Source organism: Stenotrophomonas sp. Br8, assembly GCF_014763005.1.
GTDB classification, from domain to species: domain Bacteria; phylum Pseudomonadota; class Gammaproteobacteria; order Xanthomonadales; family Xanthomonadaceae; genus Stenotrophomonas; species Stenotrophomonas lactitubi.
The window spans coordinates 1-55452 of record NZ_JACGTN010000011.1 but is presented as its reverse complement, the minus strand read 5'-3'; the positions used below and the strand labels follow the sequence as shown (position 1 = coordinate 55452).

General features: G+C 67.0%; 53 protein-coding genes (1 of these 53 only partly in view). 26 read left to right on the top strand and 27 right to left on the bottom strand.

Features of this window, described 5'->3' with window-relative positions; translation table 11 throughout:
• Together H3005_RS11290 and H3005_RS11285 are read left to right on the top strand one after the other, a co-directional pair.
• Positions 1 to 726, top strand: partial view of a DUF5009 domain-containing protein gene (locus H3005_RS11290; RefSeq protein ID WP_191078206.1) — the 3' portion only. 342 nt of this gene lie to the left of the window's left edge; only the last 726 of its 1068 coding nucleotides appear in the window; its start codon lies off the left edge, out of view; it ends in the stop codon at positions 724 to 726.
• A gap of 375 nt (positions 727 to 1101) precedes the next feature.
• Entirely contained in the window at positions 1102 to 4236 is a 3135-nt protein-coding gene (locus H3005_RS11285; protein WP_191078205.1) for an autotransporter outer membrane beta-barrel domain-containing protein, read from the top strand.
• A gap of 190 nt (positions 4237 to 4426) precedes the next feature.
• Here H3005_RS11285 and H3005_RS11280 read toward each other — a convergent pair whose 3' ends face one another.
• Positions 4427 to 4849 carry a hypothetical protein gene (locus H3005_RS11280; RefSeq protein WP_191078204.1) on the bottom strand — a complete coding sequence of 141 codons (423 nt, stop codon included), beginning with the start codon at positions 4847 to 4849 and terminating at the stop codon, positions 4427 to 4429.
• A gap of 372 nt (positions 4850 to 5221) precedes the next feature.
• Between H3005_RS11280 and H3005_RS11275 the strand changes: the two genes are divergently transcribed.
• Genes H3005_RS11275 through H3005_RS11265 form a run of 3 tightly spaced genes read left to right on the top strand, consistent with a single transcriptional unit; the run spans position 5222 to position 7086 of the window.
• A complete protein-coding gene (locus tag H3005_RS11275; protein WP_100554207.1) occupies positions 5222 to 6262 on the top strand; it encodes a S41 family peptidase in 1041 nt (346 codons plus the stop codon).
• 3 nt (positions 6263 to 6265) lie between these two features.
• Entirely contained in the window at positions 6266 to 6601 is a 336-nt protein-coding gene (locus H3005_RS11270) for a hypothetical protein (protein WP_100553552.1), read from the top strand.
• A gap of 50 nt (positions 6602 to 6651) precedes the next feature.
• Positions 6652 to 7086 carry an SseB family protein gene (locus H3005_RS11265; RefSeq protein WP_049467432.1) on the top strand — a complete coding sequence of 145 codons (435 nt, stop codon included), beginning with the start codon at positions 6652 to 6654 and terminating at the stop codon, positions 7084 to 7086.
• A gap of 43 nt (positions 7087 to 7129) precedes the next feature.
• Here H3005_RS11265 and H3005_RS11260 read toward each other — a convergent pair whose 3' ends face one another.
• The gene (locus H3005_RS11260; RefSeq protein WP_100553551.1) at positions 7130 to 8350 is read right to left on the bottom strand and encodes a multifunctional CCA addition/repair protein; all 1221 of its coding nucleotides are present in this window, start codon (positions 8348 to 8350) and stop codon (positions 7130 to 7132) included.
• A 94-nt stretch (positions 8351 to 8444) separates the two neighbouring features.
• Positions 8445 to 10430 carry a transglycosylase SLT domain-containing protein gene (locus H3005_RS11255; RefSeq protein ID WP_100553550.1) on the bottom strand — a complete coding sequence of 662 codons (1986 nt, stop codon included), beginning with the start codon at positions 10428 to 10430 and terminating at the stop codon, positions 8445 to 8447.
• 151 nt (positions 10431 to 10581) lie between these two features.
• Here H3005_RS11255 and H3005_RS11250 point away from each other — a divergent pair, with 151 nt between their 5' ends.
• Both H3005_RS11250 and H3005_RS11245 read left to right on the top strand, forming a co-directional pair.
• Positions 10582 to 10989, top strand: a complete 408-nt coding sequence (locus H3005_RS11250) for a biopolymer transporter ExbD (protein ID WP_100553549.1) — start codon at positions 10582 to 10584, stop codon at positions 10987 to 10989.
• Positions 10990 to 11246: 257 nt separating this feature from the next.
• Entirely contained in the window at positions 11247 to 14111 is a 2865-nt protein-coding gene (locus H3005_RS11245; RefSeq protein WP_100553548.1) for a TonB-dependent receptor, read from the top strand.
• 147 nt (positions 14112 to 14258) lie between these two features.
• Here the strand turns inward: H3005_RS11245 and fhuE are convergent, their stop codons facing one another.
• From fhuE to H3005_RS11230, 3 genes are all read right to left on the bottom strand, one after another.
• Entirely contained in the window at positions 14259 to 16394 is a 2136-nt protein-coding gene (gene fhuE, locus H3005_RS11240; RefSeq protein ID WP_100553547.1) for a ferric-rhodotorulic acid/ferric-coprogen receptor FhuE, read from the bottom strand.
• Between the two features lie 182 nt (positions 16395 to 16576).
• Positions 16577 to 17143: a M23 family metallopeptidase gene (locus H3005_RS11235; RefSeq protein ID WP_100553546.1), complete on the bottom strand. Its 567-nt coding sequence runs from the start codon at positions 17141 to 17143 to the stop codon at positions 16577 to 16579.
• An 86-nt stretch (positions 17144 to 17229) separates the two neighbouring features.
• Positions 17230 to 17712: an Lrp/AsnC family transcriptional regulator gene (locus H3005_RS11230; protein ID WP_100553545.1), complete on the bottom strand. Its 483-nt coding sequence runs from the start codon at positions 17710 to 17712 to the stop codon at positions 17230 to 17232.
• Positions 17713 to 17784: 72 nt separating this feature from the next.
• On the opposite strand from H3005_RS11230, the gene H3005_RS11225 reads away from it, so the two are divergent.
• Positions 17785 to 18660 carry an EamA family transporter gene (locus H3005_RS11225; RefSeq protein WP_191078203.1) on the top strand — a complete coding sequence of 292 codons (876 nt, stop codon included), beginning with the start codon at positions 17785 to 17787 and terminating at the stop codon, positions 18658 to 18660.
• Between the two features lie 181 nt (positions 18661 to 18841).
• Here the strand turns inward: H3005_RS11225 and H3005_RS11220 are convergent, their stop codons facing one another.
• The 4 genes from H3005_RS11220 to H3005_RS11205 form a co-directional block, all read right to left on the bottom strand.
• Entirely contained in the window at positions 18842 to 19609 is a 768-nt protein-coding gene (locus H3005_RS11220) for an endonuclease/exonuclease/phosphatase family protein (protein ID WP_089236863.1), read from the bottom strand.
• A 22-nt stretch (positions 19610 to 19631) separates the two neighbouring features.
• The gene (locus H3005_RS11215; protein ID WP_100553544.1) at positions 19632 to 20447 is read right to left on the bottom strand and encodes a thiol:disulfide interchange protein DsbA/DsbL; all 816 of its coding nucleotides are present in this window, start codon (positions 20445 to 20447) and stop codon (positions 19632 to 19634) included.
• 106 nt (positions 20448 to 20553) lie between these two features.
• Complete coding sequence (locus H3005_RS11210; protein WP_100553543.1) at positions 20554 to 21204, bottom strand: thiol:disulfide interchange protein DsbA/DsbL; 651 nt, start codon at positions 21202 to 21204, stop codon at positions 20554 to 20556.
• Positions 21205 to 21310: 106 nt separating this feature from the next.
• Positions 21311 to 22108 (bottom strand): c-type cytochrome, encoded by a 798-nt coding sequence (locus tag H3005_RS11205; protein ID WP_099820952.1) that lies wholly within the window; start codon positions 22106 to 22108, stop codon positions 21311 to 21313.
• A 155-nt stretch (positions 22109 to 22263) separates the two neighbouring features.
• Here H3005_RS11205 and yihA point away from each other — a divergent pair, with 155 nt between their 5' ends.
• Positions 22264 to 22866, top strand: a complete 603-nt coding sequence (gene yihA / locus H3005_RS11200) for a ribosome biogenesis GTP-binding protein YihA/YsxC (RefSeq protein WP_100462756.1) — start codon at positions 22264 to 22266, stop codon at positions 22864 to 22866.
• A gap of 118 nt (positions 22867 to 22984) precedes the next feature.
• Here the strand turns inward: yihA and H3005_RS11195 are convergent, their stop codons facing one another.
• From H3005_RS11195 to H3005_RS11185, 3 genes are all read right to left on the bottom strand, one after another.
• Complete coding sequence (locus H3005_RS11195; protein WP_100553542.1) at positions 22985 to 23959, bottom strand: MBL fold metallo-hydrolase; 975 nt, start codon at positions 23957 to 23959, stop codon at positions 22985 to 22987.
• 651 nt (positions 23960 to 24610) lie between these two features.
• A complete protein-coding gene (locus H3005_RS11190; protein WP_089236853.1) occupies positions 24611 to 25435 on the bottom strand; it encodes a helix-turn-helix transcriptional regulator in 825 nt (274 codons plus the stop codon).
• Complete coding sequence (locus H3005_RS11185) at positions 25432 to 26136, bottom strand: VIT family protein (protein ID WP_089236851.1); 705 nt, start codon at positions 26134 to 26136, stop codon at positions 25432 to 25434. Before H3005_RS11185 ends, H3005_RS11190 begins: the two co-directional genes overlap by 4 nt.
• A 152-nt stretch (positions 26137 to 26288) precedes the next feature.
• Between H3005_RS11185 and H3005_RS11180 the strand changes: the two genes are divergently transcribed.
• Positions 26289 to 27653 (top strand): glutamate--cysteine ligase, encoded by a 1365-nt coding sequence (locus H3005_RS11180; protein WP_100553541.1) that lies wholly within the window; start codon positions 26289 to 26291, stop codon positions 27651 to 27653.
• Positions 27654 to 27774: 121 nt separating this feature from the next.
• Here H3005_RS11180 and H3005_RS11175 read toward each other — a convergent pair whose 3' ends face one another.
• A complete protein-coding gene (locus tag H3005_RS11175) occupies positions 27775 to 28833 on the bottom strand; it encodes an NAD(P)-dependent alcohol dehydrogenase (RefSeq protein WP_191078202.1) in 1059 nt (352 codons plus the stop codon).
• Positions 28834 to 28939: 106 nt separating this feature from the next.
• Between H3005_RS11175 and H3005_RS11170 the strand changes: the two genes are divergently transcribed.
• Both H3005_RS11170 and H3005_RS11165 read left to right on the top strand, forming a co-directional pair.
• Positions 28940 to 29824 (top strand): LysR family transcriptional regulator, encoded by an 885-nt coding sequence (locus H3005_RS11170; RefSeq protein WP_100462607.1) that lies wholly within the window; start codon positions 28940 to 28942, stop codon positions 29822 to 29824.
• Positions 29825 to 29988: 164 nt separating this feature from the next.
• Complete coding sequence (locus tag H3005_RS11165; RefSeq protein WP_100553539.1) at positions 29989 to 30660, top strand: SMI1/KNR4 family protein; 672 nt, start codon at positions 29989 to 29991, stop codon at positions 30658 to 30660.
• 148 nt (positions 30661 to 30808) lie between these two features.
• On the opposite strand, the gene H3005_RS11160 is transcribed toward H3005_RS11165, so the two are convergent.
• Positions 30809 to 31462 carry a TetR/AcrR family transcriptional regulator gene (locus H3005_RS11160; protein ID WP_191078201.1) on the bottom strand — a complete coding sequence of 218 codons (654 nt, stop codon included), beginning with the start codon at positions 31460 to 31462 and terminating at the stop codon, positions 30809 to 30811.
• Positions 31463 to 31546: 84 nt separating this feature from the next.
• On the opposite strand from H3005_RS11160, the gene H3005_RS11155 reads away from it, so the two are divergent.
• The gene (locus H3005_RS11155; protein WP_191078200.1) at positions 31547 to 32242 is read left to right on the top strand and encodes a hydrolase; all 696 of its coding nucleotides are present in this window, start codon (positions 31547 to 31549) and stop codon (positions 32240 to 32242) included.
• A 9-nt stretch (positions 32243 to 32251) separates the two neighbouring features.
• Here the strand turns inward: H3005_RS11155 and H3005_RS11150 are convergent, their stop codons facing one another.
• Entirely contained in the window at positions 32252 to 32668 is a 417-nt protein-coding gene (locus tag H3005_RS11150; RefSeq protein ID WP_191078199.1) for a VOC family protein, read from the bottom strand.
• An 83-nt stretch (positions 32669 to 32751) separates the two neighbouring features.
• Complete coding sequence (locus H3005_RS11145; protein ID WP_191078198.1) at positions 32752 to 33855, bottom strand: alkene reductase; 1104 nt, start codon at positions 33853 to 33855, stop codon at positions 32752 to 32754.
• A 131-nt stretch (positions 33856 to 33986) separates the two neighbouring features.
• Here H3005_RS11145 and H3005_RS11140 point away from each other — a divergent pair, with 131 nt between their 5' ends.
• The 5 genes from H3005_RS11140 to fghA all read left to right on the top strand — a co-directional run bounded on the left by H3005_RS11140 (position 33987) and on the right by fghA (position 37661).
• The gene (locus H3005_RS11140) at positions 33987 to 34895 is read left to right on the top strand and encodes a LysR family transcriptional regulator (RefSeq protein WP_191078197.1); all 909 of its coding nucleotides are present in this window, start codon (positions 33987 to 33989) and stop codon (positions 34893 to 34895) included.
• Positions 34896 to 34951: 56 nt separating this feature from the next.
• On the top strand, positions 34952 to 35227 hold the full coding sequence (gene frmR / locus H3005_RS11135) for a formaldehyde-responsive transcriptional repressor FrmR (protein WP_005411009.1): 276 nt from the start codon (positions 34952 to 34954) through the stop codon (positions 35225 to 35227).
• A gap of 62 nt (positions 35228 to 35289) precedes the next feature.
• On the top strand, positions 35290 to 36399 hold the full coding sequence (locus H3005_RS11130) for an S-(hydroxymethyl)glutathione dehydrogenase/class III alcohol dehydrogenase (RefSeq protein ID WP_100554206.1): 1110 nt from the start codon (positions 35290 to 35292) through the stop codon (positions 36397 to 36399).
• 8 nt (positions 36400 to 36407) lie between these two features.
• Entirely contained in the window at positions 36408 to 36767 is a 360-nt protein-coding gene (locus H3005_RS11125; protein WP_165378069.1) for a YqcC family protein, read from the top strand.
• Positions 36768 to 36830: 63 nt separating this feature from the next.
• Positions 36831 to 37661, top strand: coding sequence for an S-formylglutathione hydrolase (gene fghA, locus H3005_RS11120; protein WP_100553532.1), 831 nt, complete (start codon positions 36831 to 36833; stop codon positions 37659 to 37661).
• Between the two features lie 72 nt (positions 37662 to 37733).
• Here fghA and H3005_RS11115 read toward each other — a convergent pair whose 3' ends face one another.
• The gene (locus tag H3005_RS11115; RefSeq protein ID WP_099820969.1) at positions 37734 to 38597 is read right to left on the bottom strand and encodes a PA4780 family RIO1-like protein kinase; all 864 of its coding nucleotides are present in this window, start codon (positions 38595 to 38597) and stop codon (positions 37734 to 37736) included.
• Positions 38598 to 38830: 233 nt separating this feature from the next.
• On the opposite strand from H3005_RS11115, the gene H3005_RS11110 reads away from it, so the two are divergent.
• Complete coding sequence (locus tag H3005_RS11110; protein WP_100553531.1) at positions 38831 to 40276, top strand: GGDEF domain-containing protein; 1446 nt, start codon at positions 38831 to 38833, stop codon at positions 40274 to 40276.
• Positions 40277 to 40317: 41 nt separating this feature from the next.
• On the opposite strand, the gene H3005_RS11105 is transcribed toward H3005_RS11110, so the two are convergent.
• Together H3005_RS11105 and H3005_RS11100 are read right to left on the bottom strand one after the other, a co-directional pair.
• The gene (locus H3005_RS11105; RefSeq protein ID WP_191078196.1) at positions 40318 to 40788 is read right to left on the bottom strand and encodes a hypothetical protein; all 471 of its coding nucleotides are present in this window, start codon (positions 40786 to 40788) and stop codon (positions 40318 to 40320) included.
• Positions 40789 to 40799: 11 nt separating this feature from the next.
• Positions 40800 to 41240 (bottom strand): universal stress protein, encoded by a 441-nt coding sequence (locus H3005_RS11100; RefSeq protein ID WP_191078195.1) that lies wholly within the window; start codon positions 41238 to 41240, stop codon positions 40800 to 40802.
• Positions 41241 to 41381: 141 nt separating this feature from the next.
• Between H3005_RS11100 and H3005_RS11095 the strand changes: the two genes are divergently transcribed.
• The 4 genes from H3005_RS11095 (at position 41382) to H3005_RS11080 (ending at position 46494) form a co-directional block, all read left to right on the top strand.
• Positions 41382 to 42299, top strand: a complete 918-nt coding sequence (locus H3005_RS11095; protein WP_100462647.1) for a LysR family transcriptional regulator — start codon at positions 41382 to 41384, stop codon at positions 42297 to 42299.
• A 154-nt stretch (positions 42300 to 42453) separates the two neighbouring features.
• Entirely contained in the window at positions 42454 to 43983 is a 1530-nt protein-coding gene (locus tag H3005_RS11090) for an MFS transporter (RefSeq protein WP_191078194.1), read from the top strand.
• Positions 43984 to 44005: 22 nt separating this feature from the next.
• On the top strand, positions 44006 to 45088 hold the full coding sequence (locus H3005_RS11085; RefSeq protein WP_191078193.1) for an HlyD family secretion protein: 1083 nt from the start codon (positions 44006 to 44008) through the stop codon (positions 45086 to 45088).
• Positions 45085 to 46494: an efflux transporter outer membrane subunit gene (locus H3005_RS11080; RefSeq protein WP_191078192.1), complete on the top strand. Its 1410-nt coding sequence runs from the start codon at positions 45085 to 45087 to the stop codon at positions 46492 to 46494. The genes H3005_RS11085 and H3005_RS11080 overlap by 4 nt, the downstream gene beginning before the upstream one ends.
• A gap of 84 nt (positions 46495 to 46578) precedes the next feature.
• Here H3005_RS11080 and H3005_RS11075 read toward each other — a convergent pair whose 3' ends face one another.
• The 6 genes from H3005_RS11075 to H3005_RS11050 all read right to left on the bottom strand — a co-directional run bounded on the left by H3005_RS11075 (position 46579) and on the right by H3005_RS11050 (position 51915).
• The gene (locus H3005_RS11075; RefSeq protein ID WP_191078191.1) at positions 46579 to 46977 is read right to left on the bottom strand and encodes a hypothetical protein; all 399 of its coding nucleotides are present in this window, start codon (positions 46975 to 46977) and stop codon (positions 46579 to 46581) included.
• Between the two features lie 154 nt (positions 46978 to 47131).
• On the bottom strand, positions 47132 to 47470 hold the full coding sequence (locus H3005_RS11070; RefSeq protein ID WP_100553525.1) for a hypothetical protein: 339 nt from the start codon (positions 47468 to 47470) through the stop codon (positions 47132 to 47134).
• 78 nt (positions 47471 to 47548) lie between these two features.
• The gene (locus H3005_RS11065; protein ID WP_191078190.1) at positions 47549 to 48490 is read right to left on the bottom strand and encodes a DegV family protein; all 942 of its coding nucleotides are present in this window, start codon (positions 48488 to 48490) and stop codon (positions 47549 to 47551) included.
• A 95-nt stretch (positions 48491 to 48585) separates the two neighbouring features.
• Positions 48586 to 49218 carry a DsbA family protein gene (locus H3005_RS11060; RefSeq protein WP_191078189.1) on the bottom strand — a complete coding sequence of 211 codons (633 nt, stop codon included), beginning with the start codon at positions 49216 to 49218 and terminating at the stop codon, positions 48586 to 48588.
• Between the two features lie 19 nt (positions 49219 to 49237).
• Positions 49238 to 50506, bottom strand: coding sequence for an amidohydrolase family protein (locus H3005_RS11055; RefSeq protein ID WP_191078188.1), 1269 nt, complete (start codon positions 50504 to 50506; stop codon positions 49238 to 49240).
• A complete protein-coding gene (locus H3005_RS11050) occupies positions 50506 to 51915 on the bottom strand; it encodes an amidohydrolase (RefSeq protein ID WP_191078187.1) in 1410 nt (469 codons plus the stop codon). Before H3005_RS11050 ends, H3005_RS11055 begins: the two co-directional genes overlap by 1 nt.
• A 153-nt stretch (positions 51916 to 52068) precedes the next feature.
• On the opposite strand from H3005_RS11050, the gene H3005_RS11045 reads away from it, so the two are divergent.
• Both H3005_RS11045 and H3005_RS11040 read left to right on the top strand, forming a co-directional pair.
• Positions 52069 to 52845, top strand: coding sequence for an AMP nucleosidase (locus tag H3005_RS11045; protein ID WP_025874105.1), 777 nt, complete (start codon positions 52069 to 52071; stop codon positions 52843 to 52845).
• A 43-nt stretch (positions 52846 to 52888) separates the two neighbouring features.
• A complete protein-coding gene (locus tag H3005_RS11040; RefSeq protein WP_191078186.1) occupies positions 52889 to 53428 on the top strand; it encodes a DUF924 family protein in 540 nt (179 codons plus the stop codon).
• 55 nt (positions 53429 to 53483) lie between these two features.
• On the opposite strand, the gene grxD is transcribed toward H3005_RS11040, so the two are convergent.
• A complete protein-coding gene (gene grxD, locus H3005_RS11035) occupies positions 53484 to 54410 on the bottom strand; it encodes a Grx4 family monothiol glutaredoxin (RefSeq protein ID WP_191078185.1) in 927 nt (308 codons plus the stop codon).
• A gap of 60 nt (positions 54411 to 54470) precedes the next feature.
• Between grxD and H3005_RS11030 the strand changes: the two genes are divergently transcribed.
• Positions 54471 to 55250, top strand: coding sequence for a polysaccharide deacetylase family protein (locus tag H3005_RS11030; RefSeq protein ID WP_191078184.1), 780 nt, complete (start codon positions 54471 to 54473; stop codon positions 55248 to 55250).
• Positions 55251 to 55452: the final 202 nt, after the last annotated feature.

Here is a 55452-nt window from a genome sequence, read left to right as displayed (position 1 = left end):
ATATGGGGTGTGCTGCAGCGCATCGCACTGTGCGCGGCAGTGGTGGGCGTGCTGGCGGTGTATGCGCGTCCGCGCGTGCAGGCGGCCGTGCTGGTCGCGTTGCTGGTCGGCTACACCGCGCTGCTGCTGGGCGTGGGTGACCTTGCGCCCTGGACCAACCCGGCCAGCCGTCTGGATACCACCTTGTTCGCGCCATGGATCTACCAATGGCAGGCCGATACCGGTCTGGGCCATGACCCGGAAGGATTGCTGAGCAGCCTCGGCGCGTTGGCCAGCACCGTGCTGGGCCTGCTGGCCGGCGGCCTGCTGCGCAGTGGCCGCGCCGGTGCATTGGCTGCGCTGGGTGCGATCACCGCCGTGCTCGGCCTGCTGCTGACGACGGTGTTGCCGCTCAACAAGCAGCTGTGGACGCCCAGCTACGTGCTGTGGACCGGGGGCCTGGCCGCGCTGGCGTTGTGGCTGGGTCACGTGCTGATCGACCGCAAGGGGTGGCCGGCGTTGGGCCAGCGCTTCGGCGTCAATGCGATCACCGCCTATCTGGGGGCTTCGGTGATGTCGGTGATATTGCTGGCGACCGGCGCCTGGGGATGGGTCTGGCAGCAACTGGCCGTGGCGATGCCGCAGGCGCTGGAGCTGGCCTCGATGCTGCAGGCGTTGGTGTTCGTTGCGCTGTGGTGGGGCGTGGCGTGGTGGCTGGACCGACGTCGCATTTATCTGAAGATCTGAGCGCGCAAAGGTCGTAGCGAACGGCCCATCCACGCATGGCGTGGATCTACCGGGCTGGTGGGGCCTGCGGGGTCATACATGCATGGCGTGGATCTGCTGGGCTGTTGGGTTTGCGGGGTCATCCACGCATGGCGTGGATCTACTGGGCCAGGATTGCAGTAGATCCACGCCATGCGTGGATGCTCTTGGCGGGGCAATGATGGTGAACGCATTCATCGATATGCGGGCCGCGTGAGCACTTCCCGATTTCACATCAAAAACGTGACCGCTTGCCTGCAATTTCACCTATCGAAACCATTCATGGCAGGGCAGACTGCGTCAGCAGCGCCGTACATAGCCTCCGCAGTTCCTGATCCCACGACCCAGGAGTGCCGTATGTTCCATGTCGTCCCGCCCGGGTTCCGCCGGCGCCGTTTGACCGTTTCCCTGCTACAGATCCTGGCGGCGCCGTCGCTGCTCGCCCTGGCCGCCCCGGCAGCCTGGGCGGGATGTGATGCCCCCGCCCCCGTCGCCGGGCAGACCGTTACCTGCAGCGCGGCCGCGCCCAACCCCGATGCAACGCCGGTCACCCTTGGTGCTGGAGCCAGCGGCGTTATCGTGAATGTACAGAGCGGTGCGCAGTTGAGTACCAGCAACGCCAACGCCCTCTACGTCGCCCCTACGGCCGGCGGCACCATCAACAACCAGGGCAGCATCGCCGCCAGCGGCACCGTCGGCAGCGGCACCGCCGGTGGCATCAATGCCGATGCGATGGTGACGGTCAACAATGCCGCCAGTGGCAGCATTTCCTCGGCACAGGGGTACGCGCTGTATCTGCAGGGGGGCAGCGGCGTGGTCAACGACGGCCAGATCGGTGCTGCCGCTGGCTGGGGCATCGCCTTCAAAGGTGCAGGCGACAGCAGCGTAGTCAACCGCGGCACCATCAGCGGCGGCACCGGCGGCGTGCAGTTCGGTGCCGGCAACGATCGCCTGCAGATGCTGGCCGGCAGCATCACCGGCGCCGTGCAGCAGGGCGACGGCAACGACGTGCTGCTGCTCAACGGCGGCACGCTCGACAGCCTCGACCAGGGCAGCGGTGATGACCAGCTGACCGTCAACGGCGGCACCATCACCGGACTGGTGACGCAGGGCAGTGGCCGCGATGATTTCGTCATGACCGGCGGCACCATCGGTGCCCTGCAGCAGGGCGACAACATCGATACCTTCCGCATGAGCGGCGGCCGCATCGTCGGCGCGTTCGAAGACGGCGACCAGGCGTGGATGACCGGCGGCCGCATTGGCCGCGTCAACATGAAGCTGGACAAGAACCTGTGGGACATGTCCGGCGGCACCGTCGACGGCAACGTGGTTACCGGCTTCGACACCGACACCATCATCATCTCCGGCACCGCCTATATCGGCGGCAACATCAGTGTCAGCGGCGGCAATGACAGCGTGACCATCACCGATGGCACCGTGCGTGGCCAGGTGCTGTTGAGCACCGGCAACGACACCTTCAACTGGAACGGCGGCGGCATCGTGTACGGCGCCATCGACGCAGGCCCCGATGACGACGTGGCCACGCTGAGCAACCTCAACCAGGGCAACATCGGCGCGGTGCCGCTGTTCGACGGCGGCAGCGGCAATGATCGTCTCAGCTTCAGCAACGTCAAAGGCAGCGGCGTCGCGCGTTTCCAGAACTGGGAAGCGATCAGCCTGGCCAGCAGCACCGAGCTCACCTTCGATGGTGATCTGGTGCTCGGTGACAGTGTCAGCGGTACTGGTTCACTCACCCTGGATGACACCAGCACGATCTATGCAGGCAGCGGGACGCATGCAGTGCGTCCATTCAGCGGCAGCGCGTTGGTCAATGTGGTCAACGCCGGGCGCATCGATCTGACCGGCTCCGCGCCGGGCGATGTATTTACCGTGCGCGGCAACTACCGTGGCGATGGCGGCGGGCTGTACCTGCGTACCGTGCTGGCGGCGGACAACGCCACCAGCGACCGGCTGGTGATCGATGGCGGCACGGCCACCGGCAGCACCGGCATCGGCATCCTCAACGCGGGCGGCAGCGGGGCAGCCACGCTGGTCGATGGCATCCTGGTGGTGCAGGCACTGAACGGTGCCACCACGGCGCCCGGTGCGTTCTCGTTGTTCGCACCGGTCTCGGCCGGCGCCTACGAGTATTTCCTGTTCAAGGGCGGCGTCAGCGCCGGTACCGGTGAGAACTGGTATCTGCGTTCGACAGTTGCGGCCGGGCCGGCCCCCGCGCCGAACGGTGGCGGCGAAGTGGTTCCACCGCCGCCGCCGACACCGCCGGTCGCACCGCCGCCGCCGATTCCCCCGGCACCACCACCGCCACCGGAAGGTGCCATCGATCCGAACCTGACCGCCGGTGAGACCGCGCCACCGCCGCCGCCGCCGGAACCGCCGCCCGTGGCGCCGCCCAGCGATCCACCGGTGCCGGACGTGCCGGTGGCCGGGGGCAGCCTGCCCGGCACCGGTGCGCCGCCGCCCAGTGCGGGAGCAACACCCGCCGCGCCGGACGAGAACGGCCTGGTGCCGCTGTACCGCCTGGAGACCGCTGCCTACGCCGTGGTGCCCCCGCTGCTGCGTGAGACCTCGCTGGCCAGCCTGGGTACCTTCCACGAGCGCCAGGGCGAACAGCGCCTGCTGTACAGCCAGGGCGCGTTCCGCACCGCGTGGGGGCGGCTGGTGGGGCAGAGCAGCGAGATCCACTGGAAGGGCGATGCACGGCCCGGCTTCGATGGCGACGTGATGGGCGTGCAGGCGGGCCTGGACGTATGGGCCGCTGCCGCCGACAACCATCGCAACCAGATCGGCGTGTTCGTCGGCCGCACCCGCGCCGATGGCAGGATCACCGGCCTGGCCGTGGGCTGGGACAACGTGCTGGTCGGCCAGAGCCGGTTGGACGACAAACACGTAGGCCTGTACTGGACGTTGACTGACAGCAGTGGCGGCTACATCGACGCGGTGGCGATGCAGAGCCGCTACGACGGCCGCACGCGTTCGTCGCGCGGGCTGGGCATCGACCTCAAGGGCGATGGCACCACGCTGTCGCTGGAAGCGGGCAAACCACTGCTGCAGGTCGGGCAGTCATCGTGGTGGTTGGAGCCGCAACTACAGGTGATCTGGCAGCGCAGTTCGCTGGATGACCAGCGCGATCTGGTGTCCACCGTTTCCTTCGACAACGACAACGCCTGGACCGGCCGCGTCGGCCTGCGCCTGGCGGGTGATTACCAACTGGCTGACAACGGCTGGCAGCCATATTTCAAGTTGAATTACTGGCACGGCCGTTCGGGCGAGGACCGCATCCTGTTCGACAGCGATGCGATCATCAATTCGCAGCGGTCACGCGCACTGGAAGCCGGTGTCGGCGTGGTCGGGCGCTTCAACCGCACGATCAGCGCATATGCCGTGGCCGATTACACCCGCGAGGTGGGTGGCAGCGACAACGGCAAGCGCCGCATCATCGAAGGCAACATCGGCCTGCGCGCGGATTGGTGACGCCCGCCACTTTGGCTGCTTTGGTGGGTGCCGACCTCGGTCGGCACAAATCCAACCGACGCCATGACCCGCTCTGGTAGGTGTCGACCTTGGTCGACACGAATCTCACCGGCGTCATGACCCGCCCTGGTAGGTGTCGACCTTGGTCGGCACGCCTTGGCAGCAGTCAATCAATTCCCACACACCTGCATCACAACGGCGATCGACCCAGCAACGTACCTGCGTGATCGGCCAGCAGCTGCACCGCATGCAGCAACCCTTCCTCTGTCAGCGGCGGGCATTGCGCCTCCGCGTCGTCCAGTTCACGCGCGGCCTGTGTCGCCAGCAACACGCCACCCAATGCCGACAACGCCAGCAGGCAGCGCGTGGTGCAGGCCAGATCGCGGGCACGCGCCGGCGTGATGCGCAGTTCCGTCCACGGCTCGCCGTCGGCGGCGTGGCAGCGCGTGACGTCGCGTAACCGCTTGAAAAAGGCCGGCGTGGGAGCGGCTTCCTCGGCTTCGGTCAGCGCGTCTTCCAACGCCTCGGCAGTCGCGTTGGACAGCTGCAGGTCGGGCAGTGCATCGCCCAGCAATGTGTGCAGGCGCGGATAGGTGGGGTAGAGCGTTGTCATGGCAACAACCTCATAAGGCAAGGCCACCTGCGGGATGCAAGGTGGCGGGCGGTGCGGGTTGGCGTGCCGGTCAAGAGCAAAGAAGAAGCCGACGGACCCAAGGGTCCCCACGCACCGCCCGCCATGGACCGGCAGGTGGTGCATTGTCGCGAGTGCCTGCAGCGAGGCAATCGGTCATCTTTGCTCATTGATTCGGGACGCCAATCCCGGCCAGCGCAGGTGGCGCTGGCACAGCGACCTTCGCGCGTTTGCCGCCGCGCCGACATGGGCAAAGTTGTAAATCGCAGCCCGATCCTGATGTGCCTGATGCGACACGTCGCGCGACGGCCGAGGCGTTATGCTTCGCCTTCATCCAACGACAGGGAGATGTCGATGCGAAACAGCAAGGGACTGCCGGCACGAGCCGCCTTGATCGCCGCGCTGCTGGCAGCGACCGCTGCCACTGCGGCCGACACCATCGAGATCCCATCACCCGCCGCGCAGGCACAGCTGCTGGACATGCTCGAACGCGAGGCGCTGTACCGAAGCAGGGTCGACTGGCCAGCCACGCGCACGCGGTTGAAGGACGCGCAGGGCGATTCCGCCAAGGTTCGGACCGTGCTGGCCGAAGCCATCGGCCGCAGTTCAGGCGGTCACGGCACCTGGATGACTCCGCAACGACAGCAGCAACGTGTGCAGCGCTTCGCCAAGGAAAATGCCAGCGCCGTCGCCCGCAGCGAAAGCGACGCCACGCACCAACGTGACCCGCGTATCGGCCAGGTGCTGATCGAGGGCTATGCGGCCGACCCCAGTGCGCCGCCGCAGCAGCTGCAGCAGCAGAACATCCAGCGTGCGGTGCGTTGGCAGAACATCATCCGTGAAAAGGACAGCACGTCTCGCTGTGGCTGGATCGTCGACCTGCGCGACAACACCGGCGGCAACATGTGGCCGATGCTGCTGGGCGTTGCGCCGCTGCTGCGCACCTCGGCGATGGGCATCGAGGACGTGGGATCATTCGAGACCGCCGACGGTCCGGTACGGTGGCAGACCACCGCCAGTGGCGTGCGCATGGGCGAGGCGACGCGTCTGGATTTCGGCCAGCCCGGCTATCTACCCAGCCTTGTTGGCGCACCGGTGGCAGTCTTGACCGGCCCGCGCACCGCCAGTTCCGGTGAGGCGACCGTTCTGGCGTTCCGCGGCCGCGCGCAGACCCGCAGTTTCGGCCAGCCCACGGCGGGCGTATCGACTGCCAACGTGGTGCGCCGGCTGGTGGACGGCAGCGCGCTGGTGCTGACCACCAGCGTCATGCGCGATCGCAATGGAAATGGCGACGGGCGGAAGATCGCACCGGACCAGGCCACCGTCGGCGATGCCGCCACGGTGGATACGGCCGAAGCCTGGCTGCTGGCCCAGCCCGCCTGCAGGAAAGGCTGAACCATGCTGCTGATTGGCCAACACGAACGGGTGCTGATTGTCGGCCCCACCGAAGCGCACCACTGCCTGCGCTGCCAGGCTGAAACCGAATTTGCCCCGCAGCTGCGCTACAAGATGGCGCGCATCGACCTGCTGTTCGGCTTCGTCTACCAGCGTCGTTACGAGCTGGCCTGCACCGGCTGCGAACACGGCTGGGTGCTGGATACCGAAAGCATGGACCAGCAGCTGGGCGGGGTGCCGATCCCGTGGCGACACCGCTTCGGCCTGCCGGTGATGCTGGTGGTGGTGGCCGGGCTGGCAGTGGCAGGGTGGATGTGGCGGCAAGGGCACGGTGGTTGAGGACGCGGCCTGCTAAAGTTGCAGCCAGCAATCACGTACCGGAACCGACCATGGACCACGAAACGCCGTTCGAACCCGCCAACGATCTGGAAGTGCGCCTGTTGCAGGCCCAGGATGGAACCCTCACGGCCTCGCAGTTCCTCGACGGCCTGCTGACCGCGCCGGTGTTCGTGCTGCTGGACAAGGCCATCGGTGAAGATGGCGCCTGGGACGAGAGCATTTCGCCGCTGGTGCTGACCAGCGAAGGCGGCGAGCCGATGTTCGCGGTGTTCACTGCGCCCGAGCGCGCGGAAATCTGGCACGAGCAGCTGCCGCAGTTCGCCCATGCCATGCCCATCGCGGTGCATGCGCTGCTGTCGGGCATCGGCGAGGGCGTCGGCCTGGTGCTGAACCCGGGCCTGGACGTGGGCATGGAGATGATCCCCGACGCGGTGGCGCAGCTGAAGGAACGTGCTGCGGCGATCACGCGTGGAATGGCGCACTGATAAAGCTGTGGTTGCCGGCCAGCGGCCGGCACTACCAGATGCTTCAGCGGGCGGCGGCGATCGCCCGTACACGCGCCTTGGCCAGCGCCTCGCCAATGGCCGGCCCCTTCAGGTGCGTGGTGTCCAGGTCACGCGCCTGCACTGACAGCGCTGCCCGGTGCAGGCGCTTCAGCGTTTCGCCCTGCGGGTAGTCGCTGTCCTCGTAACCCAGCCGGCCGCGCTTGTCGGCCTCGCAGCACAGCGCGATGCGGGCCACCCGTTCCGGTCGACGCAGTGCATCGCAGCGGCCCAACAGTTCCAGCACGGTGGCATCGCGCAGTTCGTCGATGCGATGCACGTTCAAGTGCTCGCGACAGACGGCCTCGGCCAAATGCTGGTGCTCGGTCGGAATCTTCAGGCGCGCGCACAGTGCTTTCAGCGGCTTGATGCCGCGCTGTTCGTGCATGATGTGGCGCGGCCATTCCTCGGGCGGGGTCAGGCCCTTGCCGAGGTCGTGGGTGAGTGCGGCGAAGCCGACCAGATCATCACCGGGTGCGAGTTTCGCGGCCATGTCGCTGACCATTTCCTGGTGGATGCCGGTATCGACTTCCGGATGGAATTCCGCGCGCTGCGGCACGCCGTACAACGCTTCGAGTTCCGGCAGTATCGGGCCCAGCGCGTGCGCGTCGTGCAGGGTGCGCAGGAACGCGGACGGGCGCTCACACACCAGTGCCTTGCGCAGTTCCTGCCACACACGTTCCGGCACCAGTGCGTCGAGCTCGCCGCTGGCGGCAATCTCGCGCATCAGTTCCATGGTTTCCGGCGCGACGGTGAAGCCGAGCGAGGCGAAGCGGGCCATGAAGCGCGCCGCGCGCAGCACGCGCAGCGGGTCTTCGACGAAGGCGGGACCGACATGGCGCAGCACGCGCTGCTCGATGTCGCGCGCGCCGCCATAGGGATCGACCAGCGCGCCGCTGTCTTCATCGCAGGCGATGGCGTTGATGGTGAAGTCGCGGCGCTGCAGGTCTTCTTCCAGCGTCACCGCCGGATCGGCATCGACCACGAAGCCGCGGTAGCCACGACCGGATTTGCGTTCGGTGCGCGCCAGCGCGTACTCCTCGCCGGTCTTCGGGTGCAGGAAGACGGGGAAATCGCGGCCCACGGCGGTAAAGCCCTGCGCTTCCATCTGCGCGGGCGTGGCGCCGACGACGACCCAGTCACGGTCGCCGGCAGGGCGCTGCAACAGGCGGTCGCGCACGGCGCCGCCGACAAGATAGATCTTCATGTGGGGGATGATGGCACGGTAGCGCCGGGCCATGCCCGGCGGGATACATCGCGGCGTCCGCCGGGCATGGCCCGGCGCTACCGTCTTCGTGCGATCAATCGCCGCCCTGGTCGGCGTCGGCGGCGCAGGTGAAGCTCTTGCGCTTGTCCACCAGGCGGCCCATCAGGCGGTCGCTCAGCGGCAGTGCGTCGCCATTGAGTCGCCAGTCGTAGATCACGCTGAAGGCCAGCACGCGGGCAACGTACTCGCGCGTTTCCTTGTAGCTGATGGTCTCGATCCACAGGTCCGGATCGAAGCCCGGGCGCTGGGTCTGCCATCGCGCGGTCGGCGTCGGGCCCGCGTTGTACGCGGCGATGGTCACGTAGGGCAGGCCCTCGTACTTGTTCATCAACTGCCGCAGGTACGCGGTACCGATGGCGATGTTGGTGTCCGGGTCGTACAGGCTGTCAGCGCCGCCGTAGCCGGTCAGGCCGATGGACCTGGCAACACCAGCACCGGTCGCCGGCAGCACCTGCATCAGGCCCATGGCGTTGGCAGGCGAACGCGCGCGCGGGCTGAACACGCTTTCCGCACGGATCTCAGCGGCCACCCAGGCCGGGTCCAGCGCATTGCGCGCCGACTCGCGACGGATCGTGGCGTCGTGGTGCAGCGGGAAGCGCAGGTCGTACAGGCGCTGCTCCTGCTTCTGCTTGCCGAGCGAGAACACCGCGCGGTCGAACCAGCCGTTGTCCTGCGCCACGCGCACCGCGAGGCGACGCTGGGTGTCATCGAAGCGCGACAGTGCGTTGTTCCATTCGGCCACCGCCCAGCCGGCGCGGTCGATCTGGTAAAGCGCCATCGCGCGCTGGATGGCCGGATCGCGGGCCACCACGGCCTGCGCCTGCGCGCTGTCGTTGGGCTTCCACGGGCACAGGGTGTAGGGCTGCTGCAGCTTGTCCGCCGCCAGGAAGCCATGGAAGGTAGGCGCGCGTGCGGCTTCGCGGAACAGCGGCTGCGCCTGCTGTGCCTGGCCGGTCTTTTCCAGCATGCGGCCTTCGAAATAGCGCCAGCGCGAATCGTTGCGCTGGGTCGGGCCCATCTTGCGGATCGCTGCCAACGTCGCCGGCCAATCGCCGCGCGACATCGCTTCGCGTGCGCGCCATTCGTGCAGGCGTTCGTCGTAGGCCGCATCGGGTACGGCATTCAAGCGGCGGGCAGAGTCGGGCAGGTAGGACGCCACCGTCCACAGGGCGATCTGGTAACGCACCTGACCCTGCTGTTCGGCGCTCAGGCCCAACGCCTGCGCGTACTGCGGCAGCTGCTGTTCGGTGGCGTCCGGGTCGGCCTTGGCCAGCTTGGCCAGGCCATCGGTGGCGATGCGCCGGCTGCGCTCGTTGCGCGGCCAGTTCAGGGCACTGGCATTGGGCTTGTCGACGAAGGCGGCATAGGTGTTGGCCAGCGCGAGGTCGCCCGCCTGCAGGCCACGTGCGGCCGAACGCATCACCGCCGGCTGCTGGGCATCGGCAGCGGCATCGATGCGCTCCCAGCGCAGGGCATCGCTCATGCCACCCTGCGCCTGCAGCACGGCAAACACGGCGTCGCAGGCGTCGGGAAGCGACTTGCCGTTCTTGCGCCACAGATCCTGTGCCTCGCCAATCCACTGCGGGTCCACCTTGCCGGTGGCTTGGCGCGCCGTCAGCTGCGCACAACGCAGGCCGAGGTTGTCGGTCGGCACCCAGTTGGCCAGCAGCGTCGGCCAGTCCTGCCGGCGCGCCACAGAGGGCAGCCAGGCGCTGCGGAAGCTGTTGGCCACGGCCTGGCCCTGGTAGCGCTTGAGGAAGGCCTGTGCCTGCGCCGTATCCACGGTGTCGATGTTGCGCCGCAGATTGGCGAATTCCAGCCAGCCATACGCTGGATGGCGGCTGAGCGCAGCGGCCTGGCCGGGATCGAACTGGCCCCGTTCGGCGGCCGCGATGGCGGCCTTCAACTGGGCGTTCTGGGCATCGAGGGACTGGGCACTCGCGCAGCCGATCAGCAGCGTGGTGGCCAGCGGGAGCAGGGACAGGGCGGTCGAAGATCGTCGGGTCATGGCGACCAGCATAGCGGGCAGTGGCTGAATTCAGTTTCTCATTGCGTACACGGCAGCAGAGGACAACGACAGCTGAATGATGATGTGATCCGCACTGCCGCGAGGGCGGCTGCCCGGCGTAGGTTTGGGCTGGGGCGACCGGCCCTGCTGCAGGGAGCGGCACATGGCATTCAGTAGCGCAGGAAGAAGCGGCCCACTGGCGGACATCAACGTCACGCCACTGGTGGATGTGATGCTGGTGTTGTTGATCATCTTCATCGTGACCGCGCCGATGTTGTCGCGGCCGATCAACGTGCAGCTGCCGCAGGCCACCGATCGCGTGGTGGATCGCCCCGAGCCACCGCCGCCGATCGAGCTGCGCCTGGATGCGTCCAGCCAGTTGAGCTGGGACGGGCTGCCGATGGCCATCGGCGATCTGCAGTCGCGCCTGCAGGCGCAGGCCAGCGAACATGCCGGCAACCTGCCGGAGCTGCGCATCAGCACCGATCCGTCGGCCGAGTACGACGGCATGGCCAAGATCCTGGCCGCCGCCGAGGCCACCGGCATGGAACGCATCGCGTTCGTGCAGTGAGCGAGTCACCGGTGCGGCCTTCCTGATGGAGGGCCGCACTCGCGCAGGGGCGCTTACAAAGGCACCGTTGGTCAGCGCGGCCTTCGGTGAATACGCAGCGAAATGACGTTATCTGCTTTCAGAATCGTCAAATCTGCGTGAAAGAGTGTCGGGCATCACGCCGCGATCTTTACCGCTTGTTTACAAAGGAGACGCTGCCGCCATGCAGGGGGGAGCGCGGCAGTCCATGTCCCGACATTCCTTTGGAGAGAGAGCGAATGAATTACCTGCACCACCGCCCCTTGGCGGTTGCCGTCGCGCTGTGCGTGACCGCCCTGGCACCGATGGGTGTTGCCGCCCAATCGACCACCACCGACCTGGATCGCGTCGAGGTCACCGGCACCCGCATCAAGCGCGCTGAAGTGGAAGGCCAGGTGCCGGTCCAGACCCTCAATCGCGCCGATATTGAACGCACCGGTCTGACTTCGATCGGTGAAGTGCTGCAGCAGCTCACCGGATCGGGCTCGGCGCTCAATGCCAAATTCAATTCGTCGGGCAACTTCGGCTTCCCGCCCGACGGCAGTGGCGTCGGCGCGGGTTCGGCGCAGGTGGACCTGCGTCATCTGGGTGCCAAGCGTGTACTGGTGCTGGTCGATGGCATCCGCTGGGTCAACGAATCCTCGGCCTCGGGCGTGGGTTCGGCCACCGACCTCAACACCATTCCGCTGGCGATCGTTGAGCGCATCGAGGTGCTGGAGGACGGTGCGTCGTCGCTGTATGGCTCCGATGCCATCGCGGGTGTGGTCAACATCATCACCCGCCGCGACTTCGATGGCGGCCAGGTGACGTTGAACTATGGCCAGTACGGCAAGGGCGATGGCACGCAGAAGGGCGTGGACCTGGCCTGGGGCAAGAGTGGCGACCGTTACAGCCTGTTCCTGGGGGCAAGCTGGACCAAGCAGGACCCGGTGTATGCGAAAGACCGCGAGCAGTCGCGCTTCCCGATCCCCGGCACCGGCCTGGCCTTCGGCAGCGGCGGCATTCCGCAGGGGCGCTTTGCCTTCGTCGATCCCAACACCGGTGCCGAACAGGACATCGTGCCCAACACCGGCGTGAGCAGCCCGCGTTACGACGGCAGCGCCGGCTGCAACCGCACCGACGACTACCACTGCTTCACCAGCGCCGACCGCTTCAACTTCGCCGAATACAACATGGTGCTGACGCCATCGGAGCGTAAGGGCCTGTTTGGCCAGTTCCGTTTCGACATCACCGACAACGTGCAGTGGTACGTCAAGGCACTGGGCAACCGCCGCGAGTCGACCAACCAGGCCGGCCCGGAGCCGCTGTTCTTCGGCCCCGATGGCGCCACCGGCAATCCGCTGGCCGACAACATCGTGGTCTCGGCACTGAACCCGTACAACCCGTTCGGCTTCGACCTGGTGTCATCGGGCAACATGAGCCTGATCGGTCGCCGCCCGGTGGAAGGTGGCGCGCGCGTGTTCGAGCAGCAGGTGGATACCACGTACTTCGCCACCGGCCTGGTCGGCAACTTCCAGGCGGCCGACCGCAGCTGGTACTGGGACGTCAACGGCATGTACAGCAAGAACAAGGCCGAGCAGACCAACTACGGCAGCTACAACATCTACAACGTCAACATGGCGCTGGGCGATCCGGCGGTGTGCGCGGCCACGCCGGGCTGCGTGCCGCTGAACATTTTCGGTGGCGCAGGCTCGATCACCCCGGACATGCTGCGCTGGATCCAGCCGGTGGTGCGCGACCGCAGCCAGAACGAACTGAGCCTGTTCACCGCCAACCTGTCCAGCGATCTGTTCACCCTGCCGGCCGGTCCGGTGTCCTTCGCCACCGGCCTCGAACACCGCAAGTACAAAGGCTCGTACCAGCCTGACCCGCTGACGGTGATCGGCCACTACAACGGCGTACCGTCGCAGCCGACGTCCGGTTCCTACGACGTCAACGAAGCGTACCTGGAGCTGAGCGTGCCGATCTTCGCCGACTCGGCACTGGGCAAGAAGCTGGACCTGAGCCTGGCCGGCCGCTACTCGGATTACTCGACCTTCGGCGGTGAGTTCACGCCCAAGTACGGCCTGCGCTGGCAGGTGACCGATGACTTCGTGCTGCGTACCACCTATGCCGAAGGCTTCCGCGCACCGTCGATCGGTGAGCTGTACGGTTCGGCTGCGCGCGCCGACCTGCAGTTGTTCGATCCCTGCTCGGTGGGCCTGGGTGGCACACCGCCGCGCGGCAGTGCGGCCAACTGTGCCTCGCTGGGCGTGCCGACCGGCTTCCAGCAGGCCAACTCGCAGATCTCGGTGACCACCGGCGGCAACCGCGAGCTGGAACCGGAGCGGTCGCGCAGCTTCAGTGCCGGCTTCGTGTGGAGCCCCTGGTTCGGCAACGATGCGACGTGGTCGGAGCGCTTCGACGTGGAAGTGACCTTCTATCGCCACAACATCGATGGCGCGATCCAGGCGATCAACGCGCAGACCCAGCTGGACCTGTGCGTGGATACGCTGGACCCGATCTACTGCGACGGCATCACCCGTGCCAGCACCGGTGCGGTCAGCAGCTTCAACAACCGCCTGACCAACCTGGGTTCGATCAAGACCGACGGCTGGGATGTGGACCTGTTCTGGACCCTGCCGCAGAGTTCGATTGGCCAGTTCAAGCTGGGATGGAAGAACACGTTCGTCGGTCGCTATGAGGCCACCGGTGCGGCCGGCCAGCGGCAGCCGCAGAAGCCCGGCGTGGAAGTGGCTGACAGTTCGATTCCGGAATGGACCAGCAACGCCAGCATCGGGTGGACGCTGGACAACTGGAGTGCCAACTGGACGGTACGCCACATTTCCGAACTGACCGAAGACTGCGGTGACGCCGTGGCATTCCCGGTGTGCAGCAACCAGGCCGCCGGCACCAACACGCTGTCCGCCACCACCTTCCATGACGCGCAGGTGGGCTACAAGATCGACTGGATGAAGGGGCTGCAGCTGACGGCCGGCCTGAACAACGTGTTCGACAAGGATCCGCCGATCTGCCTGTCGTGCTCGTTGAACGGCTATGACGCCTCGACCTACGACATTCCGCGTGGCCGCTACTGGTACCTGCGCGCGGACCTGCGGTTCTGATGAAGGGACGGCGCCGGGCTCAGCCCGGCGTCCCCATGTGGATGTAGAGCCGAGCCCATGCTCGGATCGATCGCCCACAACGTTGCGAAAGGCAGCCGAGCATGGGCTCGGCTCTACAGGTGCGGGGCGATCGTGCCCCGCGCCTGCTCAGAACGACCAGGTGAAGGTCAGCGAACCGTTGCGACCATCGCCATACGCACCGTAGCCGGTGATCTGCGAGTAGTACTTCTTGTCCAGCAGGTTGTTGAGGTTGGCCTGCACGCTGAATTCCGGCGAGATGCGGTAGCGCACGAACGCACTGACCAGCGCATAGCCTTCCTGTTCGAAACGACCCACCACCGGCGCCGCGTAGTAGATGCGGTTCTGCCAGTTGGCACCACCACCGACGGTCAGTTCCTGCAGCGACTGCGGGGTGTAGCTGGTGAACAGCTTCAGCGCGGTCTGCGGCAGGTTGGTGTTGATGTCGGCGTCGTTGATGTCCTTGGCCACGTAGCGCGACGCACCGAACGTGGCATTCCAGCCCGGTGCCAGTTCGCCGTTCAACTCGAACTCGAAGCCACGGCTGACCGTGCCGCGTGCGGCGACATAGGCCGTTTCATTCTGCTGCCCGTCCACCTTGTCCATGGTGGCCTGGCCGACGTTGTCCTGCTCGATGCGGAACACGGCCAGCGAGGCATTCAGGCGGTTGTCGAACCAGGCACCCTTGACGCCCACTTCGTAGCTCTTGCCATCGACCGGATCCAGGTAGCTGCCCTGCTTGTTGCGCAGCGTCTGCGGCTGGAAGATTTCGGTGTAGCTGGTGTACGCCGAGTAGGTGTCGTTGATGTCGTAGACCAGGCCGGCGTACGGCGTGGTGACCTTGTGCGAGCGATCATTGCCTTCGTCTTCGCTCTTCCAGTCGGTGTAGCGCGCACCGACGATCAGCTTCAGCGGATCAGCCAGTGACAGCCGCGCGGCCACGTAGCCGGCCTTCTGGGTGATGGTGCCTTCGCTGGCCAGTGCCAGTGGATTCCAGTTCGGCTGGGGGATGTTGCCGGTCCAGTTGAGGTAGGTATCGAACGGGTTCCAGCCCGGGCCGCCCATCTGGAAATCGCCGTAGTTGGCGAACTCGCGCTTGTTGTAGCTCAGGCCGGCCATGAACTGGTGCTCGCGACCGAACAGCTGGAACGGACCATCGATGTAGCCGTCGATGCCATCGACCTTGCGCTCGGTGTTGTAGAAGCCAGCCATCGGCGTTACGCCCGCGCCGGTTGTCTTGTCGAAGGCGGTGTAGGACGGATAGAACAGCTTGTCATCGGCCTGGGTGCGATCATGCGTGGCGCCGATCTTGAACTTCCAGCCATTGCCGAACGCGTGTTGCAGGGTGGCGAAGGCGCGCTTGCTGGTGGTGTCCCAGTAGGTCCAGTCCGGCGAGGGGTTGAACGACGTCGGGTAGTGGGTTGAACTACCGTCCGCGTACCACATGGGGAAGCCGCCCCAGGTCGCGCCGCTGGCCTTCTTGTGCTGGTAGTCGTAGCCCACGCTGAGCTGGGTATCGGGGGTCAGGTCGGCATCGATCACCGCATAGCCGAGCGTCTTGCGCTGGTTGTAGCGGTCCATCTGCGCGTCGGTGTCCAGGTAGCTGCCGATCACACGGCCGCGCACAGTGCCGCTGGCGTTGAGCGCGCTGCCCACGTCCACGGTGGTGCGGGTGCGGCCCCAGCTGCCGACGTTCACCGACACGCTGCCGGTCAACTCAGCGCTGTCGGCGTGCTTGCGGATCAGGTTCACCGATGCCGACGGATTGCCGGCGCCACTGAGCAGGCCGGTGGCGCCGCGCACCACTTCCACGCGGTCGTACAGGGCTAGGTCCAGTCCGGAGTCGCCGTAGCTCCAGTTCTGCACCATCTGCGTGGGCAGGCCATCGAACTGGTAGCTGTCGATGTAGAAGCCGCGCGCGTAGAACTCGGTGCGCTCGCTGTCCGACTGCGTGCTGGTCACGCCGGTGGTGTTGCCCAGCACGTCGATGATGTCATCCAGCTTCTGATCTTCGATGCGCTGGTGGCTGATGATGCTGACCGACTGCGGGATTTCGCGCGGCGCCAGGTCGAAGCGGGTACCGGCCGAGGTGCGGCGCACCGAATAGCCTTCGGCGCGCTCGCCCTTCACCACGACCTTGTCGAGGGTGGTCGGATCGGCGGCGGTTTCGGCGAAGGCAGCCGGGGCGGCGGCCACGCAGAGTGCGGCGAACACGGCGGCGGACAGCCGCTGCGGCTGCAGGGGACGGAAGGCGGGACGGATCATCGGGGGATTCCTGGACGGGCACGCGCGTTCGGCCGGCATCCAGGAGGCGAGGCGCTACGGGTAGGGGAAGGGCGGGCAGGCCGTCCTGGCACCACCGGAAACGAAAGAAAGAAATGGTAATACGAACTATTCCTATTTACAAATAATGAACGGGCGGATCCAAGGCGAGGCCCGCGCCGCAGTCAGCGGATGTCTTGCCCCTGCAGCAGCGGCAGTGGGTCGCGGGCACCATCGGCGCCGTAGATGCCCCAATGCAGATGGGGCGGCGTGCCCTTGGCGTTGCCGCTGTCGCCGACATGGCCGAGCAGGTCGCCGGGTTGCACTACCTGTCCGCGCGCCAGGCCATCGGCCCAGTCTTCCAGGTGCGCGTAGTAATAGCGCTCGCGTCCCGGGCCGATGACCCAGACCTGGCGGCCACCGAGGCCGCTGTCGCGGATGTCGGCGATGACGCCGGGGGTAGCGCTGCGCACCGGCGTGCCGCGCTTGCCGAAGATGTCGATGCCCGCGTGCGTGCGGTCGCGCCCGCGTGGTGCTCCGAAGGTATCGGCGATCTGGCGCGGGCGGACGCCTTCCACCGGCACCGGCAGCTGCGTGGCCGGCGGCATGCGCGAGAGCGTCCACAGCATCTTCGGTGCGGCGGCCCACGGGCTGTTCCAGAAGGCCATCGCCGCGATGACCAAAATCAGCAGGATGGCGCCACGCAGGAGCCAGCGGCGCAGGCGATGGGCGGGCGAGTGCGATGTATTCATGGTCTCCGAACGTAGAGTCGAGCCATGCTCGACTGCTTCGGTTCTTGGGGATACGCGAGGGAAAAGCAGTCGAGCATGGCTCGACTCTACAGAAGCGCTACCAACGGTACGTCGAAGCCACGTTTCAACGTGCCCAGCGCCACCGACGTGCGGAAGCGCTCGATGTTGTCATCCGCACCGAACAAGCGCTCGGTGATCGCCTCGTACTCTTCCATCGATGCCGCCGAGAGCAGGAGCAGGAAGTCGCCGTCGCCGGTGATCGAGTAGCACTGCTGCACGGCAGGGTCGTCCTGCACGCGGCGGCGGAACGGGGCGACCTTCTCGCGCTGTTCGCTGACCACGCGCACCTCGACGATGATGGTCAGCGGCCGGCCGATCTTCGTGGCATCGATCACCGCCACATTGGCGGCGATCACGCCGCTGTCCTGCAGGCGCTTGATCCGCCGCTGCACGGCCGGGGTCGACAGGTGCACGGCTTCGGCGATCTGCCGCTGCGGCAGGGTGTTGTCCTGCTGCAGCAGGGCGAGGATGGCGCGGTCGAAGCTGTCCAGCACGGGGGCGGTGGCCATGGTGAGCAGAAGTTGCACGGACGGGCCGTCAATTGAGCCAAGTGCTCGCCGCCGGCGCAATAGACTGGCGGCATGCAGACTTCTCGAATCGCGCCGATGTTGCCGGCGCTGGCGGTGCTCGGCTCGGTCACCGCACTGGCCATCGGTACCTCCTACGCCAAGCAGCTGTTCCCGTTGATCGGTGCGCAGGGCACCAGCGCGCTGCGCGTGGGCTTCTCGGCGCTGTTGCTGCTGCTGTTCTGGCGGCCATGGCGTTGGAAGACCAGCCGCGTGGATGCGATCACCATCCTGCGCTACGGCCTCACCCTGGGCCTGATGAACCTGTTGTTCTACATGGCCTTGCGCACGATCCCGTTCGGCATTGCGGTGGCCATCGAATTCACTGGCCCGTTGACGGTGGCGATGTTGTCGTCGCGGCGGCCGATCGATTTCCTCTGGGTGGGCTGCGCGGCCGTAGGGCTGCTGTTGCTGCTGCCGATCGGCGGCGGCCCGGCACTGGACCCGGTGGGCGTGCTGTACGCCATGGGCGCGGCGGCCTGCTGGGGCCTGTACATCGTGTTCGGCAAGCGCGCCGGCCACCTGCATGCCGGGTATTCGGTGTCACTGGGGCTGCTGGCCGCGTCGCTGGTGGTGGTACCGGTGGGCGTAGTGCATGCGGGGGCGGCGTTGCTGGAGCCGAAGATCCTGCTGGCCGGGCTGGTGGTGGCGCTGGTATCCAGCGCGATCCCGATGTCACTGGAGATGATGGCGCTCAAGCGCCTGCCGAAGGAGACCTTCGGGATCCTGATCAGCATGGAACCGGCGGTGGCCGCGCTGTGGGCGATGCTGCTGCTGCACGAGCACCTGCATGGACTGCAGTGGCTGGCGATCGGCTGCACGGTGCTGGCCTCGGTGGGCAGCACGATGACGGCAAGGCGGTTGAAGGTGCCGGTGGCGCAGGCGGGGTAGCGCCGGGCGATGCCCGGCGGAGAGAGCGTGCGGACCAACGGTCCGCACCCACACGAGCAGCTGTCCGCACCCACACGAGCAGCTGTCCGCACCCACACGAGCAGCTGTCCGCACCCACACGAGCAGCTGTCCGCACCCACCGGATCAGCGTGCCAACCCAGGTTGGCACCTACCAGAAGCGTTAGCGCAGGGCGTCGGCGGGGACGTCGATCGCCATCGCCAGGGCGAGATGGTCGGAGAACGCGGCCGGCACCGCTTCCACGTTGCGGGTCTGCAGACCGCTGCTGACCAGGATGTGGTCGATGGCACGGTCGGGGCGCCAGCTGGGGAAGGTCGGCACGATGCAGCCGGGCGGCTGCAGGCGGGTCTTCTGGTACAGCACCTGCATTTCCGGACGTTCGGCCAGGCAGTTGAAGTCGCCCATCAGCACCGCATTGGGATGGTCCGACAACAGCTCGGCGATGAAACCGAGCTGGGCCATCCGCGAGCCTGCGCCCAGCGACAGATGGGCCACCGCAACGGCCAGGCCATCGCGACCATCGCCGAACTTGGCCAGCAGCACGCCGCGCCCGCCGATGCGGCCGGGCAGGGCGTGGTCCTGCACTTCCACCGGTTCCAGCTTGCTCAGCAGGCCGTTGGCACTGGAGGCAACGCCGCCCATGCGCCGGTTCGGCTGGTGGCTCCAGTAATTGAAGCCGGCGCGCTGGGCCAGGTAATGGGTCTGGTTGGTGAAGCCCGAGCGCAGGCTGCCCGGGTCGGCCTCCTGCAGGCCGACGATGTCATGACCGCGCGCCAAAGTGGCAATCGCGTCAAGGCTGCTGCGCTTGCGACCCGCCGGCAGCGCATGTGACCAGCTGCGGGTCACATAGTCGCTGTAGCGGCGGGTACTTGAGCCGGCCTGGATGTTGGCCGTCAGCAAACGCAGGGTCCGTGTTGTGGGGGAAGTCACGGCCGGGAAAACGTCTCTTTGATCAGTGAGCCTGGGCCGCACCGCGTTCGCGGGCGATCAGGTGGTCGGCAATGCGCAGCATGTCCGGGAAGCTCTTGCCCTTCACCAGGTACTTGCCGTTGACGATGATCGACGGGGTGCCGCTGATCTGGCTGCGCTGGGCGAACTGCTTGGCCGAGTTGGTCTTGGCATTGACCGCGAAGCTGCCCATGGTGGCGGCGAACTGCTTCGGATCGACGCCGTAGGCACCGTAGAACTTGGCGATGTCATCCACCGAGTCGGCACCGCGCTCGCCCTTCAGGGTCTTCTGCGAGTGGATGGCCGAGTACAGCGCTTCGTGGGTCTTCTCCTGCACGCCCAGGGTCTGTGCGGCGTAGAAGGCACGGGCGTAGTTGTCCCAGGTGCCGCCGAACATGGCCGGCACGTAGACGAAGTTCACATCGCTCGGCAGGCCGGCCTTCCACGGGCCGACCAGCGGCTGGAACGCGGCGCAGGCCGGGCAGACGTAACCGAAGATCTCGACCACTTCGACCTTGCCGGCGGCCGGCTGGAACGGCTGGCCGTTCGGGATCAGCTGGTAGTCGGCGCCTTCCACCGGGGCCGGGCCGGTCAGCGCGGCGGTGGTCGGGGCAGGGGCGGTGCTGGCGGCGGTCTTGTCACCTTCGGCAGCCGGTGCAGCGGCTTCGCTGCCTGCGACCGGCGCGGCCGGTTCGGTGCTGGCCGGGGTCGCGGCCGGTTCTGCCGGGGCGGCGGTGTTGGCGGTGCCATCGTCGGCCTTGCAGGCCGCCAGGATCGGCAGCAGCGCTGCGAGGGCGAGGGCGGCGAAACGGGTCTTCATGGAAACGTCTCCAGCATCTGGAAAGGTGGGGCCGGCGTCAGGCGCCGGCCAGAGGGAAATGATGACATGCGGCGGCGACAGCGCCGTGTCGATGGTGTGTGTTGGTTCAGCGGCCGCGGGCGGCGCGGGCCTGGGCGATCAGCGCCGAGGCGATGCGCAGCTGGTCGTCGAAGCTCTTGCCACGGACCAGGTACTGGCCATTGATGATGATGGCCGGGGTGCCCGGCACCTGGGTGCGCTGGGCGAAGGCACGGGCGGCATCGACCTTCTTCTGTACCGCCTCGCCGCGCAGGGCCTGCGTGTAGCGCTCCGGGGTCACGCCGTAGGCCTTGTAGAAGCTGGCGAGCTCATCGGCCGAGACGTTCTGCATCGGCAGCGTGCCGTCTTCGTGCAGAGCCTTGAACACGGCGGCGTGGCTGCGCTTGGCCACGCCCACTTCGTCGGCGGCGTAGTAGGCCAGGGCCCAGGAATCCCAGGCACCGCCGAAGGCGGCCGGGACCGGGGTGAAGCGCACGTCGGCCGGCAGCTTGGCGGCCCAGGCGGCCAACTGCGGTTCGAAATGGGCGCAGTGCGGGCAGGTGTAGCCGAACACCTCGACCACTTCGATCTTGCCGGCCAGCGGTTGGAACGGGCCAGGCTGGGCGATGCGCTCGTAGTCTTTGCCTTCGACCAGCGGGGCGTTGGCGGGGGTGGCGGCGCAGGCCGCCAACGGCAGCAGCACCAGCAGGGACAGCAGAAGGCGGGGAATCAACCTCATCGACACGCATCTCCGTTGAAAATGACAACGCCGGCGCAGCCGCCGGCGTGAAGGAAACATACCGCAGCGGCGGGCCGTCGTGGCGACCCGCGCCGACCAGTGGCGGTCAGGGGGCGGCAGCCGGTCGCGTCGAAGCGCCCTCGGCGGCGAGGTCGTCGGCCTTGTTGTGCAGGCCCTGCAGGTAGCTGGAAAGGGCCTGTACCTCCTGCTCGGTCAGCTTCTGCGCCACCGTGGCCATGATCTGGAAGTGCGCCTTGTCGGTCTCGTTGGTCTGCCCGGCCTGGTATTCCTGCAGGCGCCGGGCGACATAGCTGGCGTGCTGGCCGCCGATGTGCGGGTAGGCCGGGCCCGGGTTGCCGGCACCGCTGGGGCCATGACAGGCCATGCAGGCCGGCAGCCCGCGCTGGGCGTCGCCGCCGCGGTAGAGCTGCTGGCCGATCTGGTAGAACTTCATGCCCTTGTACGGGCCCTCGGCCACCAGCGTGTCGTCGGCGATGCCGGCGTTGGCCTTCTGGGTGGCGAAGAACGCGCCGATATCGCGCATGTCCTGCGGGGTGAGGTTCTGCACGAAGGGCACCATCGCCACAGCAGCGCCGGAACTGCGCTGGCCGTTGGCGATCAGGGCCATCTGCTGGGCGACGTAGCGCTCGCTCTGGCCGGCGATGCTGGGATACATCTCCACCGTGGAATTGCCATCGGCACCATGGCAGGCGGCACACGCGGTGGCTTTGGTCTGGCCGGCCTTGGCATCGCCCCAGGTGGTCTTGCTGAAATCCACCTCGAGCGAGGCGGTCCTGATCGGGCCGTTGTCGGGCAGCGGGGTCAGCGTGGTCTGCGCAAAGGCAGCAGCGGCAACAACGGCAGTAGCAAGGGCGGATACGGCAAGAACGCGAGCGTGGCGCATGCTGAAGCTCCGTATGGACCGGCCGGGCGGCGGCGGCCGGCATCGCCCGGATTATCAACGCCGTTTCAGTACACGGTCAACGCAGCAGTGCAGCATTTTCCCGCAGGAGGCCCGCGGGCCGGGCGCGCGGCGCCGCAACATGCGATCCTATGCGCATGTCATTGCTCATCGAACGCGCCCAATACCACCTCTCTGCCCACAACATGGGGCAGCTGCCGCCCGATGAAGGGTCCGAAGTGGCCTTTGCGGGTCGCTCCAACGCCGGCAAGTCCAGCGCGCTCAACGCGCTGACCCGCCAGAACAGCCTGGCCCGGGTCTCCAAGACGCCTGGCCGGACCCAGCAGCTGGTGTTCTTCCAGGTCACCCCGGACGCCCATCTGGTCGATCTGCCCGGTTACGGCTACGCCAAGGTGCCGCTGGACCTGCAGGCGCACTGGCAGGCCTTCATCGACCGCTACTTCCGCACCCGCGAGGCCTTGAAGGGCCTGGTGGTGGTGATGGACATCCGCCATCCGCTGAAGGACTACGACCGGCAGATGCTGGCCTACGCCGTGCAGCGTGGCCTGCCGGCGCATGCGCTGCTGACCAAGGCCGACAAGCTGAGCCGCAGCCAGCAGATGCAGACCCTGCAGAAAGTGCGCAAGGAACTTCATTCGTCGTTCGGCGATACGGTGAGCGTGCAGGTGTTCTCCGGCGCCGCCCGTACCGGCGTGGATGAAGCCCGCGGCATCATCGGCGGCTGGCTGGGGCTGGAATAAGAAACAGGGCGCCGGGCCTTGCCCGGCGACACTTTTGTAGAGCCGAGCCCACGCTCGGCTGCCGCGCGTAGCGCGGCGAGACCCTGATGGCCGAGCATGGGCTCGGCTCTACACGGCGTCATTTCAACGGCGAGAACTCCGCCGGTACCCACGCATAGGCCTTGCCTTCGCTGCGCACGTGACCCAGCCCGGGGAAGGGCAGGTGCGCGCCGGCGACCCACCAGCCCTTGGCGGTGGCTTCCTGCAACACGCTGCGACGGCTGGCCGTAGCCGCCTTGCGGTCCGAATCGGCCTCGAATGCCGCTTCCGGGTGCGCGAACTGCACTGCATGGAAATGCAGCACGTCGCCCCACACCAGCAGTGACTGGCCCTGGCTGTCGAAGCGATAGGACACATGCCCCGGCGTGTGGCCGTGGGTATCCATCGCCACCGCGTGGCCCGGCAGGGCGTCGCCAGGCTGGAAGGTTTGCAGGCGACCGGCCGCCTGGTACGGCGCCACCGCATTGCGTGCCAGCGCGAAGGCGAAGCGTACGCCTTGCGGCGCCGTGGCTTCGCTGGCCGGGTCGAGCCAGTAGCGGGCATCGGCCTTGGACAACCACACCGTCGCATTCGGATAGGCCGGCTTGCCGTGGGCATCGAGGATGCCGCACAGGTGATCGGGATGGGCGTGGGTCAGCAGCACCTCATCGATCTCGGCCGGGTCCACACCTGCCGCGCGCAGGTTGCCCAGCACCTGGCCCTGGTCAGGGCCGAAGCACTGCGCGGTGCCGGCATCGACCAGGGTCAGGTGCTTGCCCTGGCGCACCAGGAAGGCGTTGATCGCGGTCTGCAGGCCGTTCTTGTCTTCGGGCACGTAGCGGCCTTCGAGCAGGCGGCTGACCAGCGTTGGCGGCACATCGACCACTTCCTGCCGGCCGAGCGCGACCACGCCGTCGAACAGGGCGGTGACCTGCAGCGCACCGATGCGCTGGTGTTGCACACCCGGCACCTGCTGGGTGGGAGCGGGCGAGGTGGCCTCGGCCAGCGCGGCCAGCGGCAGGGAGGACAGGGCCAGCAGCAGGGCGGCGCGCAGCGGCAGGTGGCGCAGGGTCATGGCGGTTCTTCTCGATGAGTGATGGGCAGGCCCGGTGCGCACAGCGTGCCGCGTTGCGCGTGCGTGCGGCGCTCAAACCACTGCGCGGAATGCTCAAGGGGGTTATCGGCAGGGCTGCGCCCTGCACCCGCTATGAGCCACAGCAACAGCAACAGCCGAAGCAAAAGCGGGTTTCCTGTGGGATGGCGGGGTGGGTCCGGTTGCGGGGGACGCTGCAAGTACGTCCATGTAAGCTCGGTCGCCGCATCCATGCGGCTCACGCCCCCGCAACNNCCCGCCTTCGACAGATTCCCGCGATCTGTTGGGATGGCATGACCTGCTCTTGGTGGGTGTCGACCTTGGATCCACGCCATGGGTGGATGCTCTTCGAATTCAATTCGGAATCATCGAAATGAATCGAATGGACGTGGAGGAAATCATCCACGCATGGCGTGGATCTACTGGCCACCAGGAAACTGTCGAAGGCGGGGCACTGTGGGTTTGCGGGGTGTGAGCCGCATGGATGCGGCGACCAAGCCTCCATGGACGGATTCACGGCGTCCCCGCAAACCCACAGTGCCCCGCCATCCCACGGAATGCCGCTTTGGCCTTTGCTGTTGCCGTTGCTTGAAGAGCCTCTGCGGGTGCAGGGCGCAGCCCTGCCGAACACCCCTAGATGTCGGTAGGAGCGAGCCCGTACTGCTCGGCGAAGCGCTTGCTGAAGCTCGCTGCAGAGCGATACCCCGCGCGCGCTGCCACGGTCTTCAGCGGCAGGTCGGTGGTGTACAGCAGTTGCATGCCGTGGGCCAGGCGCGCTTCGGTCAGCAGCTGGCGCAGGCTGGTGGCTTCGGCCGCCAACCGCCGGCGCAGGGTCGCGCCGCTCAGCGCGAAGTGTGCTTCAACGTCGCGTGACTGCCAGTCACGTGCCGGTTCGGCGGCGATGCGGTCGCGGATCTGTTCGCCCAGCGTCGGTGCGTGCGGCAACAACAGGTTGCCGTGGCCCTGCCGGCACCACGCCAGCACCAGCGTGGCCAGCGCCAGCCGTGCTTCGCTGTAGCGGCCATCCTGCAACGACTGCCGCCAGCTGCGCAGCGCCGTGGCGTGATCGCTCAACGCCTGCCGTGCCAGCGCCGGTCCGGCCGTCGGCAAGGCTTCGCTCCACAGCGTGCGCGCCGCCGCCAGTACTTCCGTGCACAGCGGCACGATCGCGCTGAGGTAGCGGCCGGTCTGCGGGTCCGGTGTATTGACCACGTCGATGCGGCAACGCTGGGTGATCAGCAGGATGTCGCCCGGGACGAAGGTCAGTGACTGGTGGGCGGTACGCACCTGCTTGCGGCCTTCCAGCAGGATCGCGAACTGCGGCTGCGGTATCTCCACCGAGCTGGCGCCATGCTCGCGGCGGGCGGTGATGCAGGCGTAGCCTTCGGCGCGTTGGCAGCCGGCCAGGCTGGCCATCTCCGCCAGCAGTGCCATGGCAGTGGGGGGCATGCCGGTCATACGACGTGCGCGCCCAGCAGGCGGCCGACCGCAGCTGCAGCTGCCATCGCCAGCGCACCCCAGAACATCACGCGCAGGGCACCACGCGTCGGTGACGCGCCACCGGCGCGTGCCGCCATCGCGCCGGTCAGGCACAGGCCGGCCAGCGTGCTTACCGTGGTGGCGGTGGCGACGTTCTGTACTGGTGCCAGCAGTGCGGTCAGCACCGGCAGGGCAGCACCACAGGTGAAGGCGCCGGCCGAAGCCAGTGCGGCCTGCAACGGTCGCGCGCGCAGTTCCTCGGTGATGCCCAGTTCGTCGCGCGCATGGGCGCCCAGCGCGTCGTGGGCGGTCAGCTGCTCGGCGACCTGTCGTGCCAGCGCCGGCTCCAGGCCGCGGTGGCGGTAGATCGCGGTCAGCTCGTCCAGTTCGCTGTGCGGGTCTTCGTGCAGCTCGCGCTTCTCCATCGCCAGATCGGCATTCTCGGTATCGGCCTGGGTCTGCACCGACACATACTCGCCGGCGGCCATCGACATCGCACCGGCCACGGTACCGGCCACACCGGTGGCCAGGATCGTGCTGGCCGAGGCGCCGCTGGCGGCCACACCGACCACCAGGCCGGCGACCGAGACGATGCCATCGTTGGCGCCCAGCACGGCGGCACGCAGCCAGCCGACGCGATCGGCGCGGTGCAGTTCAGGATGTCGTGAATGGCGGCTCATGACCCTGAGTGTACGAGGGTCAAGAGGGTGTCGGTAGGATGCTGAAACCCGTCACCGTCGCATGACGTAACGAGCCGCCACGCTATAGTGCGCCCTTGCGATGCAAGGCTCCCAGCCCCACATCCCCTGCCACCGTCCAGCGAGCCACCCCCTTGTCGAGCCCCAGCCACGTCGCCGATACGCCCATTACCGACCGCTCGCAACTGGTGGCGGAGATCGCCTCCGGCGAGAAGCCCCGTTCGCAGTGGCGCATCGGTACCGAGCACGAGAAGTTCGGGTTCCGCCTGGATGACCTGCGTCCGCCGACCTTCGACGGCGATCGCGGCATCGAAGCACTGCTCAACGGCCTGGTCCGTTTCGGCTGGACGCCGGTGCAGGAAAACGGCAATACCATCGCCCTGCTGCGTGATGGCGCCTCGGTGACGCTGGAGCCCGCGGGCCAGCTGGAGCTGTCCGGTGCGGCGCTGGAAACCATTCACCAGACCTGCGTGGAAACCGGCACCCACCTCAATGAAGTGGCACAGGTGGCCGGCGAGCTGCAGCTGGGCTTCCTCGGCATGGGGTTCCAGCCGAAGTGGACGCGCGATGAAATGCCGTGGATGCCCAAGGGCCGCTACAAGATCATGCGTTCGTACATGCCCAAGGTCGGTTCGCTGGGCCTGGACATGATGACCCGCACCTGCACCGTGCAGGTGAACCTGGATTACGCCAGCGAAGCGGACATGGTGAAGAAGTTCCGCGTGTCGTTGGCGCTGCAGCCGATCGCCACCGCCCTGTTCGCCGACTCGCCGTTCACCGAGGGCAAGCCGAACGGCTACCTCAGCTACCGCTCGCACATCTGGACCGACACCGACGCCGACCGTACCGGCATGCTCGACTTCGTGTTCGAGGATGGCTTCGGTTACGAACGTTATGTCGACTACCTGCTCGACGTGCCGATGTATTTCTCCTACCGCGACGGCATCTACCACGATGCCAGCGGGCAGAACTTCCGCGATTTCATGCAGGGCAAGCTGCCGGTGCTGCCGGGCCAGCTGCCGACGCTGCGCGACTGGTCGGACCACACCACCACCGCGTTCCCGGAAGTGCGGCTGAAGAAGTACCTGGAAATGCGCGGTGCCGATGGCGGCCCGTGGAGCCGCCTGTGCGCGCTGCCGGCATTCTGGGTGGGCCTGCTGTACGACGACACCGCACTGGATGCAGCGTGGGACCTGGTGCGCGACTTCAGCCTGGTTGAACGCCATGCGCTGCGTGATGGGGTGCCCAAGCATGCGATGAACCTGCCGTTCCGCAATGGCACCGTGCGCGATCTGGCGCGCGAAGCGGTGAAGATTTCCGTGGAAGGCCTCAAGCGCCGTGCGGCGCGCAATGCCGATGGCCAGGATGAAAGCAAGTTCCTGGACGTGCTGCAGGAAATCGTCGAGTCCGGCCTGACCCCGGCCGAGCGCAAGCTGGCACTGTTCCATGGCCGCTGGCACGGCGATGTGGATCCGGTGTTCCGCGAGTTTGCTTACTGACCGCCTTGCGGTAGTGCCGGCCGCTGGCCGGCAGATGTACGGGGTAGCCGGCCAGCGGCCGGCACTACCAAAAAAAAACCCCGGCATTGCCGGGGTTTTTCGTTTCCACAACCGACTTGGATCAGGCAGCGTTCTTCATCGTCGCCATGTCGATCACGAAGCGGTAGCGCACATCATTCTTCGCCATGCGTTCCCAGGCTTCGTTGACGTTCTTGATGTCGATCATCTCCACATCGCTGACGATGCCGTGCTCGGCACAGAAGTCCATCATTTCCTGGGTTTCAGCCATGCCGCCGATCGCCGAGCCGGTCAGGTGCTTGCGACCGAAGATCACGCTGCCACCGGTCAGCGGCGGGTCCAGTTCGGTCAGCACGCCGACCAGGCACATGGTCGCCTCACGCTTGAGCAGGCCCATGTACGGGTTGGTGTCATGGCCGACCGGGATGGTGTTGAGCAGGAAGTCGAAGCTGCCGGCATGTGCCTTCATCTGCGCGGCATCACGCGAGACCAGCACTTCGTCGGCGCCCAGGCGCTTGGCGTCGGCACCCTTTTCCGGGGTGGTGGTGATCATCACCACGTGCGCGCCGAGTGCCTTGGCGAACTTCACGCCCATGTGGCCGAGGCCGCCGAGGCCGATCACGCCGACCTTCTGGCCCGGGCCGACCTTCCAGTGTCGCAGCGGCGACCAGGTGGTGATGCCGGCGCACAGCAGCGGCGCGGCGGCCTTCAGGTCCAGCGTTTCGGAGACCTTGACCACGAAGCGCTGCTCGACCACCACATGGTCGGAATAGCCGCCGTAGGTCGGGGCACCGTCGGCGCGTTCACGGCCGTTGTAGGTCCAGGTGGCACCTTCGGCGCAGTACTGCTCCAGGTCGTGTTCACAGGCATCGCAGTGGCGGCAGGAGTCGACCATGCAGCCGACGCCGGCGTGGTCGCCCACTTTGAAACGGGTGACCTCGCTGCCGACTTCGGTAACGCGGCCGATGATCTCGTGGCCCGGCACCATCGGGTAGATCGAGCCACCCCAGTCGTCGCGCGCCTGGTGCAGGTCGGAATGGCAGATGCCGCTGTACAGGATCTCGATGCGCACATCGTTCGGGCCGACCGCGCGGCGCTCGAACTCGAAGGGTACCAGCGGGTCGGTATGGGTATGGGCGGCGTAACCACGGGCGAGGGACATGGGGAATCCTTGGCGGGTTTGTCGAAAGGCGTTTTACAATACGCCCCGTACCGCAAGGTAAGAAGCGCATATATCGGCATGATTCATCAAGGCAGACTGCACAATCATGGCCACTGACAACCTGTCCCACCTGGCCGCCTTCGCCGCGGTTGCCCGCCATCGCAGCTTCCGCCGCGCCGGTGCCGAGCTGGCCCTGTCGACCTCGGCGGTGAGCTATGCGATCCGCGCGCTGGAGGAGCGGCTGGGGGTGGGCCTGTTCCACCGGACCACCCGCAGCGTGGCCCTGACCGAAGCCGGACAACGGCTGCTGGAGCGCCTGCAGCCGGCGCTGGGCCAGGTGCACGATGCGCTGGAAGAAATGAACCACTTCCGCGCCGTTCCGGCCGGCCTGCTGCGGATCAATGCGACGCGGGCGGCGGTAGCGACCCAGTTGGGGCCGCGGCTGGCGCGTTTCCTGCACGCGCATCCGGATGTACGGGTGGAGCTGACCGAGAACGATGGTCTGGTCGACATCGTCGCCGAGGGTTACGACGCGGGCGTGCGCCTGCACGAGTTCGTGCCCGAGGACATGGTAGCGGTGCCGATGGGGCCGCCGCTGCGCGGCTTGATCGTGGGTTCGCCCGAGTACCTGCGGCGCCGGCCGGCACCGCAGCATCCGCGCGACCTGGCCGCGCATGAGTGCGTGCGGTTCCGCTTCGCCAGCGGCCATCTGTACAAGTGGCAGTTCGAGCGCGAGGGCCAGACCCTGGAGATCGACGTACCGGGGCGGCTGACGCTGTGCGAGCAGGGCACCGTGGTTGGCGCGGTACTCGATGGCATCGGCCTGGCCTATGTGCTGGAAGACACCGCGCGCCCGTACCTGGACGATGGCCGACTGGTGGCGGTACTGGAAGACTGGAGCGAACCGTTCGCCGGGTTTGCGTTGTACTACCCGAAGCAGCGGCAGATGCCCGGCGCGTTGCGCGCGTTCGTGGATATGTTGCGCGAATGAATTGGGGTGGGCCGCATCCACGCATGGCGTGGATCTACTGACCATCGCCGCATGCCCATTTTGACTCCCCCCATGTGTGGATGCCGTTCCGCAGTAGATCCACGCCATGCGTGGATGGCGCAGGCACGCGCTAAGGTAACCACCCTCATCCAACAAGGACGTCCATGAGCACGCTCGCCGATCTCGAACAGGCCTCCAGCCAAGCCTTTCCGCCGCTGTTCCACCAGCTCGTCGCAGGCAACCAATTCAGCTGGGGCGAACAGGGGCCGCGCTGGTACCGTGAGGTGTTCCCACAGGTACAGGCACAGCCGCCAGTGCTGCTGTACGCGAGCGAGTACGAACCGATCGAGCCCAATGAACTGCGCGCGGCCTGGGAAGACCTGACTGCCGAAGATCACTACAACCCGTTGCGTGAAGACCTGAAGCTGCTGCCGTTCGCACGCACCGGCGCCGGCGACAACTATTGCTTCTGGACCAACGCACCAGGCTTCGCTGAGCCGCCGGTACTGCTGGTCTGGCACGACGATGATCGCGCCGACCTGGTGGCGGCGAACCTCCAGGATTTCCTGTTCCGCAAGATGGCCGAAGCGGTGGTTGAACTGGAGGAAGATGATTCGCTGCTGTCGGAAGGCGATATCGGTGCGAACCTGCAGGCCTGGCTGTCCACTCATCGCGGTTGGTTGCGTGGGGATCAGGTGGCTGCGCTGGAAGCGCTGTTCGCGCGCGTGGATGACATTGCCGGCGGTGGCATCAGTGAAGAGGACGTACAGGCATTGCTGAAGCCGCTGGTCGGCTTTGAGCGGATGGACAGCAGAATGCCGTACGTACGGGATTGAGCTGCGCGGGTGCACGGCATGGATACCAAGCCACGCATGGCGTGGCTCTACTGCCTGGTCCTTCCTGCGGCGCGATGGATGAGTGCCGACCAACGGTCGGCCTCCACCTTCTGGCAGTAGATCCACGCCATGCGTGGATGACGCCACGCTACGCAGCCTGCAGCATCGGCTCCATCAACTGCAGGCAGTCACGCAGGTGCGCATCCACCGATGCGTCTTCGGCAACCACGCCGATGGCGCGCTCGCGCAGAGGTTCTGCCACGGCCATCGACAGCACCAGGCGCGCCATCCGTTCTGGATCACCGGCGCGCAACAGACCACGCTGCTGCTGCCGCCGCAGCCAGTCCGCCAGCAGCGCACGGCCGCGGCCGATGCCGTTGTCCAGGTAGGCCCGCAGCAGCGCGTCCTTGCCCGGGAAGTCGGTGGTCAACAGGCGGAACACCCGCACCGCCTGTGCTGACAATGCCTGCGCGCACACCGCCTGCAGGATGTCGTGCAGCAGTGGCAGCACGTCTTCGGCGTGGCGGGCATCACGTTGCAGCTGTGGTGCGAAGCCATCGGTCCACTCGCGCACTGCCAGGCCCACCAGTTCGTCGCGATTTCCGGCATGCCGGTACACCGTCTTCTTGGCCACGCCGGCATGCGCGGCGACGCCTTCGATGGTGGTCGCTTCGTAGCCCTGCGCCAGCAGCAGATCCAGCGTCGCCTGCAGCACGGCATGGCGGACGTCGGCCTCTGGGCGTGCAGGACGGCCGCGGCGACGGGGCGGAGCGATCAGATCGGGCGGGGCGGTAGCGGTCATTGCGCACATTCTAGCGCATTTCGATAATTGCGAAACGATGTGCGTTTCCGTATTGTCCGATCCTCATCTCCCGAGGGATTCACCATGGAAACCGTTGCCAACGCTCACGCCTGGCTGGACCACCACGACCTGCTTGATCCGGCACCGATGCACCTGGAGACCGGCATCCAGCGTCGCGCGGACGGCACCCTGCTGGTCGCGGTGCGCACCGATCTTCACGGCTGCAAGGGGCGCATGCTGGACTGGTGGTTCACCTTCTTCGAGACCACCCAGCACATCCGCTGGTGGCACCCGCTGGACCACGTCGAGCACCGTGGCTGGGACGCGGCTTGGCAGCGTGGGCGCAGCTACCATGGGGCCAGCATCCATGCCGTCGAGTCGCTGGCCGACATCCCGCCGGTGGCGGCACGCCTGAAGTTCCACGATCCGCGCACGTTGCTCACACCCGAGCGTCTGCAGGCGGCGCAGGATGCCGGCGATGTCTCGGCGGTGATCGCCGCGCGCATCGGTTTTGGTGATCACGTTCGGCTGGATGCGCACGGTGATCCCTGCGACGGCCAGATGCTGCACGTCGCCCGCGATACGCCGTTCGGCTGCGTGCTGCGCAGTCGCTTCGTGCTGGGCCTGGATAGTGAAGATCCGCAGCGCGATGCCAGCGATGCGATCGGCCTGGGCCTGCTCAAACACTGCTACACCGAGTTCAGCTTCCTGTCGCGGCTGCTGCCGTCGCTGTACTACGGTGAGCGCGCCAATGGTGAGGCGGTGCCGTTGCCGTGGTGAACTCGCGTGCTACGCCAGCAGAGCGTCATAGCCTGCATCGCTGAACTGGAGCAGGCAGAAGCCATGGCCGAAGGGATCGGCCAGCACGGCGATCCTTCCCCAGCTGTGTTCGCGCACGGCCTGTTCAAGAGAAGCGCCGGCTGCAACGGCGCGGGCAAGCGCAGCGTCGATATCGGCGACTACCCAGTCCAGATGCACGGGCGTCCAATGGCGCTCGTAATCGCGCACATCGCCGTCTTCGGTCGCTGCGCTGCCGGCGTCGTTCTGCAGCAGGTACAGCGGCGTGGGACCACCGAGCAGTTCCAGCGCGCCGGGGCCCAGGCGGCGGCCGATCCTCAGGCTGAAAGCTTCGGTGTAGAACGCCTCGGCCGCTGCAAGATCGGGGACGTCGAGGTTGACGATGAAGGAGGCCGCTGAGCAGTTCATGGGGCAGGACCGAGGCCGGACCGGGCCACGATGCACTCGTGGCCCGGCGGGATCAAGGCGCGGCATCCACGCATGGCGTGGATCTACTGTGCGAGCGGGTAGTCGAGGTAGCCCTCGCTGCCACCGCCGTAATAGGTGCTGCGATCGGGTACGGCCAGTGGCACATCGCGCTGCAGGCGCTCGACCAAATCCGGGTTGGCGATGAACGGTTGGCCGAATGCGGCCAGGTCGATGATGCCGTCCTCGACCAGTCGCAGAGCACGCTCACGGGTGAGCCCACCGGCGAGGATCACGGTGCCGCCGTAGGTTTGCTTGAAAGTCTTCAGGAACGCCTCGCCGATGACGGGCACGCCGCGCAGGTAGTTGTCGTTCAGATGCACATACGCCAGCCCGCGCTTGCCAAGCTCTTCGGCCAGATAAAGATAGGTGGCTTCGTTCTCTGCATAGGCCGGCATGTCGAAGGTCTGGCTGTTCGGCGCCAGGCGCACGCCGACACGATGCGCGCCGATGCGCGAGGCCATCGCATCCACGGTGTCCAGGATCAGCCGTGCGCGGTTGCGCAGTGAACCGCCGTACAGATCCTGCCGATCATTGGTGATCGGGTTGAGGAACTGCTCGAACAGGTAGCCGTTGGCAGCATGCAGCTCGATGCCATCGAAGCCGGCAGCGATGGCATTTTCAGCGCCGCGTACGAAGTCGCTGACGATACCCGGCACTTCGTCGGTGCGTAGCGCGCGTGGCGGCGTCGGATCGGCATGGCCACGGCTGCCGTCGTCCAGATACACGAACGAGGTGTTCTTCGGATCGCTCGCTACCGGCCGTGTACCGGCGCTCACCGGCTGGCCGCCGTCGGGCTGCAGCGAGGCGTGTGACATCCGCCCGACGTGCCACAACTGGGCGAAGATCGCGCCCTGCGCAGCGTGTACGGCGTCGGTGACGAGCTTCCAGCCGGCGACCTGTTCAGCGGACCAGATGCCGGGCACGTCGATGTAGCCCTGGCCCTGCGCCGACACCGGCGTGCCTTCGCTGATGATCAGGCCTGCGCTGGCACGTTGCCGGTAGTACTGCGCAGTGAGTTCGTTGGCGACCGCACCGGGGTTGCGGGCGCGGGTCATCGGCGCCATCGCGATGCGGTTGCGCAGTGGTGTTCCGGCCAGGTCGTAGGGGTGGAAGAGGGGGGAGGTCATGTCAGTCATCTCGGAGCGGGGGAGGGCGCCAACGGCGCGACAGCACCATGATGGAGTTGACATGAAGGCACATAAAGACGGTAAATTTCCCGTCAAGCGGGACTATCTGTCCCCAATAAGCGAGTCCGCCGATGCTTCCCGTCGAATCCCTGAATGGCCTGGCGACCTTCGTCACCACGGCGCGCTCGGCCACCTTCACCGAAGCGGCCGATGCCCTGGGCATCTCGCGCTCGGCGGTCGGCAAGGCCATCGCCCGGCTGGAAGCGCGGCTGGGGGTGCGCCTGTTTCATCGCACCACCCGGCGCATCGCGCTGACCACCGATGGCGAGGCGTACTACGCCTCCTGCGCTGCGGCGCTGGATGAAATCGCGGCGGCCGAAGCGTGCCTGGGCTCGGCTGCGCATCTGCCGAGCGGCCGTCTGCGCATCGACATGCCGTCCTCGTTCGGTCGGCTGGTGGTGCTGCCGGTGCTGCTGGAAATGTGCCAGCAGTATCCGGACCTGCAGTTGACGATGACCTTCACCGATCACTTCGTCGACCCACTTGAGGAAGGCATCGACCTGCTGATCCGCTTCGGCGGCCTGCATCACGCCGAGCACCTGGTCGCGCGCAAGCTGGCCAGCCAGCGGCTGGTGACCTGCGCCGCGCCGGCCTACCTGCAGGTTCATGGCACGCCACGGACCATTGACGATCTACATGCACACCGCAGCATCGTCGGCTACCGCCATGGACAGCCCGTGGCCTGGCGGATGGGAGACGCGGGCACCCAGGGGGTGTTCATTCCCAGCGGCACCTACCAGCTCAATGATGGTGATGCGGTGATCGAAGGCGCGCTGGCTGGCCTGGGCATCTGCCAGATGCCGGTATCGCTGGTGCGCCGGCATCTCGAATCCGGGGCGCTGCAGTCGTTGCTCGATCACTGCATGCAGCACCACGTGGACATCCACGCGCTGTGGCCGCAGACGCGGCACCTGCGGCCGAAGGTGCGTTACGTGGTGGAGGAGCTGAGCCGACTGGCCGCAGAGGGCGTCTTCGATTGAGGTACGGATCGGCTTCTGTATACTATCCCCCAGTATAGTTCCGAGGCCGGCCTGCCATGCCGCACTCCCCCGAAGAAAAAAAGAAGGTTCTCGCCCGCGTACGCCGCATCCGCGGCCAGTGCGATGCGCTGGACCGCGCGCTGGAAGCCGGCGCCGACTGCGGGCCGGTGCTGCAGCAGATCGCCGCCATCCGCGGGGCGGTCAACGGCCTGATGTCCGAAGTGATGGAAGCGCACCTGCGCGAGGAGTTCGGCCAGCCCGCTGCGTCCGATGAACAACGCGCCGAACGCGTGCGCGACATGAGCGCGTTGATCCGCTCGTACCTGAAATGAACGACGGCGCGACACAGCGCCGCGCATCCTGTTTTCCGCAAGCCTTTTTGGAGAGTGCCATCATGAAATCCCGTGCCGCCGTCGCCTTTGGTCCCGGCCAGCCGCTGCAGATCGTCGAGATCGACGTCGCCCCGCCGAAGCAGGGCGAAGTGCTGGTCAAGATCACCCACACCGGTGTCTGCCACACCGATGCGTTCACCCTGTCCGGCGATGATCCGGAAGGCCTGTTCCCGGTGGTGCTGGGCCATGAAGGTGCCGGCATCGTGGTGGAAGTGGGCGAGGGCGTGACCAGCGTGAAGCCGGGCGACCACGTGATTCCGCTGTACACCGCCGAGTGTGGTGAATGCCTGTTCTGCAAGAGCGGCAAGACCAACCTGTGCGTGTCGGTGCGTGCCACCCAGGGCAAGGGCGTGATGCCCGATGGCACCAGCCGATTCAGCTACAACGGCGAGCCGATCTACCACTACATGGGCTGCTCGACCTTCAGCGAATACACCGTCGTTGCCGAGGTATCGCTGGCGAAGATCAACCCGGATGCGAACCCGGAGCATGTCTGCCTGCTCGGCTGTGGCGTCACCACCGGCATAGGTGCAGTACACAACACCGCCAAGGTGCAGGAAGGCGACAGCGTGGCCGTGTTCGGCCTGGGCGGTATCGGCCTGGCCGTGATCCAGGGCGCGCGCCAAGCCAAGGCCGGCCGCATCATCGCGGTGGATACCAATCCGTCCAAGTTTGATCTGGCCCGCGAATTCGGCGCCACCGACTGCATCAACCCGAAGGATCATGACAAGCCGATCCAGCAGGTCATTGTTGAAATGACCACCTGGGGCGTGGACCACAGCTTCGAGTGCATCGGCAACGTCAACGTGATGCGTGCGGCGCTGGAATGCGCGCACCGCGGCTGGGGCCAGAGCGTGGTGATCGGCGTAGCCGGTTCGGGCCAGGAGATCTCCACCCGTCCGTTCCAGCTGGTCACCGGCCGCAAGTGGATGGGTACCGCGTTTGGCGGCGTGAAGGGTCGCAGCCAGCTGCCGGGCATGGTCGAAGACGCGATGAAGGGTGATATCGAGCTGGCGCCGTTCGTCACCCACACCATGGACCTGGACAAGATCAACGAAGCTTTCGACCTGATGCATGAAGGCAAGTCGATCCGTTCGGTGGTCCATTACTGAGGCGTGTCATGGGCTGGCTGGATGCCCTGCGCCGGCCGCGTGCGGAAGACCCGCGCGCGGCCCTGGTGGCCCCGATCGAGCAGGCGCTGCGCGCGCTGGGCTGGGTCGTGGGCGAAGTGGGGCCACCGCGTGCGGTGACCTCGGCCTTCGGCAGCGACGATGGCATGTCGTTCGAGCAGTGGCTGGGGCAGGTATTCCTGCCGCGTCTGCATGAGGCCCGCGCTGATGGCCAGTGGCCGCCGCGCAGCAACGTGGCGGCGGCGGCGTATCGCAATCTTGATGGCCAGCCTGACGTCGAGCCGTTGCTGCGCTTGCTGGCGCAGCTGGACGAACTGATCAACAAAGGCATCCACGCCGTGCGTGGATAAGCCGACCAAGGTCGGCATCTACCAGAAGCACGCGTGCGCTGACGCGCCGCGCAGGAGAACATCATGGAACGTATCGAACACCGCGCCTGTGCCGGCGGTTGGCAGGACGTCTACCGGCATCATTCGACCACGCTGGGCTGCGACATGCAGTTCGCCGTATACCTGCCGCCGCAGGCCGCCAGCCAGAAGCTGCCGGTGCTGTACTGGCTGAGCGGGCTGACCTGCACCGAGCAGAATTTCATCACCAAGGCCGGGGCGCAGCGCTATGCGGCCGAGCACGGCGTGATCATCGTCGCCCCGGATACCAGTCCGCGCGGCGATGACGTAGCCGATGCCGAGGGCTATGACCTGGGCAAGGGCGCGGGCTTCTATCTCAACGCCACCCGTGCGCCGTGGGCGAAGCACTACCGCATGCACGACTACGTCGCGCAGGAACTGCCGGCGCTGATCGAAGCGAACTTCCCGGCTACCGATGCGCGGGGCATCAGCGGCCATTCGATGGGCGGCCACGGTGCACTGGTGATCGCGCTGCGCAACCCGGGCCGTTACCGCAGCGTGTCGGCGTTCTCGCCGATCGTCGCGCCCAGTCACGTGCCGTGGGGACAGAAGGCGTTCACCGCCTACCTCGGTGACAACCCGGCCGACTGGTCGCAGTGGGATGCCTGCCAGCTTGTGGCCAACGCCGGAGAGCGCCTGCCGCTGCTGGTCGACCAGGGCGAGGGCGATGAGTTCCTGCACACCCAGCTGCAGCCGCAGCGCCTGCAGCAGGCCTGCCAAGCGGCCGGCCATCCGCTGAGCCTGCGCCTGCAGCCGGGCTACGACCACAGCTACTACTTCATCGCCAGCTTCATCGGCGAGCACATCGCCCACCACGCGCGCGCACTGAAGGCCTGACCCTGTAGCCGAGCCCACGCTCGGCTGCTCTGGCTTGTCCGTAGCGTCGAGCCGCCACGCATGGCGTGGCGTTTATACGTCGTCGTCTTCTTCCGCCGCTTCACGGCCCTGCTGGCGGATCAGGGCTTCTTCGCGCGCATCGTTGATGGCGTGGCGCACGCTGTCGAGGTCGACGGTAGATTCATCGTGCACAAAGGTGCCGGTGAGCTCGCTGTCCGGCAGCAGGCTGCCAGCCTCGAACAGCGCCCACATTTCCTCGCCATACCAGCTGTCCAGCAGTTCAGGGGCGAAACGGCCCAAGTAGGCGGTGAGGTTGTTGACGTCCCGCAGCAGCATGCTGCGCGCGGCGTTGTTGCCGCCTGCACTGACCACCTGGGGGAAATCGATCACCACCGGGCCATCGGGACCGACCAGCACGTTGTACGGCGAGAGATCGCCATGGATCAGGCCGCAGCACAGCATGCGCACCACCTGGCGGACCAGGGTCTGGTGGAACTGGCGGGCCTGTTCGGGCTCCAGTTCCACTTCGCCCAGGCGGGCGGCGGAGAAACCGTCGGCATCGGTGACCAGCTCCATCACCAGCACGCCGTGGAAGTAGCCGTATGGCTCGGGCACGCGCACGCCGGCATCACGCAGCAGGTACAGCGAGTCCACCTCGGTGTTCTTCCAGGCCGTTTCCTGCTGCTTGCGGCCGTACTTGCTGGCCTTGCCCACCGCACGCGCCTCACGGCTGCCGCGCACCTTGCGGCCTTCCTGGTACTGCACGCGCTGCTGGAAGCTGCGCTGGGCCATGTCCTTGTAGACCTTCGCGCAGCGCACCTCGTTGCCGCTGCGTACCACGTACACGGCCGCTTCCTTGCCGCTCTTGAGCGGGCGTAGCACTTCATCGATCACGCCGTCGTCGATCAGCGCGCGCAGTCCTTCGGGGGTTTTCACGGGATATCTGGGGTGGCCGGCGCGGAGGCGCTCGCCAGGATGGGGAGGGATTTTCGCATTTTACAGGTCGCGGCTGTCGGGCGGCTTCCCGGCTGGCCCGCGAGCGTCGCCGGGCAACCATTTCGCGAGACGGCTGCCACTGTCGCGTATCCGTCTTTTCCAACGCGGATCACGCCGCTGTGGCGTGGCGGCGCGCTATCGTGCCGCCATACGGCCTTGCGCATGGGGGATGCATGCTGGTTGTGCTGGCGCTGATGTTCGTGATCTGCCATGGCGTGGTCGTGGCGTTCTGGCCGGGTACGGCCGGTGGGGGATCGTTCGTGTTCCTGACCGCGGCGCCTCTGCTGGCCGCCGCGGCCTGCCTGTGGCGTGGCCAGCGCGACCGCGCTGCACTGGGCTGGCGGGCCACTGCAATCGCGCTGCTGCTCTGGGCCGGTGGCATGGCCTTCAACATGGCCGACGCACTGGGGGCCGGACGGTCCGACATCACCCCGCGCGCCAGCCTGCTGTTGTATGTGCTGTACGGCGTGCCGCTGGTGTTCATCCTGGCCCGCGCCCGTCGCGAACGCCGGATGATCAGCCTGATCGACGGCGTGATGGCCGCGCTGCTGGGCGTGCTGTTCTTCGTGCATACCCAGTCCTTCGCCGACCGCATCGACATCGATGACCAGGCGATGGCCCACATGCAGCGCATGTTCGACATCCAGAACCTGTGCATCGCCGGCTTCGCGGTGGTGCGCTGGGTCGCCGGCGACGCGCCTGAACGGCGCAGCTTCTACCGCGCGCTGGCGCTGTACGCATTGTCATATCTGCTGCTGGCGTTCTACATCAATCACTACACCTCCGAACAGTCGTTCGGCGCCTACAACGATCTGTTGATCGACCTGCCGTTCCTGCTGTTGGCGGTACTGGCGCTGCGCCAGGCGCCTGCGCCGGGCTTCGTGCTGCATCCCCGCCTGCTGCGATTGGTGCAGGCGGGTGGGCCGATCATCCTGCCCTTGCTGCTGCTGGTGGTCGGCACTCTGGTGGTGGACCACGCGCGGCCTTTGGCAGTGACTGGCTTCGTGGTGGCGACACTGGGCTTCGGCCTGCGCAGCACCCTGCTGCAGATCGACCTGCTGGAACGGCAGGCGGGCCTGGATCAGCTGGCGCGGCAGGATGGCCTGACCGGCGTCGCCAATCGCCGTCAGTTCGATACGCTGCTGCTGGCCGAATGGAACCGCGCGCGCCGCAGCGGCAGCGAGATGGCGTTGCTGCTGGTGGATATTGACCATTTCAAGGCATTCAACGACCAGCACGGTCATCCCGCCGGTGACCGTTGCCTGCAGGCGGTGGCTGCGGTGCTGCAGGCCACCGCTGGGCGCGCGGCCGACAGCGTGGCGCGCTATGGCGGTGAGGAGTTCGCGGTGATCGTGCCCGGCAGCCCGCTGTCGGGTGTGCTTGCGCTGGCCGAGCGTCTGCGCGAGGCGGTGGAAGCATTGCCACTGCCGGAAGGCCCGGTCAGCATCAGCGTGGGTGTGGGCTACCTGCATCCGCCGGCGCTGGCCAGCGCCGAACAGCTGCTGGCCGATGCCGATGCGGGCCTGTACGCGGCCAAGCGTGCAGGCCGTAACCGGGTGATCCTGCACGCGCACGTGCTGGACGACCACGGGGGCGCGCACGACACGCTGGACTGTTAGCACGCCTGGACTACCGCCGCGGCAGGAAGGTGCGCGGCCGATCAGCGTTGGCGCAGCCACCCGGCCGGATCCAGCAGGCGTAGGCCCACGGGTGACAGCGACCGTTGCCGCAATATCAACGGCGTGGCGTGCACCGCCGCCGCACAACATGCCAGTTGTCGACGCAGCGGCGCCAGCACATCGTCCTCGCGTGGGCGTGCGTGCCGCCATTGCGCAATGCGCAGCAGACAGACCAGCACGTCCAGTTCGCTGGCGGAAATGAAGGGCGATCCGGCCGGCAGCAGTTCGATCGGTGCATGTGGCGTGGCCAGTAGCGGCAGCAGTTCACGGAAGGCGTCGCGCCCTTCGGCATCCAGGCCCAGGGCGGCCAGTTGCAGCAGGCCCTCGGCCTGCAGCGCAGGGTCGCCCAGTTGCCGCAGTGCAGCCAGCAGGGCTTGTTCGCCGCGACTGAATTGACGGCCGAAGGCGCGATAACTCACGCGGGTGGGAAATACAGGGGAACGTGAGGCCATGCCGGGAGTACCTACGGATCGCGCGTTTCCACCAGCACCGGGCAGGGCGCGTGGTCGATGGTCCATTGCCCGACCGAGGGCTCGAACAGACGCTGCAGACGTGACAGGTGGCGGTGGCCGATGACGATCAGATCGCACTGCAGGCGGCGCGCCTGCGCGCTGATCACTTCGCCCGGGTCGCCGGACGGTAGTTGTGCGATGGCGTCCACGCCGCGCTCGCACAGCTCGGCCAGGGCGTCGGCAAGCACGGCTTCGGCGTGCGCCTGCTGCCGGGCGGCGGCGGGATATTCGCGGCGGTCGGCATCGCTGGCATCTGCTGCAAGTGCGAATTCGGGGTCGAGCACGCACAGCAGGTGCAGACGGCCGCGGGGGCCAGCCATGGCGGCGGCGAGGTCCAGCACGCGGTCGTGCTGGGGGCCGCCATCAAGCGCGACCAGCAGGGTGTTGAACATGAAAAGCTCCTTTGCAGGGCGGTGATGGTCGCGCATGTCGTCGCGCGCACCCATGCCGTGCGCCGCAGTCAATGCGTGCGCAGGACGCAACTCTGGTTGGTTTGGATTGCAGTAGAGTCATCGCATTTACGGGAGACTGCCATGCCCCTGCCGGACCTGAACCTGTTGCTCGCACTGGATGTGCTGATCGACGAATGCAGCGTGGCCGCCGCCGCGCGGCGGATGAATCTCAGTGCGCCGGCGATGAGCCGTACCCTCGGCAGGGTGCGCGTGGCGCTGGGTGATCCGGTGCTGGTGCGCGCCGGCCGTGGCCTTGCCCCCACACCCCGCGCGCTGGAACTGCGTGAGCAGGTGCGCGATGTGATCGAGCAGGCACACCGCGTGTTCAATGCCGGCCGCGAGGTCGACATGGCCACCTTGGAACGCACGTTCAGCGTGCGCGCCAATGATGTGTTCATCGGCAGCTATGGCGGCCGCCTGCGTGAGGTGTTCCGCCAGCAGGCACCGCGTTGCATGCTGCGCTTCGTGCCCGAGGGCGATACCGATGACGATGCGATGGTGCAGGGGCGGATCGACCTGTACATCAGTACGGCGGGCAAGCACAGCCCGGAAACCAAGGTGCAGCACCTGTTCACCACTTCTCTGCTGGGCGCTGCACGCGAGGATCATCCGTTGTTCGACGGCGACATCAGTGCCGAGCGCTTCGCGGCCTGCGACCATATCGCCGTGTCCCGGCGCGGGCTGGCGCACGGCCCGATCGACGAGGAACTGGCCGTGCTCGGCCTGCAGCGGCGGGTGGCGGTGGTCATCCCCACCTTCCACGGTGCGATCTTCGCTGCTGCTGATTCAGACCTGGTCCTGCCGCAGATGCCGAGCGTGATGCTCGACCGCATCACCCACATGGGTCTGCCACTGCGCATGTTCCCGCTGCCGGTGCCGGTACGCACCGTGGCACTGGTGCAGGCCTGGCACCCGCGCATGGACAACGACCCGGCGCACCAGTGGCTGCGGCGGGCGATCAAGGTGATGTGCGATTCGGTCGAGGCGGCCCGCCACTGATCGCCTGCAGCCGTGCGCCGGACGCACGACTGCGATGCCGGACACGCCATTTTTCGCAGGCAACGGCCTTTCTAGACTGCGCTCCCGATAGTTTCACTGAGCGCAATCCAATGACTCCACATATGCCGTGCACTGCACGGATCGGCGGCCGGCAGTGAGCACGCCTGTCGCCGTACTTCCGGCGCCGGCAGCGCCCCGGCCCGTCGCCGCACCCGGGCTCGACCGGCGCATCCTGGTAGGGCTGTGCGGTGTGCTGCTGGCGGTGCTGGTGTCGGGCTTCAACGAGAACGTCACCAAGGTCGCACTGGCCGACATCCGCGGGGCGATGGGTTTCAGCGTCGATGACGGCAGCTGGATCGTGGCGCTGTACAGCGCGATGTCGGTCAGCGCGATGGCGTTCGCACCGTGGTGCGCCGCCACCTTCTCGCTGCGCCGTTTTGCGTTGGCGATGATCGGCGGCTTCATGGTGCTGGGCGTGCTGTGCCCGCTGGCACCCAACCTGCAGACCTTTCTGGTGCTGCGCGCGTTGCAGGGCCTGTGCGGTGGCGCGTTGCCGCCGCTGTTGATGAGCGTGGCGCTGCGCTTCCTGCCGCCGGGCATCAAGCTGTACGGCCTGGCCGCTTACGCACTGACTGCCACCTTCGGGCCGAGCATGGGCACCCCGCTGGCCGCGTTCTGGGTGGAGCAGGTGGGCTGGCACTGGGCGTTCTGGCAGATCGTGCCGTACTGCCTGGCAGCGATGGCGATGGTCGCCTGGGGGCTGCCACAGGATCCCCTGCGGCTGGAGCGCTTCGCACAGTTCGACGGCGTCGGCCTGATGCTCGGCCTGCCGGCGCTGGTGCTGCTGGTACTGGGCCTGGTGCAGGGCCCGCGCTTGAACTGGTTCGACTCGTCGTTGATCACCCTGATGCTGGGTGGCGGTGCGGGTCTGCTGGTGCTTTTCATGGTCAACGAGTGGTTCCATCCGTTGCCGTTCTTCAAGCTGCAGCTGCTGGCCAACCGCAACCTCAGCTATTCGCTGATTACTCTCGGTGGCGTGCTGTTCGTGCTGCTGGCGGTGATCTCCATTCCCTCCGGCTTCCTCGCCAGCGTGCAGGGCTATCGGCCGCAACAGACCGCGCCGATGCTGCTGTGGGTGGCGGTTCCGCAGGCAATCGCGCTGCCGTTGGTAGCCGCATTGCTGAACATCCGCGCGGTCGATTGCCGTTGGGTGCAGGCCACCGGCCTGGCGCTGCTGGCACTGGCCTGCTGGTTGGGCGCACATCTGGACGTGAGCTGGATCCGCGACAACTTCCTGTGGGTGCAGTTGCTGCAGGTGTTTGCCCAGCCGATGGCGGTGCTGCCGCTGCTGATGCTGGCCACCGGTGGCCTTGCGCCACAGGACGGCCCCTTCGCCTCGGCGTGGTTCAACACGGTGAAGGGCTTTGCCGCGGTACTGGCCAGCGGCGTGCTTGAAGCGGTTGCGCAGGGACGCCGACATTTCCATTCCACCGTGCTGGTCGACCGCCTCGGCGAACAGCCGTGGCTGGCCGAGGGGCCGCAACTGGGCGCGCGCCTGCATGCGCAGGTGCAGGCATTGACCTCGGCCGATCTCTACCTGCTGGTCGCGTTGGTCGCGCTGGCCTTCATTCCTCTCATTGCCTGGATGCCCACCCGCATCCATCCGCCACGTGCCGTGGCCTGATCCCCTTCGCAGGAACCCCCTCATGACAATCAATCGAACGTATCTCAACGCCGGCCTCGGCCTGGGCGTGCTGGTGCTGGCCGGCGCCGCGTGGCTGCTGCTGCGCGATGGCCGCCACCAGACCACCAACAACGCCTATGTGGTTGCCGACTACACGGTGGTCGCACCGAAGATCGCCGGCTTCGTCAGCGCGGTGGACGTGCAGGACAACCAAGCGGTGAAAGCCGGTGACGTGCTGGCCCGCATCGATGACCGTGACTACCAGGTCGCGTTGCTGGCCGCCCGCGCCGACCTGGCCAATGCGCGTGCGCAGCTCAGCAACGCTCAAGCAGCGCTGGCACAGCAGGGCTCGCTGATCGAACAGGCCAGGGCGAGCGTGGATGTCAGTCGCTCCGAGCTGACCCTGGCCAGTGCCGACCAGCAGCGTTACCGCGAACTGGCCCGCGATGGTGCCGGTACCGTGCAGAACGCACAGCAGGCGCAGTCGAAGCAGGCGGTGGCCAGTGCGCACCTGCAACAGGGACAGGCCGCATTGTCGACCGCGCGCCAGCGCACCGACATCCTCACTGCCGGGGTGCAGGCCGCGCAGGCAGCCGTGCAGCGTGCCGAAGCCGCACAGGCACGCGCCGAACTGGATCTGTCGCACACCGAGCTGCGCGCACCGATCGACGGCATGGTCGGGCGCCGCGCAGTGCGCGTCGGTGCCTACCTGACCCCGGGCACGCCGGTGGCCGCGGTGGTGCCGCTGCAGCGCGCCTTCGTGGTCGCCAACTTCCAGGAAACGCAGATGACCCGCATGCAGCCGGGGCAGCAGGTTGAACTGACGGTGGACGTGTTCCCCGGCACGCCGCTCCGTGGCCATATCGACAGCATCGCACCAGCCACCGGCGTGACGTTCGCCGCGATTGCACCGGAGAACGCGACCGGCAACTTCACCAAGGTAGTGCAGCGCATTCCGGTGAAGATTGTGCTGGACCCTGGGCAGGCATTGCTGGGTCAACTGCGTGCCGGCATGTCGGTGGAAGCGAGCGTGGATCTGCAGAGCCCGCAGCACGTGCAGAGTGCGCAACGCGAGCAGCACCGCAAGGGCGGGGAGGGCGCATGATCCGCGTATTCCCGCGTGTACTGGCTGCAGCGGCACTGTGCACGGCGCTGGGCGCCTGCACGCTGGGCCCGGACTTCGTGCGCCCGCAGGCCGAACTGCCCACGCAATGGCAGGGCGAAGCAGTGGCGTCAGCTGTGCTGGATGACGATGCCCGCTGGTGGTCCGGTTTCGACGACCCGCTGCTGGGGCAATTGGCGACGCAGGTGCTGCAGGCCAATCTCGACCTGCAGCTGGCCGCCAACCGCGTGCAGCAGAGCCGCGCCGCGCGGGGTGTCACCGCTGCCGATCGCCTGCCCAGCGTCAGCGCCACCGCCAGCGGCGTGCGCGCGCGCAACAGCGAGGTAGGTCTGAACGATCCATCCGGTAATGGCGGTCGTGATGACTATGGGTTGTTCGAGACCGGCATCGGCATGAGCTGGGAACTGGATCTGTGGGGCCGCGTACGCCGCCAGGTGGAAGCCGCCGACGCACGCGTGCAGATGGCCGAGGAAGATGCACACGCGGTGCGTATCGCCCTGCTGGCGGAGACCGCGCGCGATTACCTGCAGTTGCGCGCAACACGCCAGCTGCTGGCCATCACCGATGACAACCTCAGCATCGCCCACGACATCAAGCGGCTGACCGAAGCGCGCCAGCGCCAGGGCGTGGCCAGCACGTTGCAGGTGTCCAGTGCGGCGGCACAGGTGGCATCGTTGCAGGCGCGCATCGCGCCGTTGCGGCATCGCGAATCACAATTGCGCAATGCGCTGGCGTTCCTGCTGGCGCAGCCACCGCAGACGTTGGACGCGCAGTTGCAGAACGCGCGCCGCGACTGGCCAGCGTTGCCGACTGTCGCCGTGGGCGTGCCCAGTGAACTGGCCGAGCGTCGCCCCGATGTCCGCCGTGCCGAGGCCGCACTGCATGCAGCCACGGCGGATATCGGCGTGGCCAAGGCCAGTTTCCTGCCGCGCATCACCTTGAATGGCGATGCCGGTTTCCAGGCCAGGCAGCTGGATGACCTGGATGGTTGGAACGCGCATCGCTTCAGCGTCGGGCCGTCGATCAGCCTGCCGATCTTCCAGGGCGGACGCCTGAAGGCCAACCTGGCGTTGAGCAGGCTGCAGCAGCAACAGTCGGCGCTGCAGTTCCGCCGTACCGTGCTGCAGGCCTGGCATGAAGTGGACGATGCCATCGACGGCTATGCCGCCGAACAGCAACGCACCGCGCAGCTGCATGTGGCGGTGGATGAGAGCGAGATGGCGCTGGGCGCTGCGCGTCGGCAGTACCAGGCAGGCGTGGTCGACATGCTGGATGTATTGAGCACGCAACGCATCGCGCTGGACAACCAGGCCGCGCTGGCCAACAGCCAGGCCACAGCCGCGATTGCGCGCGTGGAGCTGTATCGCGCGCTGGGCGGTGGTTGGTAGCACGCGGGATGGGTAGTGCCGGTCGCTGGCCGGCAGCTGCGGGATGCATGGGTTGCCGGCCAGCGGCCGGCACTACCCTGGTCGTCAGTCCGACGACTTCTCGCGCTTGCGGAACAGCAGATAAGGCCAGATGCCGATCAACACCGCTGCGATGACCGTGCCGTAGACCAGCGCGAACACCGACTTGCCAGGCTCGGTCCAGACCATGCCCAGCAGAAGCAGGCCGAGCACGATGGTCGGTCCGCCCAGCAGGATCATTGCGAAGGTCTTTATCCGTCCACTGGTGGGCGCGTTGGCGAGCTTGCCGACCATGTCGGTACCACCGAAATGCACCTGCAGTGCATCGTTGGTGGAACGGGCGGGCTGCGGCTTTGCGGGTTCCGGCGGCGCCACCGGTTGCTGCAGGTCCATTTCCTTGGGCGCCGACGGCAGCAGGTCCGACAGGTTGGTCTGCTCGATGAGGGCTTTGAGCTTGGGGTCCATGTGCAATCCGTGCAGTCGCCGTTGGCGGCGGCACGATAGCAGCAGATCCTGGTGCTCGGTAGTGCCGGCAACGAGGAACTGGTAGATGCCAACCTTGGTTGGCATCTTTTTGGAAAGCGCCAACCAAGGTTGGCACCTACCAAAGCGGGTGGCCTCAACGCACGTCGCGCAGTTCCCAGTGGTGCCCGGCCAGCAGGCGCAGGCGCTGCTTGAACACGTCACTGTCGATGCGGGTGGTGGCCACCAGGTTGATGCGCAGATCCTTCTGCTCACCGGTCACGGTGGCCTCCGGATCGGTCACGCCCCACTGCGGTTCCACCGCATCCGGGTCCGGCTGCTTGTCGCGCCAGCGCTCGAACAGGCTGCCATTGCGCAGCGCGTTCTGCAGTTCTTCGGCGAAGCCGGCCGCGCCCTGCGAATGAAAGGACAGGTCGGGGTCGTTGCCGCGGGCCTTGGACGGTTCGGGCAGGCTGATGTGGTACTGCGCAGGCATGTTGATCTCCTTGAGGTGCAGCTAGGCTGGCATAAGCGCGGTGGAATCGATGTGCAGATTCCAATGCGTGGTTGGCCTTCATTCAAACCGATGCGGCCCATCGGCGAAGCCCACGGTGACCGCGCCCTTGCCGACGTTGACCATGCCGGTCAGGCTCATCACCGATTCGTACACGGTCACGCCATGGCCGGCGCAGACCTCCTTCATCTGCGCGTAGCCAGGCAGGGCGCGCAGTTCGTCCAGTTCGCCGCCGTAGCTGACGCACACGGTGGGCGTCATCAGTCCGGCGCGTACGCGCTGGCCGACCACGCCGAACAGCTTCAGCACGGCATTGTCGAAACCCTTGATCTTCGCCACCGGCCCGGTCTCGCCGCGATAGCCATGCAGCACCGGCTTGATGTCCAGCGCACTGCCCAGCGCCGCGCTGAGCAGGCCGACGCTGCGGTCGCCCTTCTGCCGGGCGCGGGCACGCATGTAGTACAGGTCGCGGGTGACCATGTAGCCGTGCACGTTGCCGGCCAGTTCTTCCAGGCGCTCGCGGATCTGCTGAACGCTGGCGTCGCTGGCACGCAGGCGCACCGCTTCCACCGCCGTCACTGCCTGTGCCGCGAACAGGTTCTGGGTGTCCAGCACGCGCAGCGCGAACGGCGAGTTGTAGCCTGCCGCCTGCCGCACCGGCTTGTAGTCGTTGAGGATGGCGAAGCTGGCCTGCAGCGCGTTGTCGTGGATCGGGCTGCGGGTCTTGGTGATGGTCATGCAGAACACGTGGTCGTAGTCGATCACCAGCCGCTGCAGGAACAGGTCGCGGATCTGGTTGACGCTGAAGGGGATGGTCTCCGCTTCGGCGCCGTGTTCGGCTACGTGCGCGTGCAGGAAGCTCAGCGTGGCCTGCTCGTCGCGGTGATCGGCGAGCACGGCTTCGCCGATCCGTACGGTGATCGGCAACAGCACGATGTTGTGCTCGGCAATGAAGTCCTGCGGCAGGTCGCAGGCCGAGTCGACGACGATTCCGATGCGCATCCGCGGCTCCCCCTCCAGGGCGGTTGTAGGTTCGGAAATGTGAAAACTATCTCAAAACGGGATCGGGCGCGCGAGGGAAATGCGCCACTGCCTGTTCAGCGACTGCGCTGCACCGCCATCGGCAGGGCCACCGCCTGCTGCCAGTCCGGCCGATCCAGCAGGCCCGGGTCGTCCAGCACCGCCGCCATCAGCGGGTGGGTATCGTTGCCCCAGAACAGTTCGCCGTCGATGGCCAGGGTCGGCACGCCGAATACGCCGGCCTCGATTGCCGCGTCGGTGTTGCGTCGCAGCTGTTCCTTGATTGCCGGCTCGCCAATGGCCGCCTCCACATTGCTGATACCCAGCCGGGTGGCGGGTTCGCGCAGGGCCGGGGCGCTGTCGGCCGCGTGGCCGTCGCGCCAGATCCAGTCGAACAGCACATCCACCGCCTCGGTGCTGGCGCCCGCGGCCAGGCACAGGCGCAGGGCCGCCAGCGGGTTGAACGGATGCCCGGGCGGGAAGCGCAGAGGGGTGCCCTCTGCCTGCGCGGTCCACAGCAGCTGGCGGTACATGAAACGGCGCTTGGCCGGGATCTCCGCCGGGCCGAGGTTGCCCAGATGGTGCAGGACCGCACCGAAGGCGATCGGTACCGGTTGGATGTGCTCGAACTGCGGCAGCCGCTTCACCTTCTGCCAGTGCAGGTAGGAATAGGGCGAGACGAAGTCGAAATACCAGCGCAGGGTGGGCATCGGTGGCTCCTTGTAACGATCAGGGCTGCGCGTTGCGCTGCAGGTAGCGGTCGCGCAGTTCGGTCTGGCGCGAGCGCATCGGCATCGCACGACCGCCCAGCCAGACCTGTTCGGCATAGTGCGCCACATCCAGCGGATCACCTTCCCACAGCACCAGGTCGGCGCGCTTGCCCGGCTCGATGCTGCCGATCTGGTCGGCCACACCCAGCACCTCGGCCGGTACCCGGGTCAGCCCGGCCAGGCCGTCGGCCCAGGGCAGGCCATTGGCTACCGCATTGCCGGCCAGCTGGCGCATCTTGCGCGCGTTGTGCGAGGCATCGTCGCGCTGTGCGAAGGCCACCGGTACGCCGGCGCGCTGCAACCGCGCGGCGTTTTCCAGGGTGGCGCCGATCTGGTCGAAGGTCGTCGGCAGGTTGCCCAGTGCGTCGACGAACACCGGCACCTTGGCCGCTGCCAGTTCCGGTGCCAGCTGCCAGGCCTCGGCACCGCCGGCAATGGCGATCTTCACTTTTTCGCGGGCTGCCCAGCGCAGCAGCTGGCGGATGTCGGCCGCGCGGTCCACTTCCACCACGATGCGGCCTTGCCCGGACAGATAGCGGGCCAGCGTGCGGCGACCGGCCGGGGTCAGCAGCGCATGCGGCGAGTCGGCGGCGACCTGGCCACGTGCTTCATCGACCATCTGCTGCAGCAGCATCCACTGCGCCGCGCGCGATTGCCCGGTCAGTTCAGACGCCGCCGCACCCAGGCGCAGGAACAGGGCGCGCGGGCCGATCGGGTCGGCACTGCCATCGAAACGCACCACGCCACCCTGGCCGGCGACGAAGCCACCGCCGGTGGCAGCGCCGAGCGCGGTGAAGCCGATACCGTCCAGGCGTGCCACCGGAATCAGCACCGAAGCAGGGTTGTAGGCCAGGGTCACGTCGAATTCCGGACGCAGCGGCTGCTCACCGATCTTCAGCGCGCTGTCGACCGTGCTCGATTCGCCGGACACTTCCTCGATGCCGATCTCGGTGATACCGCCGAACAGGGCAGGGGTCAGCGTGCGGCCCTTGGCCTCGACCACCGGCACGCCGGCCGGTGCGGACAGGCCTTGACCCACCGCGCGGATGATGCCGCCCTGCACCAGCACGTCGGCGTCTTCCACGTTGCCGCGTGCGCTGGCGGTAGCGACGGTCGCACCGCGCACCAGCAGGTCCTGCGCCTGCGCAGACGATGCGATGCAGGCCAGCGCCATGACGGCAGCGCCGAGCGTTGCGGCAGGCTTCGCCATTGCCTTGAACATGCCCATCAGCGCAGCTCCTGCCCAAGTTGGAAATCCGACCGCGGCGTTGCCGCCGGCGTACTGCGGTCGTACACGCGGCGACCATCGACGAACACCTGTTCGGCCAGTGCATACGAACTGAAGGGGTTGCCGTTCCAGATCACCACGTCGGCCATCTTTCCGGCCTCCAGCGTGCCGGTCTGCGCTTCGATGCCCAGCGCCTTGGCGGCGTTGGCGGTCATCCAGGTAATCGCGCGTTCCGGCGCGATCTCGGGCATGTGCGCGCGGCGCGCGGCGGCCATCACCTTGGCCGCTTCCTGGTTCAGGCGCTGGATGCCTTCGGGCGAGTCAGAGTGGACGATGGCGCAGCTGTTCTTCGGTCGGTCGACCAGCGCGATGTTCTCGGCGATGCCGTCGAAGGCCTCCATCTTGAAGCCCCACCAGTCGGCCCACAGTGCCCCGCACACGCCTTCGGCCGCCAGCCGGTCGGCCAGTTTGTACGCCTCCACGCCGTGGTGGAAGGCGGCCACCTTGAAGCCGAATTCCTTGGACAGGTCGAGCATGGTGGCCATTTCATCGGCGCGGTAGCAGTGGATGTGCACGCGGATATCGCCCTGGATCGCGCCTGCAAGGGTATCCAGCTTGAGGTCGCGCTTGCCGCCGGCGTCACCGGCGCTGTCGCCCTTGTCGCTGCCGAACCAGCCCTTGCGCTTGGCCGGCTTCGGCGTGCTCTTGGCGATGTAGTCGGCCGCGTCGATGAAGGCTGCGCGGTAACCGGCCACGTTGCCCATCCGCGTTGCAGGTGCCACGCCCTTGCCGCCACCGTAGACGCGCTTGGGATTCTCGCCGCAGGCCATCTTCAGGCCCCACGGCGCGCCGGGGAACTTCATCGCCTGGTAGGTGGTGGCAGGCACGTTCTTCAGCGTTACGCCGCGGCCACCGACCAGGTTGGCCGAGCCGGGCAGCACCTGCATGCTGGTCACTCCGCCTGCCAGCGCCGCCTGGAAACCGGGGTCCTGCGGCCATACCGAATGCTCGGCCCAGACATTGGCGGTGACCGGCGCGGTCATCTCGTTGCCGTCGCTGTGCGCGCTGACGCCAGGGCTGGGATAGACGCCCAGGTGCGAATGCACGTCGATCAGGCCCGGGGTCACCCATTTGCCGTCGGCGTTGATGCGGGTGACGCCAGCGTCGACCTGCAGCGCATCGCCGACGGCGACGATGCGGCCATCGCGCAGCAACACATCGGCGTTGTCCAGGCGCTGGCCGGTGCCGGTCAGCACGGTGGCGTTCTGGATCAGCAACGGCCCATCGGGATGCGCCTGGTAGGTGCTCGGGTAGGGATCGGCCACGAAGCGCGAAGCGCCCACGGCCGGCGCCGTGCTCAGCGATACCAGCGCCAGACCCAACCCGGCGCGCAACAACGTCGATGTCATGCAGATCCCCTTGGCAGCGTGTTCAACCCACCGACGCTAGCCGGGGACCGGCCTGCTTGCCAAGTGTCCTTTTTCACGGGGCGTCATCTGCCATCTCGACGGCAACGTCCGCCTCCCGGAAAATGGTGCTCCCCACGCCGCACCGGACCGCCCATGAAGAGCAAGCAGGACATCGTCGACAACTGGCTGCCGCGCTATACCGGCGTGCCCCTGGACCAGTTCGGCCAGCACATCCTGCTGACCAACTTCGGGGGCTACCTGCATACGTTCTCCGCGCTGACCGGTGCGCCGGTGATCGGCCTGGACCGGCCCATGGCCAGCGCCACCATCGACGGCATCACCATGATCAACTTCGGCATGGGCAGCCCCAACGCCGCGATCATCATGGATCTGCTGTCGGCGGTGATGCCCAAGGCCGTGCTGTTCCTGGGCAAGTGCGGGGGGCTGAAGCGCAAGAACGAGCTGGGCGACCTGGTGCTGCCGATCGCGGCCATCCGCGGCGAAGGCACCTCGGGCGACTACCTGCCGCCGGAAGTGCCGGCCTTGCCCGCCTTTGCCCTGCAGCGTGCGGTCTCCACCATGATCCGCGACCTTGGCCACGATTACTGGACCGGCACCGTCTACACCACCAACCGCCGGGTCTGGGAGCACGACGAGGCCTTCAAGGAGCGGCTGCGGGCGATGCGCTGCATGGCCATCGACATGGAAACCGCGACGATCTTCGCCGCCGGCTTCGCCAACCACATTCCCAGTGGCGCCCTGCTGCTGGTTTCAGACCAGCCGATGATCCCGGACGGGGTGAAAACCGAGGCGTCCGACGCCAAGGTCAGCTCGCAGTTCGTGGAAAACCATATCCAGATCGGCATCGAGGCGCTTAAGCTTATCCGGCGCAACGGCAAGTCGGTCCGCCACCTGCGCTTCGACGAATGATGATGATGGCCTGGCGCGGTGCGCCGGCCTTGGGGAGTAGGTGATGGACGTTGCCGCGCAAGTGGTGGAATTCTGGAAGGACGCGGGCCCTGAAAAGTGGTTTGCCCGCGATGATGCGTTCGATGCACGGTTCCGTACGCTGTTCGCGGACGAACACCATGCCGCCGCATCGCGCGCGCGCGAGCACTGGCTGGGCAGCGCCGAGGGTGCGCTGGCGCTGATGCTGCTGCTGGACCAGTTCCCGCGCAACTGCTTCCGCGGCACGGCCCATTCCTATGCCACCGATGGCCTGGCCAGGCACTACGCCATGCGCGCGATCGAAGAGGGGCTGGACCTGCAGCTGGTTCCCAAGCTGCGCGCCTTCATCTACCTGCCGTTCGAGCATTCCGAAGATCCGCTGGACCAGGACCGCTCGGTCGCGATGTTCGACGTGCTGGGTGACAAGGAATACCTGCAGTACGCCGAACTGCACCGCGACATCATCCGCCGCTTTGGCCGGTTCCCGCATCGCAATGCGGTGCTCGGCCGCATGCCGTCGCCGGAAGAACTGGACTACCTGGCCGAAGGCGGGTTTACCGGGTAAGAAACAAAAAACGCCGGCTTTCGCCGGCGTTTTTGTGGGTTTCAACTGCAGCCGATCAGTACTTCGGCACGCCGTTGTCCACTTCGTCCGACCAGGCATCGATGCCGCCGGTGACGTTGAACACCTTGCTGAAGCCCAGCGTACGGAACTGCTCCGCTGCCTGTGCGCTGCGGCCACCGTGGTGGCACAGGAAGGCCAGGGCGGTGTCCTTCGGCAGGGCTTCCAGCTCGGCGCGGCCGTTGCCATCGAAGCTCTTGAACGGCACGCCGACCGCGGCGATGGCACGTTCTTCGGCCGGGCGCACGTCCACCAGCATCACGTTGCCGGCACGCACCAGGTCGTCGGCATCGCGCACGCTGATTTCCTGCACCGGCTTTGGCGCGTTCGGGTTGTCGATCGCCAGGCCCTTGCCACGGATGTCGTCAACCCAGTCGATGGTGATGCCATCGGCGCGGCGGGCGCTGGCCAGGTCGAACTGCACGCGCAGGCCGTTGGACTCGGCGGCGATCGCGCCTTCGTCGTACGGGGCCAGCTGGAAGTTCGGCTGGAAGCGGGCATCGATGCCAAGCTGCAGCGACGCACCCGGCGAATCGGCCAGCGCGCCCTTCAGCATTTCCACCGCAGCCGGGGTGACGGTGATGCGCGGCGGGGTGCGGTCCGGTGCAGCCAGGCCCAGCACGCTGCTCAGCTCACCACTGGCGGCCATCTGCAGCACGATGTCGCTGCCGCCGACCAGGTCGCCGTCGATGTACAGCTGCGGGATGGTCGGCCAGTCGCCATAGGCCTTGATGCCTTCGCGGATCTCTGCGTCGGCCAGCACGTTGACGTGGGCGAATTCCACGCCCAGGTCCTGCAGGGCACCCACGGCCTTGGCCGAGAAACCGCACTGTGGCATCGACGGCTGGCCCTTCATGAACAGCACGACGCGGTTGTCGTTGAGGATGGTTTCGATGCGCGAACGCAGGGCGGGATCGAGGGACATGGCAGTCAAGGGTCCGAAAAATTCGAATCATCAATTCTACCCCCCATGGCATCATGGGGAATGACCAACGCAGGAACATTGCATCGCATCCCGACCCGGCCCTGGCGCTGGGTGCCCTGGCTGGTGCTGTCGCAGCTGGCTGTGATCCTGGTCTGGATGCTGGCCGGTTGGCACTGGGGGCTTGCGCTGATGGTGGCAAGCCACGCGTTGTTCATGGTGCCGGTGTTCCTGCCCAACAGCCGCTTCTACGCGCCGGTGCTGAGCCGGTTGCCCGATGCCGGCAACCGCGTCTGGCTGACCATCGACGACGGCCCCGGGGAGCAGACCCCGGCGGTGCTGGATCTGCTGGACCGGTACCAGGCACGGGCGACCTTTTTCCTGGTCGGCGAGCGCGCATTGGCGCATCCGGCCCTGGTGGAGGAGATCCTGCGTCGCGGACACGACCTCGGCAACCACAGCTACAGCCACCCGCAGGCGCGCTTCTGGCGGCTGGGCCCGGGCACGATGGCGGCGGAGATCGAGGGTTGCCAGCAGGCGCTGCAGACGGTGAGCGGGCGACCGGTGCGCTGGTACCGCTCGGTGGTGGGCATGACCAACCCGTTCGTAGCGCCGGTGCTGCGCAAGCTGGGCCTGGTGCGCGTGGGCTGGAGCGCACGCGGCTACGACGGCGTCGGCTGTACGCCGGATGGCGTGCTGGCGCGTCTGCTGCCCGACCTGCGCCCGGGCGCGATCGTGCTGTTGCATGAAGGTGCCGCCCACGGCCACAACCTGGCCATCATCGAACGCGTGCTGCAGGCGCTGGACGAGCGCGGCCTGAAGGCCGAACTGCCGGCCGGCTGACCGGTAGCGCCGGGCCACGCCCGGCGAGCGCGTAGCGCGGCAAGAGCGAAGCGACCCGCTTTTGCTCTTCGCTTTTCTCTCTTGTCTTCCGTGGTGGACGCCCCCGTAAACCGTCCGTGGCCGGGTGGGTGGGCTGCACAGGGGCGTGAGCCGCATGGATGCGGCGACCGAGCTTACATGGACGTACTTGCAGCGCCCCCTG

Coding starts and splice junctions, on each gene's coding strand:
- H3005_RS11255 (WP_100553550.1), bottom strand. CDS start 10,430: ATGCTGGTCGCCATGACCCGACGATCTTCGACCGCCCTGTCCCTGCTC.
- grxD (WP_191078185.1), bottom strand. CDS start 54,410: ATGTCCCTCGATCCCGCCCTGCGTTCGCGCATCGAAACCATCCTCAAC.
- H3005_RS11250 (WP_100553549.1), top strand. CDS start 10,582: ATGGCATTCAGTAGCGCAGGAAGAAGCGGCCCACTGGCGGACATCAAC.
- H3005_RS11045 (WP_025874105.1), top strand. CDS start 52,069: ATGAAGAGCAAGCAGGACATCGTCGACAACTGGCTGCCGCGCTATACC.
- H3005_RS11040 (WP_191078186.1), top strand. CDS start 52,889: ATGGACGTTGCCGCGCAAGTGGTGGAATTCTGGAAGGACGCGGGCCCT.
- H3005_RS11160 (WP_191078201.1), bottom strand. CDS start 31,462: ATGACCGCTACCGCCCCGCCCGATCTGATCGCTCCGCCCCGTCGCCGC.
- H3005_RS11155 (WP_191078200.1), top strand. CDS start 31,547: ATGGAAACCGTTGCCAACGCTCACGCCTGGCTGGACCACCACGACCTG.
- H3005_RS11285 (WP_191078205.1), top strand. CDS start 1,102: ATGTTCCATGTCGTCCCGCCCGGGTTCCGCCGGCGCCGTTTGACCGTT.
- H3005_RS11210 (WP_100553543.1), bottom strand. CDS start 21,204: ATGAGGTTGATTCCCCGCCTTCTGCTGTCCCTGCTGGTGCTGCTGCCG.
- H3005_RS11230 (WP_100553545.1), bottom strand. CDS start 17,712: ATGGCCACCGCCCCCGTGCTGGACAGCTTCGACCGCGCCATCCTCGCC.
- H3005_RS11245 (WP_100553548.1), top strand. CDS start 11,247: ATGAATTACCTGCACCACCGCCCCTTGGCGGTTGCCGTCGCGCTGTGC.
- H3005_RS11190 (WP_089236853.1), bottom strand. CDS start 25,435: ATGACCGGCATGCCCCCCACTGCCATGGCACTGCTGGCGGAGATGGCC.
- H3005_RS11205 (WP_099820952.1), bottom strand. CDS start 22,108: ATGCGCCACGCTCGCGTTCTTGCCGTATCCGCCCTTGCTACTGCCGTT.
- H3005_RS11130 (WP_100554206.1), top strand. CDS start 35,290: ATGAAATCCCGTGCCGCCGTCGCCTTTGGTCCCGGCCAGCCGCTGCAG.
- H3005_RS11150 (WP_191078199.1), bottom strand. CDS start 32,668: ATGAACTGCTCAGCGGCCTCCTTCATCGTCAACCTCGACGTCCCCGAT.
- H3005_RS11235 (WP_100553546.1), bottom strand. CDS start 17,143: ATGAATACATCGCACTCGCCCGCCCATCGCCTGCGCCGCTGGCTCCTG.
- H3005_RS11065 (WP_191078190.1), bottom strand. CDS start 48,490: ATGCGCATCGGAATCGTCGTCGACTCGGCCTGCGACCTGCCGCAGGAC.
- H3005_RS11260 (WP_100553551.1), bottom strand. CDS start 8,350: ATGAAGATCTATCTTGTCGGCGGCGCCGTGCGCGACCGCCTGTTGCAG.
- H3005_RS11075 (WP_191078191.1), bottom strand. CDS start 46,977: ATGGACCCCAAGCTCAAAGCCCTCATCGAGCAGACCAACCTGTCGGAC.
- yihA (WP_100462756.1), top strand. CDS start 22,264: ATGTCATTGCTCATCGAACGCGCCCAATACCACCTCTCTGCCCACAAC.
- H3005_RS11265 (WP_049467432.1), top strand. CDS start 6,652: ATGGACCACGAAACGCCGTTCGAACCCGCCAACGATCTGGAAGTGCGC.
- H3005_RS11215 (WP_100553544.1), bottom strand. CDS start 20,447: ATGAAGACCCGTTTCGCCGCCCTCGCCCTCGCAGCGCTGCTGCCGATC.
- H3005_RS11185 (WP_089236851.1), bottom strand. CDS start 26,136: ATGAGCCGCCATTCACGACATCCTGAACTGCACCGCGCCGATCGCGTC.
- H3005_RS11105 (WP_191078196.1), bottom strand. CDS start 40,788: ATGGCCTCACGTTCCCCTGTATTTCCCACCCGCGTGAGTTATCGCGCC.
- fghA (WP_100553532.1), top strand. CDS start 36,831: ATGGAACGTATCGAACACCGCGCCTGTGCCGGCGGTTGGCAGGACGTC.
- H3005_RS11270 (WP_100553552.1), top strand. CDS start 6,266: ATGCTGCTGATTGGCCAACACGAACGGGTGCTGATTGTCGGCCCCACC.
- H3005_RS11030 (WP_191078184.1), top strand. CDS start 54,471: ATGACCAACGCAGGAACATTGCATCGCATCCCGACCCGGCCCTGGCGC.
- H3005_RS11060 (WP_191078189.1), bottom strand. CDS start 49,218: ATGCCCACCCTGCGCTGGTATTTCGACTTCGTCTCGCCCTATTCCTAC.
- H3005_RS11125 (WP_165378069.1), top strand. CDS start 36,408: ATGGGCTGGCTGGATGCCCTGCGCCGGCCGCGTGCGGAAGACCCGCGC.
- H3005_RS11080 (WP_191078192.1), top strand. CDS start 45,085: ATGATCCGCGTATTCCCGCGTGTACTGGCTGCAGCGGCACTGTGCACG.
- H3005_RS11225 (WP_191078203.1), top strand. CDS start 17,785: ATGCAGACTTCTCGAATCGCGCCGATGTTGCCGGCGCTGGCGGTGCTC.
- H3005_RS11055 (WP_191078188.1), bottom strand. CDS start 50,506: ATGGGCATGTTCAAGGCAATGGCGAAGCCTGCCGCAACGCTCGGCGCT.
- H3005_RS11070 (WP_100553525.1), bottom strand. CDS start 47,470: ATGCCTGCGCAGTACCACATCAGCCTGCCCGAACCGTCCAAGGCCCGC.
- H3005_RS11085 (WP_191078193.1), top strand. CDS start 44,006: ATGACAATCAATCGAACGTATCTCAACGCCGGCCTCGGCCTGGGCGTG.
- H3005_RS11145 (WP_191078198.1), bottom strand. CDS start 33,855: ATGACCTCCCCCCTCTTCCACCCCTACGACCTGGCCGGAACACCACTG.
- H3005_RS11095 (WP_100462647.1), top strand. CDS start 41,382: ATGCCCCTGCCGGACCTGAACCTGTTGCTCGCACTGGATGTGCTGATC.
- H3005_RS11100 (WP_191078195.1), bottom strand. CDS start 41,240: ATGTTCAACACCCTGCTGGTCGCGCTTGATGGCGGCCCCCAGCACGAC.
- H3005_RS11050 (WP_191078187.1), bottom strand. CDS start 51,915: ATGACATCGACGTTGTTGCGCGCCGGGTTGGGTCTGGCGCTGGTATCG.
- H3005_RS11170 (WP_100462607.1), top strand. CDS start 28,940: ATGGCCACTGACAACCTGTCCCACCTGGCCGCCTTCGCCGCGGTTGCC.
- H3005_RS11140 (WP_191078197.1), top strand. CDS start 33,987: ATGCTTCCCGTCGAATCCCTGAATGGCCTGGCGACCTTCGTCACCACG.
- H3005_RS11275 (WP_100554207.1), top strand. CDS start 5,222: ATGCGAAACAGCAAGGGACTGCCGGCACGAGCCGCCTTGATCGCCGCG.
- frmR (WP_005411009.1), top strand. CDS start 34,952: ATGCCGCACTCCCCCGAAGAAAAAAAGAAGGTTCTCGCCCGCGTACGC.
- H3005_RS11165 (WP_100553539.1), top strand. CDS start 29,989: ATGAGCACGCTCGCCGATCTCGAACAGGCCTCCAGCCAAGCCTTTCCG.
- H3005_RS11175 (WP_191078202.1), bottom strand. CDS start 28,833: ATGTCCCTCGCCCGTGGTTACGCCGCCCATACCCATACCGACCCGCTG.
- H3005_RS11195 (WP_100553542.1), bottom strand. CDS start 23,959: ATGACCCTGCGCCACCTGCCGCTGCGCGCCGCCCTGCTGCTGGCCCTG.
- H3005_RS11280 (WP_191078204.1), bottom strand. CDS start 4,849: ATGACAACGCTCTACCCCACCTATCCGCGCCTGCACACATTGCTGGGC.
- fhuE (WP_100553547.1), bottom strand. CDS start 16,394: ATGATCCGTCCCGCCTTCCGTCCCCTGCAGCCGCAGCGGCTGTCCGCC.
- H3005_RS11110 (WP_100553531.1), top strand. CDS start 38,831: ATGCTGGTTGTGCTGGCGCTGATGTTCGTGATCTGCCATGGCGTGGTC.